Origin of the sequence: Paenarthrobacter sp. PPS72, assembly GCF_048537125.1 — a bacterium.
Taxonomy (GTDB): domain Bacteria; phylum Actinomycetota; class Actinomycetes; order Actinomycetales; family Micrococcaceae; genus Arthrobacter; species Arthrobacter nitroguajacolicus_E.
This window is the reverse complement of sequence record NZ_JBLYIE010000026.1, coordinates 57,672-107,374: the sequence shown is the minus strand read 5'-3', so window position 1 is coordinate 107,374 and position 49,703 is coordinate 57,672. Positions and strand designations below refer to the sequence as shown.

Sequence of the window (49,703 nt, the reverse complement as noted above, 5' to 3'; positions counted from 1 at the left end):
TGGAATCATCGAACGCGGTTGACACGCGCGTAGATCTATGGAAAAGTTGCACCTACGAGATGCCTCTCGGATTGGCCAAACGGAGTTCTAGACAAACCCCATCTTTCCCGATCCGACAGGCATTCTCCGTTTAAACCGCCGCTACAACCTCAATCCGACCGGTGGATCGAGGCTAAGGTTCCAAGCCATAGCGGACATCGACTTTGAACATTCCAACGGGCAAGACATTGTAGATCTGTTGGATGCAACGCTGGCATATCTCGCCGAACGGCAGCCTGACTAGCCTGCCCAGGGATTCACCCGGGGCGGTGGCTTGCTTCGCAAGTGCGCCGGCGCTAGAGGTCCGTCCTGTCTGGCACCGTCGGGAGCTGTTCTCCAGCAACTGCCTTAAGAGTGATGACGGGAGCCTCGACGTCTCGGATGATTAATGAGCGACCACGCCGGACAGGGCGTGAACAGAGATTGTTTAACCGCGCTATGTCGTGAAATGGGATTTTGACATTCAGAACACATGTCGTCCGCAGTCAATGGCGGTACAGCCAGTAGCATCCCGAGCTCTTGTTCCGCATGCTTGAACACGGGCCATAGTTTCGAATGGCCGGACGCGCTCAGGGGATCGGTAGCGGATGACCTCAGTCCCGGCATTTGTGCCCTGAGTTCGCGCACCCGCCTTTGGCGATCCCACTTATAGCGAGACAGCATCAACTCTCGTCGATCGCGCGGCAAGCGCCCCTCGGCGTCGACCACGTCCTCTCGATCACCTACAACGGCTACGAGTTCACTAATCCGTGACTCAGCTGCGGCCACCAGTTCTGCAATCTTGATGATCCTGTCGGCGCGTCTGACTGTGAGTTGAGATTCTGACTCTCCGCCATGGGCGGAGTTGGCCTTTTTGTCGGCCAATGCGGCGACATTCCTAGCGAGAAGGGACTCTTGTTCAAGTAGGGATAACCGCGCGTATTCACGACCCGGCTCGTAACGCCTCAGGTCTTGTCTGTGCCGAGCCGAATCCGCTGCGAAACGGGCCGCGGACTCGAAGTACAGATCCTGCTCCCTCTCGTGCGACATAATCGGGCCCGGGCCGAGTAAATGTCGTTCACTAACCACCCCTCCTGCTCGTGCTGCCGCGTCTAGAACCTCGTCTACCCAAGGGTTCCAGAGAGTGTCGCGATTGTTGATGAAGAAGGTGGCTCGATCAGTGGCGAACTCCTCGAAGGTGACGTTGGTCCATGATGCCGGAACCATCTGTAGGCCATCGGGAGGAGGAGTCTCATCTGAGGGGCGACCGGATGCCTTGGTCATGACCCCTACCATCCTCCGGCCGGACGCATAGCGCTAGCGGTTGTGAGCTATTCTCCGGCTACGGTACGAGACATCACCAAAAATCCTGTTACCGCTGCGTTACCGCAAGACCCTGCCTCTGCATGAAGAAAGGTCCCGGTTCCCTTTATTTATAAGGGAATCGGGACCTTTCTCATTGGCGGTGACGGTGGGATTTGAACCCACGTTGGCTTTTACACCAAACAACATTTCGAGTGTTGCACCTTCGGCCGCTCGGACACGTCACCAACTGAAATAGGGTACCGGAGTTGAGCCCGGTTCCCCAAAACGAACCCCCAAAGTGCCGCAGGAAGAACCAGTCAACGCGCCGGTCAAACACAGCCAACTTCCGTCCGCAGCGACCCAACGATAGATTCGTAAGTACCATGACGATTTCGCAGGAACACGAACAAGAACACGGAGCCCGGGCCTACTGGGTCACAGAGACGGGCGATGGTGAGCTGCGCCCGGAGGCCCTGCCACCAAGGCAAGAAGGGGAAGCCCTGGTCAGGACGCTGTACTCGGGTGTCAGCCGCGGCACCGAGCGTGTGGTGCACGAAGGCCGCGTCCCGGAACGAGTAGCTGACCTGATGCAGGCCCCGCACCAGGAAGGTGAATTCCCGGGACCGGTGAAGTACGGCTACCTCAACGTCGGGGTTGTGGAAGAAGGCCCCGACGAATGGCGCGGGAAAACCGTCTTCAGCCTGCACCCGCATCAGGACTTCTACGTGATCCCCACCAGCCAACTCACCGCAATCCCGGAGGACGTGCCAGCCCGTCGTGCGGTGCTCACGGGCATCGTTGAGGTTGCCGTCAATGCCCTGTGGGAAGCCGGACCGAGGCTGGGAGACCGTGTCGCCGTCGTCGGTGGTGGCTTGGTGGGTGGCGTGCTGGCGACGCTCCTGCGGAAGTATCCGCTGGGCCGCCTGCAACTGGTGGATGCGGACCCGGAGAAGCGGAAGCTGGCGGACACCATCAACATCGAATTCGCCGAACCAAAAGATGCAAGAAGCGACAACGACATCGTCTTCCACTGCTCCGCTTCCAACGACGGCCTCAAGTTGAGCCTCCAACTGGCTGGCGACGACTCTGACGTGATTGAACTTTCCTGGTTCGCGGACAAGGAAGTCACCCTGCCGCTCGGCGAGGACTTCCACGCCCGCAGGCTCACCATCCGCTCCAGCCAGGTGGGCGCGGTCGCCCTGCCACGAAGGCACCGGCGCACCAACGCCCAGCGCCTGCAGGAAGCGGCGAACCAGCTCAAGGACCCGCTCTTCGACACTTTCCTCACCAGCGAATGCTTGTTCGAGAACCTGCCCGGCACCCTCACGAAACTGTTTGAACGGCCCGGCGGTTTCTGCCACGTGGTCGCGTACCCCAACCCGGAGGATTAATACATGTTCAGCTTGACCGTACGACGCCACTTCATGATCGCCCACAGCCTTCCCCGTGAAGCGTTCGGCCCGGCCCAAGGCCTGCACGGGGCCACGTTCGTAGCCGAAGTCACCTTCCGCCGCCCCAACCTCAATGACGACGCAATCGTCCTGGACATCGGTGCCGCCGGCGGCATCCTTGAGGAAGTGCTCGCAGACCTGAACTACAAGAACCTGGACGAACACCCCGCTTTTAAGGGCAAGCTCTCCACAACGGAGGCACTCGCGAAGCACATCGCAGATGCCATGGCCGCCCAAATCCAGGACACGGCGGACGGTCCGGCACTCACTGGCATTGACGTGGTCCTCCGCGAGAACCCTGACGCTTGGGCCGGCTACTCGCTGGAGCTCCCGGTCAAGTAAGTGCGCATCCGCTTCCTGGCCCCGGGGAATGTCCGGCACGGCTCCGGCGGCAACAAGTACAACGCCAAACTTGCCGAGCATCTGTCCGCCTTGGGCGTCAAGGTTGAGACAGTAAGGGTCGACGGCGGCTGGCCGGTCGGTAGCCCTGCGGACAGGCAGCGGTTCGCTGACATGCTCGACGTCGGCACTACAGTGATTGCCGACGGACTGGTGGCGAGTGGGGCACCGGAAGAGATCGCAGGCGCGGTGAATGCCGGGACCCAGGTCTGGATCCTCTCCCACATGGCGTTGGCGGACCACCACCACCTGGAGGCCAAGGCCCTGGCTGCGGCAACCGGGATCATCTGCCCGAGCGCCCACGCAGCGGCGGAGTTGGAAGCAAAACATGGGGCGCCGCACATCGTTATTGCCAAGCCCGGGGCTGATAAAGCCAGCATCGCTAAAGGATCGCAACCACCTCGCATCGTGGCCGTCGCGGCGTTGTTGCCCAATAAGTGCCAAACACTCCTGGTGGAGGCGCTCAGCCGGGTACAAGATCTGGCTTGGACCGCAGCTCTCATCGGTTCCCAGGACGCTGACCCAAGCTATGCAGCCGGGGTGAGGGCCGCCGTCGGGCATCACGGTCTCGAGAACCGCATCAGTGTCACCGGCGAGCTGAGCGGCGATGCCCTGGACGAGCAATGGCACAGGGCAGACCTCAGTGTGCTGATTTCACGTTCGGAATCTTTTGGCATGGTGGTCACGGAATCGTTGGCCCACGGCGTCCCGGTTCTTGTCCGAAAGGGGACCGGAGCAGTTGAAGCCCTCGGCGACACAGGAGCGGGCGCGGCGCTGGACCTCAGCGACCCCAATACGCTGAGCGAAACTCTCCGCCATTGGCTCACGGACCCCGCCCAACAACAGGCTTGGCACAACAATGCACTCCAAGCCCGGGAACGCCTCCAAAACTGGGACACCGCAGCTGCCACCGTTTTGGAGGCCCTGGAACGCCCACCGAGGTGACACTTAATGGCAATCCCAGGCGCCCGGATTGCCATCAAATGCCATCTCGCGGGGGAGCGGGGGTCAGAGCAGCCGATGCGTTGCGAAGAAATCCCTCAGCAGCGCCGCGCATTCCTCCTCGCGGACCCCCGCATAGACCTCAACCCAGTGATTGAGGCGGCGCTCGCGGAGGACATCGAACACTGAGCCCACTGCGCCGGCCTTCTCGTCCCACGCGCCGAACACGACGCGGGGAATACGGGCCAGGACAATAGCCCCGGCACACATTGCGCAGGGCTCCAGCGTGACCACCAACGTGCAGTCCTCAAGCCGCCAACCGTCACCCGAGCCGCCCGAAGCCAAAGCGCGCTGACGCAAAGAAGCAGCGGCCTGGCGAATGGCCACCACCTCCGCGTGGGCGGTCGGGTCCCCATGTGCTTCACGTTCGTTGCGTCCCGAACCCAGCACTCCGCCGTCGGGCCCTAACACGACGGCGCCGATCGGAACGTCGTCCGTTTTCAGCGCCAGCCGGGCCTCGTCCAGTGCAAGGCCCATCCAGGCCATGTGGTCTGCGTGATACGGCTCGGTGGCGCTCATGTCTCAATGATAGTTTTGGGGGATGCGCACTCTCGTCGTGGACCACCCGCTGGTCGCTCACAAGCTCACCGTTCTGCGGGACAAGAACACCCCTTCACCCGTCTTCCGGCAGCTCACTGAAGAACTCGTCACCCTCCTGGCCTATGAAGCCACCCGCGAGGTCAAGACGCAGCCAGTCGAAATCGAGACCCCGGTCACTACCACCATCGGAACGGCGTTCACCAAGCCCACTCCGCTGGTGGTCCCCATTCTGCGCGCAGGCCTTGGCATGCTTGAGGGCATGACCAAGCTGGTCCCCACCGCCGAGGTGGGCTTCCTGGGCATGGCCCGCGACGAAGAGACCCTGGACATCATCACCTACGCCGAGCGCCTCCCCGAGGACCTCACCGGCCGCCAGATCTTCGTCCTGGATCCCATGCTCGCCACCGGCGGCACGCTGCGCGAGGCCATCAAGTTCCTCTTCAAGCGCGGTGCTTCCGACGTGACGTGCATCTGCCTGCTGGCCGCCCCGGAGGGCTTGTCCAAGCTGGAAGAAGAGCTTTCAGACGCCAACGTGAAGATCGTCCTGGCCTCGATTGACGAGAAGCTCAACGAAAAGTCGTACATCGTGCCGGGCCTGGGCGACGCCGGCGACCGCCTCTACGGCGTGGCCGGCTAGGGAGACCCCTACCGTAGCGGGTTAAGGGAGGCCCCTACCGGTTTCCTGGGTGTCCCGTTAGCCTGTGGCGCATGGATTGGAAACTTGAACTGGTATTTGTCCCTGTGTCCGACGTCGACCGCGCGAAGGATTTCTACGTCAACAAGGTTGGTTTCAACGCCGATTTCGATGAGCGTCCCATGGACGGCATCCGCTTCGTGCAGCTGACTCCGCCTGGTTCGGCGTGTTCCATCGCGATCGGGGAGGGCCTTAGCGATGCCCCTCCGGGAACAGCGCCCAGCCTCCAAGTGGTGGTGGCAGACATCAACAAGGCGCATGAGCAGCTCAAGGCCAACGGCGTGGACGTCAGCGATATTGACGTTCAGGATTGGGGCCACTTTGTCTACTTCGCGGATCCGGACGGCAACAAGTGGGCGGTGCAATACCTACCGCAGCGACCAAACGGCTAAGTCATACTTCAACACCACCTACAAGCGTGCGGCAGGATGGAACCATGAGCCATCCTTCCGAGCCTGCCTCCCAACCCTCAGTGCTGACCGTCCGTGCCGTCCTCTTCGACATGGACGGCACACTGGTGGATTCAACAGCGATAGTTGAGCAAGTGTGGCTCGAGTTCGCCGAGCGGTACGGCTTGGATTTCAATGAAATCCTGCGCACTTCGCACGGTGTCCAAGCCGGCGATACTGTTCGCCGATACGCGCCGGCCGGTGCTGACTTCGAAGCCTTGACCGCTGAACTCGGTGAAATGGAACGCTCCCGGACCGACGGCGTGATCGCCCTTCCCGGGGCTGAGGCCCTGCTGGCGGGGCTGCCTGATGATGCCATCGCCTTGGTCACCTCCGCGGACCGGGTCCTTGCCGATATCCGCATGCAGGCAGCCGGACTCACCATGCCCTCCACTACCGTCACTGCTGAGTCCGTCACGCGCGGCAAGCCTCACCCCGAGGGCTATCTCAAGGCGGCGGCGCTCCTGGGAGCCGACCCGGCCGACGTCGTGGTTTTTGAAGACGCGCCTGCAGGTATCGCTGCTGCGCGCGCCGCCGGGATGCGGACCGTTGTGGTGGGCAAGGCCGCTGCCAGGCACAATACGGAACTGGAGCCGGGCATGTGGCGGATCCCGGACTACTCGGCAGTGACCGTCACCGCGGTGAAGGACGACGACGGCGGGCACCTCCTGACGCTGACCCTCTAGTACCGCCCGGCTAAAGGCTGTTCCAAGCGATGAACCGGGCGTAGGCTGTGCGCATGTCTGCGATGCCGGAGGCGTACGGTGCTGCATTGGAGCGGGCCATGGTCCACGCCGGTGACTGGCTGGCGTCTGTCCCAACACGTTCGGTCCGCCCTTCATCCGACGCCGACCAAGTGGCCAAGAGCATCCTGCCACGTCTTCCCGACGCTGCCACTGACGCAGCCGAGGTAGTTGATGAGCTGGCCGCACTGGCCGAGCCCGGCTTGATGGCCATCCAGTCCGGACGCTTCTTTGGGTGGGTCATGGGCGGAACGCTGCCTGCTGCGATGGCTGCTGACTGGCTCGTCTCCGCCTGGGACCAGAACACCGGGCTTCGCTTTGCCACGCCCGCAGCCGCTGCCATCGAGGAATCTGCCGCCGCGTGGCTTTTGGACCTACTGCACCTGCCCGCCACGGCCGACGTCGGATTCACCACGGGTGCCACAACCGCCAACTTCGTGGGGCTGGCAGCGGGCCGCCAATACCTGATGGACGAGGCCGGTTGGGATCTCGAAGCGCTCGGCCTCACCGGAGCGCCCCGCATCACAACTTTCGCGGGCCGGGAGCGGCACGCCGCAGTGGATCTGGCGTTGCGATACCTCGGCTTGGGCACCTGCGTTCCTGTAGACGCCGACGAGGAAGGCAGAATCCTTCCCGAGGCCTTGGCTGATGCCATGGATCAGCAACCGGGCCCATCGTTGGTCTGCTTGCAAGCGGGCAATCTCCATTCCGGGGCGTTTGATCCCATGGAGGAAGCCATAGCCGTAGCCCATGATCGCGGTGCGTGGGTGCATGTAGATGGGGCATTTGGTTTGTGGGCCGCCGTGAGTCCAAAGCTGCGAGGCCGGCTGGCGGGTGTGGAAGACGCGGATTCGTGGGCAACGGATGCCCATAAGACCCTGAACGTCCCTTACGACTGTGGCCTGGCAATCGTTGCCCGCCCGGAGGCTCTGAGACGTGCCTTCAGCGTCCACACCAGCTACCTCATAGCCACCGATGCCGGACCGGGGGATCCCTTTGAAAAAGTCCCCGAGATGTCCCGCCGTGCCCGTGGCATTCCAGTGTGGGCCGCCCTCAGGCAATTGGGCCGGGACGGCGTTATTGCCATGGTGGAGCGCTTGGCGGCAAATGCCCGTGCACTGGCTGAAGGACTGTCCTCGATCCTTGGTGTGGAGGTCCTCAACGACGTCGTGTTCACGCAGGTTTCGGTCAGTTTCGGCAGCGATGACCGCACTCATCGGATCACCCAGCGGCTGATGGCAGAGGGCGCGGTCTGGATGTCAGGCTCGTCGTGGCGCGGCCGCGAAATCCTCAGGATTTCCGTGAGCAACTGGACCACGGACGCGGGGGATGTTGCCGCTTCCATCGCAGCCGTACGTGGCGCGGTGGAGGCTGAACCGGAGGCGTAGCGCAAAAGCCGCACCCGCTCCCGCCATTCGCTCCAGTGGGTACTGGTGCGAACGGCGGCAACGGGCGCGGCGATCAAGCAGTCTGGCTTAGTACCAGTTGTTGGCCAAGTGGAAGCCCAGAGCGGCGGACGGGGATCCGTAACGCTCCTTGATGTAGTTCAGGCCCCACTTGATCTGGGTCTGGTAGTTGGTTTCCCAGTCAGGACCAACGGTGGCCATCTTGGAGGCAGGCAAGGACTGGACGATGCCATAGGCGCCGCTGGAAGCGTTCATCGCCGTGGTCCTCCAGTTCGATTCCTTCTCCCACAGCGTGTTCAGGGCGGTCATTTCGGCTGCACTCCAGCCGTAGTTGCCCAGGATGCTCAGTGCGTAGGCTTTGGCAGCGGCGGGGTCGTCCACAGCCTTGGGGGCTGCAGCAGCAGCTGCGGCTTCCGCGGCGGCAGCGGCAGCAGCGGCGTCGGCGGCTTGCTTGGCAGCGGCGTCAGCGGCAGCCTTCTCAGCTGCGGCTTGGGCGGCAGCGGCATCAGCAGCTTGCTTGGCAGCGGCGTCAGCGGCAGCCTTCTCAGCAGCGGCCTGATCGGCAGCGGCCTTTTCTGCGGCAGCCTTCTCAGCAGCGGCCTTGTCCACAGCAGCCCGGTCGGCTGCGCCCTTTTCGGCCGCAGCATTCAGGGAAGCAGAGATCTCAGCCGATTTGTTGGTGTTGACCTGGGTAGCGGCCTGTGTTCCGGCAACGCGGCTCGCCTCGGGGAGGGTCAGTGCGGCGTTAGCGGCGGTTCCGAGCGATGCGACGCCCAGCGCAGCGGCTACAACACCGGCTACGACGGACATGCGGTGGCCGGACTTACCCTGGCGGGCTGCGTTCTTGAGGACGGACTGCGACTCGTTGTGTACGTCACGGTGACGCGCGGAAGGGCGCGTCTGATCGTTAAATTCAGACATGTGTGATTACCTCTCAGCGCCTGCGGAGTTAGCTGTCGGGTTCGGATGAGGTCATCCGGCCGCGCGTCACGCTGCGGCTTCACCCCAAGGGCCAAGCAAAAAGGCCTGGCCCGGAGACTCTGGGTCCCCCGTCTCTGCCTCGGAGAAAGAACGGACTCCGGGAAGTGGCAGAGCTCGGCGCATCCCGGATGTGGGCCTGCTAGGGACGACCCACCCTTTCGACGGTACAGGAGGTTTCCGCAGAAGTCACATTTAGGTAACAGAGATCACGACACCGGTGAGTCGCCTTGCCCGATTCGCTACAGGACTCCGGTGCTGGCGGCAGGGAGCCGGAGGGCGAATTCCGTGCGCCCCGGCCGCGAGGTCACTTCCACGCTACCGCCATGCGCTGAAACGATGGATTCCACAATGGACAAGCCGAGTCCGGAGGTGCCCTCAGAGCCCGATCGCGCGGCGTCGGCGCGGGCAAATCGGGAGAAAATCCGGCCTTGGAAATCTTCGGGAATTCCAGGGCCGTTGTCTGTCACTGTGACCACGGCGCTGCCATCGGCGGAGAGCGTGACTCCGGTGACCACGGTGGTGCCGGGGCCTGTGTGTTTGCGGGCATTGGACAGCAAATTGGCCAGCACCTGGTGAAGTTGGGTGGCATCGCCTCGAACGGTGATGGGCTCATCGGGGAGCTGAAGCTGCCAGACATGGTCCGGTGCCATGACCTTCTCATCGCTGACCGTTTCGATGACCAGCTGCGTCAGATCCACGTCCTGGACTTTCACTGGCTGGCCCTCGTCCAGCCGAGCCAGCAGAAGAAGGTCCTCCACCAAGGTAGTCATCCGTTCGGACTGGCTTTGGACCCGCGCCAGCGATTTGCGGCCGTCCTCCGTAAAGTCCTCCGTCATCCTCAGCAGCTCGGTGTAGCCGCGGATTGCGGTCAGTGGGGTCCGCAGTTCGTGGGAGGCATCGGCCACGAACTGGCGAACCTTGGTTTCGCTTTCCTGGCGCGCTTCCAGCGCGCTCGAAACGTTGTTCAGCATTTGGTTCAAGGCGTAGCCGACGCTGCCCACTTCCGTTCCGGGGTGAGATGCCGACGGCGGTACGCGAACCGCAAGTGCCACCTCACCGGCGTCGAGAGGCAAGCGCGAAACCTTCGTGGCCACCTCGGAGAGCTGTTCCAGGGGCCGCATGGTCCGGCGGATGATGACCGTACCCAGCAGGCCGATCACCACAAGCCCACCCAACGAGACCAGCACCATGGTCCATACCAGCGAGGCTTCGGCGGTTTGCTTGTCCGCGAGTGGCAGGCCCGTGACAATCACATCGCCGTAGGTGGTTTCCAGTGCCACCAGCCTGTAGTCACCGTTGGACAGCGATCGGTCCACGGGCTGATTGTCCCTGGGGAGCGAGAGCAGGACGTGCTCGTCCTCGGCCGAGAGCGAGACACGGTTACCTTGGGCGTCGATCAAACCCGAGCTGCCTACCGTTGTGCCATCGATCCGCGCGTTCAGCGTCCCAGCGGCCTGACCGCGGGCTTCCAGCGGGTCAGGCCTCCCTGAGGGCGAGGAAGGAAAGTTCGACGGCGGCCTGCCGAAGTCATTCGCGCGGCTGGACGCCTGCTCCAACTGCTTGTCGAGTTGCTTCGTGAAGACCATGTCCATGGCGGCGTAACTCACTACTCCCACGGCAGCGCAAATGGCGGTCAACAGAGCCATGGCCACCAGAACCAAACGCGTACGCAGGTGCCAGGTGGACGGATTGAGCCAACTGGGCTGTGGCCCTCCGGCAGGTCCTGACTTCCGGGCCACTCGTGAAAGTGTGCTCAATGCCTAGTCCGCCGGCCTGATGACGTATCCGGCGCCGCGGATGGTGTGAATCATCGGGGGATGGTTGGCTTCGATCTTCTTGCGCAGATAGGAGATGTAAAGCTCCACGATGTTGGCCTGGCCACCGAAGTCGTAGTCCCACACGCGGTCCAGGATTTGGGCTTTGCTGACCACTCGTTTGGGGTTCTCCATGAGGTAGCGCAGCAGCTCGAATTGGGTGGCGGTGAGCGTGATGTCCTCGCCGGCGCGGGTTACTTCCCGGGTGTCCACGTTGAGTGTGAGGTCGCCAACCACCAGCTCGGCAGTGTCCATGGCAGCTACTCCCGAGCGCTGGACCAGGCGGTGGAGGCGCAAGAGGACTTCCTCCATGCTGAAAGGTTTGGTGACGTAGTCGTCCCCGCCGGCGGCGAGTCCCACGATACGGTCCTGCACGGCATCCTTGGCCGTGAGGAACAGGGCGGGAACCTCCGGTGCGAAGGTGCGGATGCGATTCAGGACCTCGACGCCGTCGAAGCCGGGGAGCATGACGTCCAGGACCAACACGTCGGGCCGGAAATCCTTGGCAATTTTCACGGCCTGAGGACCGTCTTCGGCAATGGCCACGGACCAGCCTGCCATGCGCAAGCCCATGCTCATCAGCTCGGCCAGGCTGGGTTCGTCATCCACCACCAACGCGCGAATGGGGGAGCCGTCCGGGTGGGAGAGCTGGGGAAGGTTGTTGGTCATGGAGTGCGGGGAGGCCATGGGATAACTCTCCGTTCTGCTGGTTTGCCAACGCTTTGCCCATGCTGTGAGGACGCTGTGAGAACCAGACTAACGATGAGGGAGTGGCCGGGCATGATTTCGGCGTAGATGCGTGTTCTACCGCTTGTAGCAGATTTGGTTCCTGAAACCGGTCCGAAAGCCGGCCCGCGATTGGACAACATGTGTTTCAGATCGTGAGATTCCGTCCGGGATGGATTCGTGGGAATGCCAACGGGCATCATGCCCTGTTTGCCGAAGAATATTCATAAAAGTGCGAATATTTCTTGATCGGTCCGAATGAAATGACGTTCATTTAGCGCCATGAATGAATTGTGATTTGCGACACAATAGACCTCTGTGTCTCAAAATGTGGACGGTTCGGCGCTTTGTTACTTGCGTGTTGCCATTGTTACGTTGCACACTTCCAATGTGAACAAGAACTCAACAGCACCTGCAGCCGCAGCAACCTGGCCCAGCGCACCCGCTGGCCATGATGACCGCTGTTGTCGAATGCAAGCCTAACTTTCCACCCCAAGAAGTTTCAGGCATTCGCCCCCTAGCCCAACGTTGGGCGCCCCTCCCCAAACTCATTGCGGGGACAACCAGCATTCGAAGCCGCGATGACGGCTATTCACTTTTGAGGTAAGCACTCCATGTCAGTTGCATCTGGATACGTCCACATCTCCGTCCGTAACGCCAACAAGGCCGCGTCAAACGCGGGGCTTCGGCCCGGCTTCGGCAACCGTCCCGGCTACTCTCCGGCTCCGCAAGGCGCCGGTCAGCCTGGATATGTGCCGCAGGGCTACAACCCCAACTCCTACGGCCAGCTGCGCGCAGTCCCCACAGCAGAGCCGGCCCCCATGACGGCCCCCACCCCTGTGATTGCCCAGTCGGACAAGCTCCGCCCCGTTGCCAACGACAATGTGGCCCGCGGATTCGTCCTTTACATGGGCATTGACGAAGAAACCGCAGCTGCCGCCGGTACCTCCATTGCAAAGCTTGCCCAGGAAATCCGGGCATACGCCCAGTCGCTCGTGACCGGCGCCGAGAGCTACGCCGCCGTCGCAGTTGCCCCCGCCGGGGCACCCGGGTCCGCACTCGACGTCGTGCGTTCCACCTTCGGCGACCCCACGGTTGCACAGCGCCAGCGCACCGAGGCTGTCCGTCCGGCGCCCCAGCAGGAATCCCGCCCGTCCGGCGTGTTGATCGACCTCGCCCGCCGCGAAGTGCACCTCGACGGCGAATCGCTGAACCTGACATTCAAGGAATTCGAGCTCCTCAACTACCTCGTCGAGAATGGCACCCGCACCGTGGGCCGCGACGAACTCCTTGAGGGCCTGTGGCGCAACGCCGAAGAGGTACCCAACGAGCGCACCATCGACGTCCACATCCGCCGCCTCCGTTCCAAGCTGGGTCGCCTCGCAAACACCGTCCGCACGGTCCGTGGCCAGGGCTACCGCTTCTACGAGCACCCCGAGGTCATCGTCTGGGCCGCTCCGGAATACTCCATCTAAGTAACACGCAGCCGAAAGCGCTCGTCCTGTAAGGGCGGGCGCTTTCGCGTTCGCCCTGCAACAACGGCGCTGGCGGGGTGCCCCGGTGGGGTCGTGACCCTCTTTGAGCTGCCGACATCTCTTGAGCAACCCCCTCGGGTTGCGAAACAGCTGTTCTGGCCTCAAAGAAGGTCAGGAAGCCCCGGGGGCCGGCGGCGGATAGGGTTGGGTTATGAGTGACCATCACATTAAGCGCCTGGTGATCATGCGGCACGCCAAGGCTGATTGGCCCATGGGTGTGCCTGATCATGAACGCCCCCTGGAGGAGCGTGGGCACCGTGAGGCTCCGTTGGCCGGGAAGTGGTTGCTCAACCACGGTGTGGTGCCCGACTTCATTCTGTGTTCCTCAGCGCTTCGCACCCGGCAGACCTGTACTTGGGTGTGCGATGAGTTGGGAGACAAAGCGCCGACGCCCAAGCTGGAGGATGGTTTGTACTCTGCTTCGGCCAACCGTATGTTGACGGTCATCAACCACGTTCCGGACACGGTAACCACGTTGATGGTCATCTCGCACATGCCCGGAGTGCAGGATCTCGCCATGCACTTGGCTTCCCGGGACTCGGACCACGACGCCTACATGGATGCTGCTAACCGTTACCCAACGAGTGCGTTGACGGTAATGGAAACGGACAAGTCGTGGGCTGAACTCGATGGCCAGGATGCCAGGCTGACTCACTTCACAGTTCCCCGCAAATAGCTACTAAGAGTTACCGGGATCCCCGTAAGCCAGCTGCGGCATGCACATGCAACGGATCTCGAACATCGCAGTACTTGGCGTCGGCCGCAAAATCCGGCCGCAAACTCCCGTTGTGAGGCCCGCTCTGCGTCTCTAGAAACCCCGCAAGCGCGCAGAGCGGACCCCGCAACTCAGTCCATTCAAGGAAAAGAGGATCAGCGCAGGCTGAAGATGGTCCGGTGCCAGTCCTTCTCGATGACGCCCTCCAGCTCGACCATCACATGCTTGACCTGGGTGTACTCCTCAAAGGAGTAGGCGGACATGTCCTTGCCAAAGCCGGATTGCTTGAAGCCTCCGTGGGGCATCTCGGAAATGATCGGGACGTGATCGTTGACCCACACGCAGCCGGCCTTGATCTCGCGGGTAGCCCGCAAGGCACGCTGGAGATTGTTCGTCCAAGCCGAAGCAGCCAGCCCGTAGACGGTGTCGTTGGCGAGCTGGATGGCTTCGTCGTCAGTATCAAAGGGTAGGACCACAAGGACCGGGCCGAACACCTCGTCCTTAACGATTTCCGAGTCCGGCGCAGCGTCGACCACCAGCGTGGGGCGGTAGAAGGCCCCGTCCTGCAGGCCCTCATCCGTTGGAACGTAGCCGCCTGCCACCACCTTGCTGTAGCTGCGGGCGCGGTCCACCATTCCCGCTACGTGGTCGCGCTGCTTGAAGGAAACCAGGGGGCCGAGGTCCGCGTCAGTATCCCCGGGCGCGCCCAGAACGATCCCATCAAAGCGGGCGGCCACCTTGGCGACGAATTCCTCGTACACGCTCCGGTGAACGATAGCCCGGGTGGCGGCAGTGCAATCCTGGCCCGTGTTGATCAGCGAACCGGCCACGGCGCCATGAACGGCAGCGTCCAGGGTGGCGTCGTCGAACACCACGAAGGGTGCCTTGCCGCCCAATTCGAGGTGCACGCGTTTCGCGTTAACGGCGGCCGCCTCCAGAACCGTGCGGCCAACCGCGGTGGAGCCCGTGAAAGAGACCATGTCCACATCGGGGTGCCGCATGAGTGCTGCGCCAACTGTGGCGCCGTCGCCCACCACCACGTTCACCACGCCGTCGGGCAGTCCGGCGTCAGTGAGCGCCTGCGCAAACATCAAGGACGTCAGCGGAGTGATCTCGGCGGGCTTGAGAACGATGGTGTTGCCGGCGGCAATAGCGGGAAGGATTTTCCACGCGGCCATTTGCAGAGGGTAGTTCCACGGCGCGATGGACCCCACTACGCCAATCGCCTCCCGCCGGATGGACGAGGTGTGCTGGGGAGAGTACTCCGCTGTGGCCTTGCCCTCGAGGTGTCGTGAGGCGCCCGCAAAGAAGTCGATGTTGTCGATGGTGCCGGGGACGTCGAATTCACGCGTCAAGCGAAGCGGTTTACCCGTCTGTGAACTCTCAACCCGGGCGAATTCCTCCGCGTGGTCCTCGACGATGCGGGCGAATTTTTGCAGGATCCCTGCGCGTTCACCCGGGACGGTGCGGGACCATGCCGGGAAGGCGCCGCGGGCAGCTGCTATGGCGGCGTCAAGGTCTGCCAGTGAAGCGAGCGCCACCGTTTCCACCACCTCCGCGGTGGCCGGATTGATGACATCGAGGCTGGCGCCCGAGGTTCCAGGGAGCAGTTTTCCGTTGATGAACTGGTGCATATTGGTGCCGTGCTTTCCCTGCCGGGCGTCGCTGTCCGGGCAGTGCTGAATGGACGACGCCGGATGGTGGCGTCGTGCGGGGAAGGGGGGTTGCGTTACTGGCCAAGCAGGCGGTCAGGCTTGCGTGCTTTCGCGTTCGGCGCTGTCCAGGATGGCCGCGAGGCCGGCATGGAAGGCCTTGAGTGAGTCAAGGTTTTGCAGTGCGGCGTGGTGTTTTTCAAGGAGTGGCCGGCCGGTGATGCGTGTGAATACCCGGGGGTTAAGCCAGGGATCATGGCCCTCGGAGTCCGGGAGCCGTTGGATCTCAACCGCAATGCCGGCGCCGAGCGCGAGGGTGTAGCTTTCCAGGGCCGCGTAGTAGTGCACCACGCGGTCCTCTTCCAGCCCGGCGTCGCTGAGGCACTGCAGGACGAACTCGATTGCTTTCAACTCACCGGGGCCGTAGGTGTCCGTGGCGAACGACTCACTGCCTAGTGAAGGGTGCTGCATAAAGGCTTTGAGGAGTTCGTCGAGATACGCCTCCAGTCGGGCACGCCAGTCGCGGTCTCGTGCTGTGGCCAGCGTGCGTTCAACGGACGTCATGAACAACTGGTCCAGTGCTGCCCTGACAATCGCGTCGCGGTTCCGGAAATGCCGGTAGACGGCGGTGGCGTCCACCTCGAGTTCCTGTCCCAACCGGCGGACGGTCAGCCGTTCGCCGAGTTCCTGACGGGATATACGCAGGACCGCGTCAATGATGGTGGCCGGATCAAGGCGTGTGCGGCGGTCCGCCGACTGTGCTGGCTGCGCCATCAGTTGTCCGCCTTCCATGCGATCCCGGGTTGATTATCAACCTACATGATTCATGGGGTCCTCCTTTCCAAGACCAGTCAAAGTCTTTGTCAGCATTGATGTCAACACTGTTGACTTTAATGTGATCCGGCTCATAGTGTGTCTCGCAGAGTTGAATTCCCCACGAAAGGACTCCACCGTGCACGCAGAGATTTTGTTGGAGAACGGATGGGTTTACACCGGCAATGACGCCGGACCCATCCGGGCAGACCTGGCTATAGCCGCAGGGCGCATCATCGGGGTCGGAAAACCCGACCACCTCAAGGCAAGGCTCACGCCGGGCACCCGCAGGGTAGACCTGCAGGGGCAACTGGTAGTGCCTGGTTTCCAGGATGCCCACATCCACCCCATCTTCGCCGGGATCGAATTACTTCAGTGCGAGCTGACGGAGGCCACCAACGCAGAAGAAGCCGTGGCAACTATAGCCCGCTACGCAGCTGAAAATCCCGATGAACCCTGGATCCTCGGCGCTGGATGGTCCATGGACTTCTTCCCGGGAGGTACTCCTGCACGGCAACTGTTGGACGCCGTAGTGCCGGGCCGGCCCGTGTACCTCGTCAACAGGGACCACCACGGTGCGTGGGCCAACACTGCCGCCTTCGAGGCGGCGGGCATCAGCGCGGAAACACCAGATCCCGAGGGCGGACGGCTGGAACGCGAAGAGGACGGGACGCCCGCCGGCACAGTTCATGAAGGGGCCATGGATCTCTTCAACGCCGTCAAGCCCGCCGTTCCGTACGGCTTGGCGTACCAAGGCCTGCTCGCTTCCCAAAAATTGCTGTTGTCGCAGGGAATCACCGCGTGGCAGGACGCCTGGGTTCCCATCCCGGAGGGTGGACACGCCGACCACTTGGACGTCTATATGGACGCGGCGAAGGCAGGAGACCTGAAAGTCCGCGTCACAGCATGCCAATGGTGGGACAGGACGGCCGGCATGGCCCAGCTGGATCTGATCACGGAGAGGCGCCGGCGTGTGGCAGATTCCTTCGACCACCATCAGCTCAACGCCAACACAGTGAAGGTGATGGTGGACGGTGTGGCAGAGAATTACACAGCAGCCATGCACCACGTCTACCTGGATCACCACGGCCACCACACTGACAACCGCGGCATCGAATTCTTCGAGCCCGATGAGCTCAAGGAATTCGTCACCGCGATTGATGCTGCAGGGATGCAGGTTCACTTCCATGCCCTCGGCGACCGGGCGGTGACGGATGCCTTGGACGCGTTGGAAGCAGCGCGGGAAAGCAACGGGAGCAACGACAACCGTCACCACCTGGCGCACCTTCAAGTGGTCCGCAGCGAAGATATTCCCCGTTTTCCCGAGCTGAAGGCTGCGGCCAACGTGCAGGCTCTCTGGGCCTGCCATGAGGAACAGATGGACACCCTGACCCTTCCGTTCCTTGAACCGGCCGCCGAGGACAGGCACTACCCGTTTGGCGAACTTGCTTCCGCGAATGCGCGCGTGGTGGCCGGGAGCGACTGGCCTGTCTCCACCGCCGACCCGATAGCGGCCATTCACGTTGCGGTGAATAGGGTAGCGCCGGGGGAGGAGCTGCCCCCACTCGGCCGTGAATCGCAGAAGCTCAGCCTCAAGCAGATCCTCGATGCCTACACTCACGGCTCCGCCTGGATCAACCACCTGGACAAGGAAACCGGAACGTTGGAACCGGGGAAACTGGCCGACTTCGCCGTCCTGGACCTCAACGTCTTCGACCTCCCGGCGGAGGAACTGCACCGGGCGGTGGTGACGCAGACGTGGATTGGGGGCGAGTGCGTCTACCACCGCGCGCCCACACGGGACAACCAAATCGCCCGGGACAACCACCTCCAGCCCGTCCCGGTGATGCCATGAGGCCGCAAACAGCACCGCCACCTGCAAAAGGTGCCGTGCGCCTCAAACAGCGGACGACGCCGTCGCGCATCACCGCGGTTGGCATCGCCGCCGTCGTGGCCGGCCTGGTCCTGGGCGGCTGCGGTGTTCGGCCCACCGGCGTGACTGACGCCGCGGGCGGAGCCAAGTTCACCTTGTCCGACACGAGCCCGGCACCTACCCGGGAGATCGATAACTTCAACTGGGCCATGTACGCCGAGCCGTTCTCCCTGGACTATGCGTACGCCTTCGACTACCCGGACAACACTGTCCTTTCCAATGTGTGTGAGTCGCTGTTCCGGTGGAACGCTGACCTCTCCACGTCGCCTGGCCTGGCCACGGGAGTGGAGAACCCGGATCCGCTGACATGGATTTACACCATCCGGCAGGGCGTGAAGTTCCACGACGGCACTGAAATGACAGCTGACGATGTTGTGGCCTCCTTGAGCCGCCACCTGGACCCCGAAGTGGGTTCCTTCTGGGCCTCCGCCTACCAAAACGTGGAATCCATCGAGAAGACCGGCGACTTCGAGGTCACGGTGACTACCACCCGGCCGGACTACGTGTTCAACAGTTCCTTGGTGGGAGCCACGGGCGTGGTCGAATCTGCCAAGACTTTGGAAGCGGCGGGCAAGGACTATGGAAACTCCAGCACCGGGGTGAACTGCACGGGCCCCTTCCAATTCGAACAGTGGGAAGCCGGCGAAAGCATCACCCTCAAACGCTTCGACGACTACTGGGACCCGGAGCTCAAAGCCAAGTCAGGCCAGGTCACTTTCAAGATGCTGCCCGATGCCACGTCCCGCATCAATGCCTTCCAAACCGGCGAAATCGATGGCGGCTTCGCGATTCCTTCCAATGCCATGGACATCCTGAAAGCCAATAAGGATGCCGGGGACCTGTACTTCGGCGAGGACACCTCAGTGCAGAGCATGGTCTTCACCAATCTGGCCGGTACGTTCCAGGACGTCCGGGTCCGCCAGGCATTGATGATGGCCATTAACCGTGAAGCGTTGATCAAGGCAGCCGAACAGGGCTATGCGAAGAAGACGGATGCGCTGGCCACCAAGAGTGTGTGGAAGGACGTATCGTCGCAAACTGCTGACGAGGCTTTTGAGGGCCTCCTGTCCACACCGTATGACCTGGAGGAAGCCAAAAAGCTCATCAAGGAAGCAGGAGCCGAGGGCAGCAAGTTCGTTTTCGCCACTGCCTCGCTGAACGCAGCTTTCGACATCTCGGCGCGGGCCATCGCATCCGCTGCCAAGGAGATTGGCCTGGACCCGGAAATCCAAACCATGTCCAACGACAAATACACCACCCTGTTCTCAGACCCCGAGGCACGCAAGAACGTGGACCTCCTGGTGACCTCCTGGTACCTCTCCAGCACCGAGCCCCTGGAAATGTACAGCGTGCTGCGCACCGGCGATTTCAGCAACTACGGCGGCTGGAGTAACCAGGAATTCGATGATCTGGTGAACTCCGCCTACGGAATCCAGGACCCCGACGCCCGGGGCAAACTCACGGGGCAAGCCGCCAAACTGGCCAGCGACCAAGTGGTGTGGGGGCCGCTCTATGAGACCGTCACGTCCATGTGGCTGGGCAAGCGCATCACCGGGGCGGACCCCTCCATCAATTACATGTACTTCCCGTGGGCAGCCCAGATAGGAGGTCGCTGACATGACCGCCATCAACCAGATCCAGTCCACGCCTGGCGCTCCCACCCGCAAGCGGGACAAACGCAGGGCAGTCCGTCCGGCGGTATACATCGTGAAGAAGCTGCTGGCCCTGGTACTGACATTGTTTGTTGCCTCCCTGGCCGTGTTCTTCTCGCGTTTCCTTGTTCCCGGCGATCCCGCCCGCTTCCTGCTGAGGGGACGCAGCCCCAAGCCTGAAGCACTCGAAGAGATCACCCGGCAGTTCGGCTTGGATAAGCCGGCTTGGGAACAGTACCTGAAGTGGCTCGGCGGCATTGTCCAAGGGGACTGGGGCCGTTCGCTGACCTACCGCCAGGACGTCTCCGACGTCTTGCTCGGACGGTTGCCCACCACGCTTCAACTGGTGGCGCTCGCCGCGGTTTTCATTACTGTCCTGGGGTTGTTCGCCGGCATTGTGGCCAGCCTGAACAAGGGCTTCGGTGACCGCTTCATCCTCATCACCCTCACCGCAGCGGGCGCAGTGCCGCCGTTCGTGGCAGCGATCGCCTTGGTGGCCCTTTTCTCCGTTGGCTTGGGCTGGTTCCCCTCCTTTGGAAGCGGCGACGGCGGTTGGGACCGGATCTGGCACCTCACCCTTCCGGCACTCGCCTTGGGCATCACCTACATCGCCATGGTGGCCAGGGTGACCCGTTCCTCCATGAACGAGCAATTGCTCCGCGAACACGTGGAGGTGGCCACCAGTCGTGGCCTCACCCGCGGATCAGTGGTGGCACGCCACGTCCTGCGCAACGCCCTGGGTCCCATCCTGACCGTGAGCGGCGTGCTGGTGGCAGGCCTCCTGGTCTCCAGCGCCATCATCGAGAGGACCTTCGGCCTCTCCGGCATCGGACAACTCCTGGTGCAATCCATCGACAGGCTCGACTTCGGTGTTGTCCAAGCGATCGTCATGGTGGTGGTGGCAGCTTTCGTGCTGGTCAACACCGTCGTGGACCTCGTCCAACCCCTCATCGACCCGCGTATCGCGGCCGGAACGGAGTCCCGATGACTTTAGCCATCCAGCTGCCACAGGCCGGCCTTCGCCGTTACGGCAGCCTCCTGTCGCCCATGGCGTGGGGCGCGCTCGCCGTTGCCGCCGTCGTCGTACTTCTCTCACTGTTCGCCCCGGTGCTGGCGCCTTACGACCCCGACTATGTGGACCTCAACAACGTACTGGCCGGCCCCAGCGGACAGCACCTGCTGGGGACTGACTCGCTTGGCCGTGATCTCCTTAGCCGGCTCATGCACGGCGGACGGACGTCACTGCTGGGCCCCACCATCGTGGTGATCGGATCCACGGTCCTGGGTCTGCTCCTTGGCTTGGTCGCGGGCTGGTCCGAGGGCTGGCCGGGCAAGGTTTTGGGACGCCTTTTCGATCTCCTCTTTGCTTTTCCCGCATTGCTCATGGCCATGCTCGCCATCGCCCTGTTCGGTAAGGGGCTCTTCGCGCCCATCCTGGCCATGACCATCGCGTACGTTCCGTACGTCGCCCGGTTGGCGCAGTCCCTGGTGGTGGCTGAGCGTGGCAGGCCGTATGTGCAGGCGTACCGGGTGCTCGGATTCCGAACGCCCTGGGTGGTACTGGGACGGGTTCTGCCCAACCTGATTCCGACCGTTGGCGCTCAATCAACACTGAATTTCGGTTATGTACTGGCCGACCTCGCGGCGCTCTCCTTCATCGGACTCGGGGTCCAGCCGCCCACCAGCGACTGGGGCGCCATGATCGAGGAATCCCGCGGCGCGCTGCTGGGAGGCTACGTCCTGCCCGCTTTCTGGCCCGCCCTGGTAGTGGTGCTGGTGGTGGTGGCCGTCAACGTCATCGGCGAGGAATTGTCAGACCGCATCGGAGGAAAACTTTCATGAGCCAGCTGTTGCAGATCGAAAACTTTACGCTCGGTTTTCCGGACAGGCCACCGCTGCTGGACAACGTCTCCCTGCACGTGAACGACGGCGAAGCGGTCGCCTTGGTGGGGGAGTCCGGCTCAGGCAAGTCGCTGACTACCCGGGCCGCACTGGGGCTGTTTCCTGGCGGCTCGCAGTCCTCCGGCCTCGTGTCGGTTCAAGGCCTCGACACCCTGACGGCCAGCAAGGAACGTCTCATGGAGCTGCGGCGGAGACACGCTTCCATGATCTTCCAGGACCCCAGGGCGGGCATCAACCCCGTCCGTACTGTGGGGGACTTCCTCACCGAAACCCTGGTGAGGCTTGATGGCCTGTCCCGGGCCGAGGCTACTGAACGCGCTGTCACGCAACTGGAGCAGGTGGGTCTTCGGCGAGCCAAAGAACTCATGGACCAGCACCCGCATCAACTCTCAGGCGGCATGCTCCAAAGGGTCATGATCGCAGCTGCCCTCCTGAACTCACCGGACCTGTTGCTCTGCGACGAGCCCACCACCGCCCTGGATGTCACTACACAGGCGGGGATTGTGCGGCTCCTCCGCGAGGAGCAGCAGTCGCGCGGAATGGGCATGCTTTTCATTACGCACGACCTCAATCTCGCCGCCAGCCTGTGTGAACGTGTCTACGTACTTCGACGCGGCGAAGTGGTGGAACACGGGCAAACCCGGACTGTTTTCCTCACGCCACAGCAGGACTACACCCGGCAGCTGGTGGAGGCGACGCCTGTCATCGAGGTGGATGCCGGCTCTGCTGTGCTGGCGGCTCCCGGGCTTGAACCGGCAGGGTCCGCCCTGCTGAAGGTTTCGGGGCTCAGCAAAACCTATCAACTGCCGCGCGGTGAAATCATCACCGCCTTGGACGACGCCCATTTCAGCCTGCCGGAGGGCGGGTCCTTGGGCATCGTGGGTGAGTCCGGTTCAGGAAAGTCCACCCTGGCCCGGCTGGTGGTTGCGCTGGAAACCGCTACATCCGGTGAACTCACATTGAGGGACGTCCCCCGGCCTCATCGGGCCCTGAAAGCTTCCGAACGGAAAGTCCTGGCCAAGGATGTCCAGATTGTGTTCCAGGATCCCTATCTGTCTTTGGACCCGCGTATCCCCGTAGGAAATGCTGTGGCCGACGTTTTCCGCCTTCACCGGAAACAAGGCCGCAAGGAAGCCAAGGACAGCGCCCGCGATCTGCTGGGGCGCGTGGGAATCGGGCCGGAGCGTTTCGATGCCCGGCCTCGGGCGCTATCGGGTGGGCAGAGGCAACGCGTTGCCTTGGCCAAGGCGCTTGCTGCCCGCCCGCGCCTTCTCGTGTTGGACGAGGCCACCAGCGCCTTGGACGTCTCTGTCCAAGCCCAGGTTCTGGAGCTCGTGGAGGAACTGCGGGACCAGCTCGGACTGACCATCTTGTTCGTTACCCACGACCTGGCTGTGGTCTCGCGTCTTTGCTCCGAGCTCCTGGTGATGCATCAGGGACGGATCGTGGAGCAGGGGCCAACGTCTCGAATCCTTGAGGACCCCGGTGACGACTACACGCGGAACCTCATCGCCTCCCGTCCCCGGCCCTTGTGGGACGCCGAGCCGGTCACTGCCTGACCGCGCTCAGATACCACCCATTGAAACAGGAGAATTTCCCGTGAATACCACCGTTTTCGAACGGAATGTCCCGCAGGCCGCCGTCGTGTCCCGTGCCTTGGAAGGCGCGGCCCACCGGGCGTTCTGGATCGACGACCTCAAGGACTCAGCCGCACGCTACCCACAACTTGACGGCGACGCTGCCGCGGATCTGGTGATCGTTGGAGGCGGCTATACCGGATTGTGGACCGCACTGCGCGCCAAGGAACGCGACCCCGGCCGGACAGTGATCCTGCTGGAAGGGGAGCGTGTGGCCTGGGCAGCTTCCGGTCGCAATGGCGGCTTCTGCGAGGCCAGCCTGACGCACGGCCACGAAAACGGCAGGAACCGCTGGCCGGAGGAATTGGCCACCCTGGACCGGTTAGGCATGGAAAACCTGGATCGCATGCAGGAAGCCATTGAGAAGTACGGCATGGACTGCGATTGGGAGCGCACCGGTGAGCTCAACGTCGCTGTGGAACCCCATCAGGTGGCCTGGCTCCAGGAGGATGACAGCCCCGGCAGCGTCTTCCTGGACCAGGAAGCCGTGAGGGCGGAGGTCAACTCGCCCACCTATTTGGCCGGCCGCTGGCACAAAGACTCCGTGGCGATGGTCCACCCGTACAAACTGGGACTCGAGCTGGCGCGGGTGGCAACGGAGCTCGGCGTGGTGATCCATGAGGGCACGCGCGTGCGCGAACTGAAGGACCACGAGGACGGCGTCACGGTTGTGACGGAACGGGGAAACGTGGAGGCCGGGCACGTGGTGCTTGGTACCAACGTGTTTCCGTCCCTGCTCAAACGGAACCAGCTCATGACAGTGCCGGTGTACGACTACGCGCTCATGACCGCGCCCCTTTCCCCGGAGCAATTGGAATCCATCGGCTGGGGGAAACGCCAGGGGATCGGCGATGTGGCCAACCAGTTCCACTACTACCGCATCACCAAGGACCACAGAATTCTCTTTGGCGGGTACGACGCCCTCTACTTCTGGGGCCGGCGCGTGGACCAGCGGCACGAGCACCAACCTGCCACGTGGGAGAAAATCGCCTCCCACTTCTTCACCACGTTCCCACAGCTTGAAGGCCTCAAGTTCACCCACAAGTGGGCCGGACCCATCGATTCAAGCACGCAGTTCTGCGCCTTCTTCGGCACTGCCCGGAAGGGACGGGTGGCCTACGCTGCAGGATTCACCGGACTCGGAGTGGGTGCCACTGCTTTTGCCGCAGACGTCCTCCTGGATCTTCTGGCCGGCCTGGACACCGAGCGCACCCGGGTGGAGATGGTACGGAAACGGCCACTGCCCTTCCCGCCCGAGCCGCTGGCTTCCCTGGGCATCAACCTGACGCGATGGTCCATGGACCGGGCCGATCACAACCAAGGGAAACGGAACCTGATCCTCAAAGCGCTCGACGCCGTGGGGCTGGGCTTCGACTCCTGACCTCCTTCGTTGTGGGGCCTGCTGTGCGCGTCTGCGTGTCGCGTTAGGGCGCAGAGCGGGCCTCGCAACGGAGGGGTTTGCTTGTGGGGCCTGCTGTGCGCGTCTGCGTGTCGCGTTATGGCGCAGAGCGGGCCTCGCAACGGAGGGTGGTTGGAAGCGTCAACGCTTGGGGGCCGGCTTGCGCTGGGTGGAAGCGCTCGACGTCGGACGCTTGGCTGCCGTGGATGGCGTCCGGGGCGCGGGGCGTTTGGTGGGCGTACTTGTGCGTGGGGCGGGCTTGCGGGTCACGGGTTTGCGTGGTGGCGGGGTCCGCTTGGCGGTTGGAGCCGGCCGCTTTGCAGGGACAACAGCGCGCGAACCAAAAGATGGCACCACCGCACCGAGGAAAAGCACACCAAGTGTCCCCACTCCTGCCATGGCCGCGAGGTAGAAGTAGATGTCGGAGTCCAGGGTGCTCACTGCACTGCCCAAGGCGTTGGCATCCTGGTTGAACGCGATGCCCCACATCCGAAGGAAGGCGATGCTGCAGCCGATGAATACGCTGGTCCCCGCTGCGCCAAGGAGGACCACGAAGTAGCGCCGCCGGTTGAAGACCTGCACGAGCGATGCGAGGTAGCAGATCAGCACGGAACCCAGGAACAGGTACAACACCAGTTCCTCCAGCACCACCGCGGCCAGCACCAGCAGCCCAAGCGAGACGAACGCGGCCACCACCGCAAGCTTCCCGCTGTTCCCCATGTGACGCATGAGGTTAATCATCGCCGACCACGTGGCCGCGCCACGCCGTCGTACATTGCAGTTGGATACCGTTGTGAGGCCTGCTGTGCGCCCCGAAAGCGAGCGAAGACGCGCAGAGCGGGCCTCACAACGGGCGGGCGAGCTTACTTGATGACGTACCCGTGCATGATGGTCATGACGGCCGCGACGCTTTGCTCGCGGGTGCGTTCCGGATTGTAGGTTTGCCGGTCGAGGCCCACCACGAAGATGGCACCAAAAATCGCCGCCTCCAAGGATCCGCGGGCAATACTCTCATCAACCTTGTAGTCCGATGCGACGCCCTCCACTGCAGAGCCGATCACGGCCAGGAGTTCAGCGCGGAGCTCGGCGAACACCGCGCCCCACTCGCCCGGAGTGCGCCAGTTTTCGCTGACCCACAGGCGGGCGAAGGATGGATAGTCGTCCATGAACTCCATGGCCTGCCCCACCATGTTATTCATGGATTCCAAGGGATCGTTGGCCTGGCCGCGGACGTCCTGCAGCCGGACCAGCATGATGTCCACACCGTGCCGCAAAAGCTGCGCTATGAGGTCGGACTTGCTGCCGAAGTTGTAGTACACGGTCCCTTTGGACACTCCGGCGGCGGCCGCGATTTCGTCCACGGTCACCCCCGCAGCGCCGCGCTCGCCGATCAACTCCATGGAGGCCTCGAACAGGCGCTGCTTGGTGGCGTTGGTGCGGCCCGGGCGGAGTTTCTTCTCCGCAGGACCGGACGTGCCGGCAGTGGAAGGGGCCGGCTCGGTGGTGCTCATACTGCGATCTCCGGCTTCAGCGTCTTGAGGGTCCACATCTTGTGCTTGCGGACGGCGAGCGTTGACAGTGCCGCTCCCAGCAAAGTGTATCCAAGCAGCCCCAGTACCGTGGGCCAGATCATGCTGAGCTCACCGCCGTAGATCAGGTGCCGCATGCCGGTGACCACATACCCCATGGGCAAGACTTGGTGTACAACATGGAGCGGCATGGGCGTGGTCTGCCATGGGAACGTTCCGCCCGAGGACACCAGCTGCAGGACCAGCAGGATCAGCACCACGAACTTTCCGGGTGTTCCCATGAGCGCCACGATCCCTTGGATGATCGCGCTGAACGCCATCACCGCTGCCAGCATGAAGAGCCACATCCCGATGGGGTGCGCGGGGTTCAAGCCGAGGCCCAGATTCACCACGAGGGTGAGGATGGTGGCCTGCAGCACCGAGACAACGAAAAACGGCAGCCAGCCTCCGACGGCGATTTTCCAGGCGGGGGCGTTCGACGCCAGGGCCCGTTGGGTGATGGGTCGCATGGCCTGGACCAGCATGAATACACCGATCCACAGTGCGAGGGTCAGGAAGAAGGGCGCCAAGCCGGCACCGTAGGAGCCTGCCTTGGCTTGGGAGACGTTGTCCACGGCGACAGGATCCGCGATCACCTTGGACACGCTGTTCTTCTGCTCGTCGTTCGGGTTGGGGATTTCTCCCGCGCCCTTGGCGAGCTCGGAGGCCAAGGTCTGCGCGCCGTTGAAAGCTGTCACCCCGCCACTGGCAAGCTGTCCGGCGCCGTCGTCCAGCTGGTGGGCGCCGTCGTCGAGCTTGGCTGTACCGTCCAGGGCGGTCTGCTGCCCGGCGGCCAACGTTGAGGCGCCCGCGTTCAGCTGTCCGGCGCCGTCCGCTGCCTGGGAGATCGCGTCGGTCAGGGCTGGTGTCGCAGCGGCGAGCTTGGATGCTCCGTCGCTCACGGCGGCTGAACCGTCGGAGAGTTGTTGGATTTTGGCGGCATCGCCGGCGATCTTGGACTTCGCGTCCGTTACAGGGCTCGACGCTGCGGCAGCGTCAAAGTCCGCCAGGACCTTATCGGCCTGCTCCTGCGTCAGGACGCCGGCAGTCACCAGCCGCGCGTTCGATTCCACCACGCGGTTGCGGAGGCCCTTGTCTGCCGCTTCGAGTTGCCCGACGACGTCCTGGACTTTCGCGTTCAGCTCCGCGTTTCCGGCGGCTACTTGCGCCGCGCCGTCGGCTAGTTTCTGCGAATCGGCCGGAAGGGTAGCGGTTCTGTTTTTGAGCTCGGTCAGGCCTGAACTTAGCTGGCCGGCACCTGTGTTCAGCTGCACGGCGCCATCCCGCAATTGGGTCTGCCCGGCCACGAGTTGGTCGGCGCCAGTGGCCAGTTCGGTAGTGCCGCCGTGCAGTGTTGCGGCGCCGTCGCTGAGTTTGCCGACGCCCGTGGCCAGCTCGGAGGCGCCATCGGCAGCCTTCACGATGGACGCGTGGATGGTGCCGAAACCGGTGAGGAGCTGGTTGGCTGTTTCCTCGCCCACCTCCTTTGCCACTGTGGAGTGAACCGCGGTGGTGAGTTTGTCCACGATGGTGCTCAGGAGGTAGTTGTTGGCATCGTTGGTGGTGACGTGCAGCATGGCCTGGTTAGCGGCGTCGAAGCTGCCGGGCGAGACCAAATTGGCGGAGAAATCCTTGGGGATGCGCAGCGCAAAGGCGTACTCACCCGTACGGACACCAGCATCGGCATCCTCGGCGCTGGAGACCTGTTTCCAGTTGAAGACATGGCCCTCGACCAGGCTGTCGGCTACTTTCCTGCCGGCCTGAAGTTCGGTGCCATCCGATGACGTGGCTCCGGTATCTTCCACCACCAGTGCGGCGTCGATCTGGTTCAGGTTGCCATACGGATCCCAGTTCGCATAGAGGTACACGGCGCCGTAGAGCAGCGGAACCATGGTCAGGGCGAGGATGGTCAGCTTGGGCAGGAGCCCGCCGGTCATGCGCTTGAGTTCGGAGCGGGCCAGCCGCAGAACAGTCACTTTGCAGTCCTTTGAAGGTTTTCGGATTCAGGTTGGGCCGCTGCTGTGCTGGCTGCGGGTGTTGTAGGCGCCGCATGGGCAGCGTGCTTGGCTTTGGGCTCGACGACGGTGGCCGGCTCTGGTTGGGCCGCTGCGGTTTGGGCCGGTTTGACCAGTGCGGGGGCGGGTTCCGTTCCGGGTTCAGGCGGGTGCGAGACGGAGTTGCCGATCACCGCAGCGGCACCGGTCCAATTCCCCGGAAGGGCACCCACGACGGCGACGACGGCAAGCGGCCGCCCGGCGTCGGACGCCAATGCTTCAAGTCGGGGCAGCCACGCTGCCGGATCGGCACTATGGCGGTCCGGGGAGTCGACCACCAGGAGGTCTGTAGCTGGATCTGCCAGGGCGAGCGCGGTCAGAAGCTCCAGCCGCCGGGCCGCGGGAATCTGTTCTATCCAGAGGCCCGCAATGTCTTCGAAGCTGTTGACCTTCAGCCACGGCTTGCTCAGCAGCGCGCCGCGGTAACGGCGGGGGATGAGGGAGAGGTCCTCGGTGACCAGATCGCGGACGCTGAGGTGCTGCTCGGGTTCATTGACGCCGGGGGAGTCCACCAAGGCGCTGACGAGGCGGATCTTCTTGGTCTTGGTGGTGGTGTCCCAGCTGAGGACGCCGTTGCTTGGCTTCATGCGACCGCTCAAAGCCAGCGCCAAAGCGGTCCGCTGATCCTGGCCCTCTCCTGCGACGAGCAGGAGTTCGCCGCGGCGGACTTGGAGTGACGTTGCCGGAAGGAGATCGTCCCGGCGGCCGTTGATCTGGAGTTGCTGTACGGACAGCACAATGAAGCCTTTCGCAGAAATGGTGTCTGCTGAAAGTCTAACTAAACTGACCAGTCAGTTCAAATAGAGATTTAGAGTCCGTACTTCTCCAGAAGCCTCAGCCATACTTCGCTGATGGTGGGATAGGACGGAACTGCGTGCCAGAGGCGGTCCAGCGGGACTTCGCCCACTATCGCGATTGTTGCTGAGTGGAGTAACTCCGCCACTCCCGGGCCCACGAACGTGGCACCAAGGATGACCTTCCGGTCTTCGTCCACCACGATTTGCGCCCAGCCCTTGTAGTCAGGGGAGTGAAGTTGGGAGCCCGAGACGTTGATGGGGAGTTCCACGCCGGTGACATTCTTACCCTGAAGCAGCGCCTGCTCCAGGCTGGGGCCAACTGAGGCAACCTCGGGATCGGTGAACACCACGCTCGGAACAGCATGATCGTTGGCGGTATGCGCCCAAGGGCTCCACGGTTGGGGCGCCCCTTTGAGCTTGCCGTTGGCCCGGGCGACGATCGCATCACCCGTAGCGCGGGCCTCGTATTTGCCCTGATGGGTGAGGAGGACCTTGCCGGCGGCGTCCCCGGCAGCGTAAAGCCACAATCCGCTGGTTCCATCACTGGCTGGGCCTTCCACCAGGCCGCTGGCTTCGGTGGTGAGTCGGAGGGGTTTGCCGTCCTGTGCTTCCACGCCTACATTTTCCAGCCCCAGATTGGCCAGAGCGGGATGTCGTCCCGAGGCCACCAGTAGTTTGTCCGCCGAAAGCGACTTGCCCTCGAACGTAACTGTCACTGAGCCGTCGTCGTTCTTCTCCGTTTTCTCCACATCAGTGTGGACGTGGACAGTGACGCCGTCGGCGCGAAGCCCGGCCAGCACCAGGTTGGCGGCTTCCTCCGGGTAGCTGCTCAGCAAACGGCCGCGGGCAATCAACGTGACGTCCGAGCCGAGGCGGGCAAATGCCTGGGCCATCTCCACGCCCGCCACGCCGCCGCCGAGCACCACGAAACGCTTCGGCACTTCCTTGGCTGCCGTGGCGCCGCGGGTTGTCCAGAAGGGTACGTCTTTCAGGCCGTCAATATCCGGGATGGTGGGAGTTGAACCTGTCGCGATCACCACTGCATGATGGGCTTTGAGCGCGTAGCTGTTGCCGTCGAGCCCATCCACCTGGACCTCGCGAGGACCTGTAATACGTCCCCGCCCGCGGATCAACTCAATGCCGGCGCTGTCCAGCCATTCAACCTGGCTGCCGTCCTGCCAATTATTGGTGAACCAGTCCCGATGCTTCAGCGCGGCCTCTGCATCTATGGTTCCGGTGATTGCCTCTTTCGCCCCGGGGACCACTTGGGCGGCGTGGAGTACGTTCCCTGGCCGGAGCAGTGCCTTGGACGGGATGCACGCCCAGTAAGAGCACTCGCCCCCTACCAATTCGCTCTCGACAATCACCGCCGTCAAGCCGCCGCGGACCACCCGGTCCGCCACGTTTTCCCCGACGGCGCCCGCGCCGATCACGATTACATCGAATTCCCGGGAGCTCTCGGCAGTCATGGGGAAAGCCTACGCCCGCTCCCTGAGCGTTGTGAGGCCCGGTTTGCGCGCTTGGCGTGGGTTTTGGCGCGCAGAGCAGGCCCCGCAACGCAGGCCCTTTCGTTGTGAGGCCCGGTTTGCGCGCTTGGCGTGGGTTTTGGGGCGCAGAGCAGGCCCCGCAACGCAGGCCTACGCGTGCATCGCACCTTTGAACCAACCCGTGATGCTTGCCGGATGCGTGATCGCGGTGCCGACCACCACGGCAAAGGCACCGGCGTCCAAGGCTTGCCGGGCGTGGGACGGGGTATGGATCCGGCCTTCTGCGATCACCGGCTTGCCCAAGTCCACGGAAGCGATCTGCTCCAACAGCTCCAAGTCCGGGCCGTCAGTCTTGGGGCGCTCGCCGGTGTAGCCGGACAGAGTATTGCCGATCAGGTCAGCGCCGGCCTCCACTGCGGCAACTGCGTCGTCGAATGAGCCGCAATCAGCCATGACCAACGCATGGGATTCCGCGTGAATTCCGGCAATGGTCCCGGCCAGGGAAAGCCCGTCCGGCCGTTCCCGACGCGTTCCGTCGATCGCCACAATATGCGCGCCGGCGTTCGCCACGGCAAGGGCATGGCGAAGAGTCGGGGTGATGAAGACGCCGTCGTGACCGTCCTTCCAGAGACCAATGACAGGAACCTCGACGGCGGCACGCGTGAACTGCACGTCGGCCAACCCTTGGACACGGATCGCCGCAGCGCCGCCGATGACTGCCGATGCGGCTACTTGAGCGGTGGTTCGCGGATCGCGCATGGGCTCGCCGGGGTATGCCTGGCAGGAGACGATCAGTTGGGAACGGAGGGCCTCAAGGCCTTCCGGGGTGAGAATCATGGGGTCTCCCTTACTTAAAGAACGAGTTTTGCGGCGCCGACAATGGCGGCGGTGTTGCCCAGGGTCGCCCTAACCACCGGAACCGAAACCAGTGGTGCCAGCAGTTCCTGGCGCAAGGCAAACTCCATGGGTTTCCACCAGAGATCACCGGCGTCGGCCAGCCCACCGGAGATCACCACCGTTTCAGGGTCAAGGATGTTGATGAGCCCGCCCACGGCCTGCCCGGCTGCGGAAGCGCCAACTGCGATAGCACTCAAAGCGGCGGCGCGGCTGTTCGCAGAAGCTGCGGCAGCACCGTCGTCGTGCGCTTCCGCAGCAGCCAGCGCAAAGACGCCCCGGGTATCCGCCGCATCCAAGGCAAATCCTCCGAAGCGCAAAAACGACTCATAAACCGCGGGCCCCGAAGAGATCGCCTCAACGTGCCCGGAACCATCGCACACGCACGGCAGCGGTGTGCCATCAGACGTGGCGTAAGGCGAGGCAAAATGACCCACGTGCCCGCCTACAAAACGGTGGCCCAAAACAGGTGCGCCGTCCAGGACAAAGCTCCCGCCAACACCAGTTCCGAAAGCCACCATGAGCGAACTTGACGAACCAGCGGCAGCGCCCAGCCACGCTTCGCCGAGGGCATGGGCGTGGACGTCGTTGACGGCGCGCACGGCCCGCACCGCCGGGGCAGCGAGCGAAAGACGGGAACACAACCCGGCAATGAGGGAAGTCCCGGCCCAGCCATGAATCGCGTCGGTCGCAGATACAACAGCCCCGGAAGAAGCGTCAATAACCCCGGCGGAGCCGATACCGACGCCGGAAACCGACATTCCAGCGTCGGCAGCGCGCTCCGCCAAGCCTGCGATCAGCGCAGCGGTCGCGTCGAGGATGGCTTCGCCGCCGGCCCGGTTCAAGGTGGGAATGGTCTTCAACATCAGCACTTCGCCGGAAGGGGCAACAACCCCGGCGGCAGTTTTGGTGCCGCCGAGGTCAACGCCGATCACGTGGTTTATGGAAGCGGTCATGGAATACCTAGACCAGTCCGTTCCGCTCCAGGATTTCGCGGATCGCAGCAGTCTCGGATTCGTTCAACGAAAGCATCGGCGAGCTCATGGTGTTGGACTCGATGACGCCCATTACCTGCAGGGCGGTCTTGAACGCACCCAAGCCCGCAGCGCCGCCGGAGACACGGCCGTTGGGGGTGTAGACGATCTCGAAGACGTCGGCCAGGCGGTCCTGCTCCCTTGCTGCGAGTGCCCAGTCACCTGCCTGGGCGGCATCGAACAGGCGTCGGTAACCGGCCGGGTCAACATTGCCGAGACCCGGAACAACGCCCTGCGCACCGCCCAGGAGGGCGCCGTCCACCACAACTTCGTGACCGGTGAAGATGTCGAAGTTGGGGACGTCCTTCGCTGCGAGGAGGAGCTGGCGGAAGGAGACGTCATCGCCCGAGGAGTCCTTGACGCCGGCAATGACGCCGTCACGGCCGAGGCGGACCAGCAGGTCTGTGGGCAGCTTGAAGTGCGTGCGGACCGGAACGTCGTACGCGAAGATCGGCTTCTCGATGGCGGCGTGGATGCTGCGGAAGTGGGTCTCGGTTTCTGCGGCGTTGCCAATGGCGTAGTACATGGAGGTGACAACGATCGCGTCGGCGCCGAGGTCAACTACCTTGCGTGCTTCTTCGATGACGCGGTGGGTGGTTTGCTCATTGGCGCCCACGATCAAGGGAACCGCACCGGCGTTGGCGTCCGCGATGGTGGAGACCACCACCTCGCGCTCGTCATTGGTCAGATAAGGCACTTCGCCGGACGAGCCGAGGACGAAAAGTCCGGAGACACCGCCGTCGATCAGGTGCTTGGTGACATTCTTCAGCGACGCGGTGTCGAGGCTGCCGTCGGCGTGGCGGGGAGTGATGACCGGGGGGATAACGCCCTGGAACTGAGTGGACACAGAATTCTCCGTTGTTTGTAGCTTGTGAAGGGAAAAACTAGATGTGGAGCAGGCTCGGTGCGGCGCCGAGCAGCTTCTTGGTGTAGTCGTTGCTCGGGTTGTCGAAGACCTGGGTGGCTGTGCCTTGCTCGACGATTTTGCCGAAGTACATGACGCAGATGCGGTCGGAGACATAGCGGACGGTCTGGATATCGTGCGAGATGAAAACCATGCCCAGGTTCAGCTGCTTCTTCAGGTCGGACAGCAGGTTCAGGACCTGCGCGCGAACGGAAACGTCCAATGCCGACGTCGGCTCGTCAGCCACGATGATGTCCGGATCCAACGCCAGTGCTCGGGCTATCGCCACGCGCTGGCGCTGACCACCGGAAACCTGCGACGGCGTCACCTCGGCTGCCGATTGCGGCAAGCCCACCAGGGCCAATAGTTCCTCGACCCTGGCAGCACGGGAAGCCGCGTTGCCGATGCCGTGGATCTGCAGGGGATCGGTGAGGATGTCCTGGATGGTCATGCGCGGATTCAGCGCGGTGGCCGGGTCCTGGAAGACCACGGAAACAGAGCGGCCGAACTCCTTGCGCATGGCCGCGTTCCGCTTGATGGCAGGCTTTCCGTGGAACAAGACCTTGCCCGACGTCGGCGGCTGAAGTCCCACGAGCACTGAAGCGAGCGTGGACTTGCCGCAGCCGGACTCACCCACAATTCCCACGGTTTCGCCGCGGCTGATGGTGAAGTCCACGCCGTCCACTGCTTTGACGATGGTCGGACGGAACAGCCCACCGGTTCGTGCGTGGTGGTAGACCTTCACGTCCTGGAGTTCGATGACCGGCTTTCCCGTTGACAGACTCATTTCGCGTCCTCCTTCAAATGGCTCGCCCAGTAGTGGTCGGCATCGTGGCCGCTCGCGGAGTCAACCGGAGAAACACTGGTGAGGACCAGTTTTTGGTGGGGATCGGCGTCGGCGCGCAGCGAGCGGGCAGCGAAGCGGTCTCCCGTGGCGAAGTCCCTCGGGGAGGGGACCGTGCCGGGGATCTGGTGCAGTCGGACGGCGTCGGCCTCGATGGAGAGAACAGCGCCGAGCAAGCCGCGGGTGTATTCGTGCTTGGGGTTCTGCAGGAGCTCGGAGGCCTGTGCGGATTCCACCACCTGGCCCGCGTACATCACGGTGATCCGGTGGGCGAGGGAGGCCACCAAGGCGAGGTCGTGGCTGACGAACACCATGGCGAAACCGAGCTGCTCACGGAGTTCGTTGAGCAGGTCCACCACCTGCTTCTGGACCGTGACGTCCAAGGCAGTGGTGGGTTCATCGGCAACCACGATCTTGGGCGAGCGGGACAGGGCCATGGCGATCAACACCCGCTGGCGTTGGCCGCCGGAGAGCTCATGCGGGTAGCTGGCGAGGGTCCGGACGGGATCCAGTTTCACCATTTCCAGCAGCTCGGCGGGAGACTTGCGGCCGCCGCGCTTGGTGAGCTGCTGCATCTGGTCCTTGATCTTCATGGACGGGTTCAGCGAGCTCAACGCGTCCTGGTAGACCATGGCGATCTGCTCACCCCGGAGGCCCACATAGGCCTTGGGGTCGCTGTGCTTGGTGTCCGAATTCAGGAGTTCCTTGCCATCGAAGGTGATGGATCCGGTGACCTGGGCGGTCTTCGGCAGGAGGCCCATCACAGCCAGCGAGGTGATCGACTTGCCGCAACCCGACTCGCCAACCAGGCCCATGGTCTCGCCTTCGCGGACGGCGAAGGAGACGTTATCCACGATTGCGATGTCACCAAAGCGGCCCGGGAAGCGGATGGACAGGTTCTTTACCTCGAGCACGTTGCGTGCCTCGGGGGAAACCTGGGGGAGGCGGTCTGTGCGCTTGGCTTCGATGGCGGCCAGGAGTTCCAGTTCGCGATCCAACAGGAGGTGCGGGTTGGCGGCGGCCACCTTCACGTCGGTGAGGACGGCTGAGGTGCCAACACCAGAAGTGACTGTGTCCCCGGAAGCCGCACGGACGCCGTCGAGCTCGTGTTCCTCAACCACCGAAGGCTGGGCCACAGAGGTTGCCACCTCGGTGTCCACGGCTACACCTGCTACTGCTGCCGACGCGCCGTCGTCGTCCTTCACTGCCGGTGCGCGGCGCAGCTTCGGGTTCACCATGGCGTCGGTGAGGCCCTCGGCCAGGATGTTCAGGGAAAGTACGGTCAGCAGGATGGTCACACCGGCGAAGGTGGTGGCCCACCAACCGCCGGACAGGACAAGGTTGCGGCCATAGGAAATCACGTTGCCCCATGATGGCGCGGGGTCCTGAACGCCGGCGCCCAGGAAGGAGAGCGAGGCTTCGAGGATGATGGCGTCGGCAACCATCACCGTGGCGAACACCAGCACGGGGGCGGCGGTGTTCCGGACGATGTGCTTGACCAGGATGTAGAAGCGGCCGGCGCCGATCACGCGCTCAGCGCGGACGTAGTCCTCGCCGTACTGTGCCAGCACGTTGGCGCGGACCACGCGGGCCAGTTGGGGGGTGTAGATGATGGCGATCGCAATGATGATGGTGGGAACCGAGTTGCCGAATGCCGCCAGCAACACAGCAGCCAGGGCAATGCCCGGGAACGCCATGAGGATGTCCATGAGGCGCATGATGATCTCATTCACGGACTTGCTGGACGTCGCGGCGAAGGAGCCCAGGAGCGCGCCTGCCAGGATGGCCAGTGCAACGGCGCCAAGGCCGATCAGGAGCGAGGACTGCGCGCCAAAGAGGAGGCGCGAGAAGATATCGCGGCCCAGTCGATCAGTGCCGAAGAAGTGTTCAGCGCCCGGCGGAGTGGCAGGAATGAACGTCTCCAACGGATCATGCGGGGCGATGACCGGCGCGAAAATGGCCGCCAGGACAATCATGATGAGGAAGAGCAGAGCGATACGGGAGCCCCAGGGCAGGGCTTTGAAACGAATGCCCGGGGCACTTAGCCGTTCTGCGAGCTTGCTGCGCATGAGCTATACCGTCCTGATTCGGGGGTTGATGAGCAGGTAGAGAAGGTCCACCACGATGTTCACCACAACGAAGGTGACCGAGATGGTGAGCACCACGCCCTGGACCAGGTTGACGTCCAGGTTGGTGATGCCGTTGAGGATCAGCTGGCCCATGCCGGGCAGGGCGAAGATCATTTCAATCACGACGGCGCCGCCCAGCAGGTAGCCCACGCGGAGTCCCAGCACGGTCACGGGGGTGACGAGCGCGTTGCGGAGGACGTTCCTGGAGACAACCTCGCGGTACGGGACGCCGTTGCCGATGGCTGTGCGGACGTAGTCGCGGTCCAGTTCTTCCACCATGGAGGTACGGACCACGCGGATCAGCGACGCTGACACAGGGATGCCGAGCGCCAGGGCAGGAAGGGCCATGGAGTTGAGCCAACCGCCGAAACCGGACTCCGGCGTCGCAATTCCGCCTGAGGGGAACATGGGGTTGGCACCGAGCGCGAACCACTGAATGAGCAGGATGCCCAGCCAGAATGACGGCGTAGCGATCGCGGCGATGGAGAAGACGCGGACCAACTGGTCCTGCCACTTATCGCGATGGAGCGCGCCGAGGATGCCGAACGCGAGCGAGAGCACAATCGCGATCAGGACACCAAGGAAGGTGAGCTGCAGCGTCAGGGGGAAGGCCGAGCCGATCATGGAAGCCACCGACTTGGCCGGCGGAGTTGTGACGCCGAGATCCAGCTGCAGGAGCTTGCCGAGGAATCGGAAGTACTGCAGGACCAGGGGATCGTTGAGGCCATTTTCCTGGCGGTACTGCTGCTTCGCTTCTTCACTGGCGCCGTCGCCGAGGGCCGAGCTGGCCTGGTCGCCGGGAGCAGCCTGCAGGACGAGGAAGACGAGCAACGTGATGCCCAGGATCATCAATGGCAATGCTGCAAGTCTGCGGCCGAGCAGACGCAATATCGTGACCAATTTGTTCTCCGGTTTGGTTGGGGTGCTGCTGGTTGTGGGGCCTGCTCTGCGCGTTATCCAGGGGATATAGCCCGCAGAGCAGGCCTCACAAACTCGAGGGGTGCTTAGGCGGTTCGTCCGACGTCGATGAATGACAATCCGGTGGTAGGCAGGGGCTGGAAGCCGCTGAGCTTCTTCTCGTCCCAGGCACTGGGCAGCTGGCGGTGGAGGATCGGGTACAGGGGGACCTCGTCGGAAACCATGTCCACGATTTCGCCCACGATCTTCTTTGCCTCTTCACCGGAAGCCTGCGAGCCCTTGTTCATGAGCTCTTGCAACTTGGTACGCTCCGGGGCGGTCCAGAAGGCGCGCTTGTCCATCCACGTTGCGCCCGAGTAGAACCAGCTCAGAAGGAGGTCTGCGTCGTTGCCGAACACCGATGGGTCGCCGGGGGCTGCCACCACGGAGAAGTCGCCCTTGCCAACGCGGTCGCTGTACAAGGCGCCGGACTGAAGGCTCTTGACCGTGACCTTGACGCCCGGGATCTTGTTCCAGGATTCGAGGATCAACGGGGCAACGTCCTTGACCCACGCGGTGTCCGTCGTGAGGAGTTCGAACTCGAGGTTGGTGACGCCGGCCTGCTTCAGCAGTTCCTCGGCCTTGGAAGTATCGAAGCCGTAGACGTTTTTGGCCTTGACGTAGTCCGGGTGGCCTTCCTGGAAGTAGGAAGTCGCGGCCTTGGCGTTACCGAACAGGGCCTTCTTGATGATGGCTTCCTTGTCCAGGCCGTAGTGCAGGGCCTGGCGGACCAGCTTGTTATCGAACGGGGCCTTGGCGCAGTTGAACATGAGGAACAGCAGGCCGAAGGACTGGACGGATTCCACCTTGACCTTGGACTTCAGGCCGTCGACATCAAGGTAAGGAACGTCTTCGATGGCCTGGACGCGGCCGGATTGGACCGCAGTGACCCGGGCCGCGGCATCGGAGAGCAGAAGCCAGGTCATGCCCTTGGCCAGTGCCGGCTTGGGGCCGTTGTAGTCGGCGAATGCTTCGAAGACGATCTTGTCGTCCTTGACTGCGGAGACCAGCTTGTAGGGGCCGGAGCCGATGGGTGAAGCGTCGAAGGCCTTCAGGTCTGTAGCCAGTGCCTTGGGGACAATCTTGACGACGGAAATGCGGGGACCGAAGCCGGGGAAGGCGTACTTAAGGGTGAACTCCACCGTCTTGGCGTCCAGGGGCTTGACGTCCTGGATGAAGGGGATGAACTGGGAGAACAAGGACTTGTTGGCTGGGTCCATGACGCGGGTGAAGGAGAAAGCAACGTCTTCGGTGGTGACGGGGGAGCCGTTGTGAAATTTGGCGCCGTCGCGGATGGTCACCTGGTAGGTGGTGTCGTTGACCTTCTTGGGATCTGTTGCGGCCAAGGCGTTGTAGGGCTGACGCGTGGCCGGGTGGAGTTCGATCAGGCCTTCAAAGGTATGCAGGTTCGCTGCCATCGGCGTGGCTCCGGATGAACTCAGGGGATCGAAACCGGTGGACAGCGCGTAAGAGATGCCCGCCTCAATGATGAGGTCCTTATTAACTGCTGCCGTGTTGGTGCCGGTGCCGGTAGTGGTGCTGGCAGCGCCGCCGCACGCGGAGAGGCTTGCCGTGAAGGCGGCTGCTGCACCAACTGCGCCGCTTAGCTTCAGGAAGTTCCGGCGGCTGGCATCGTTGACCAGCGGCAGGCTTTGGATCGTCTTGCTCATAGGGTGCCTCACCATTCACATTTATGGGTTATCGGATGTAGGACGTCCGATGCTCGTAGTGAAACTGTAAGGGCGGTCACAACGGAACGTCAAGTGAGAATGGCGTCTTAGGTTGCGCCTCTGCGCCTGGGGTATTGCCGACTGCGGCCGGCCCGGAACGGACATCTCAGGGATTTAGCGCCACATAGCTATGACGGAGGTGGGACATCCGATATTGTATGTTGCGAGTCACTCGTTCTTGCGTGGGCACTAAGCTCGCCTCAATATTAACACCGCACTTGTTTCCGGGATTGGCCTTCGTTGGCGCCGGGACAGGTGCATCGGCAAGGAGATAGCCATGACAACTTCCGGTGTGGTTCCGCAGGCGCGGTTCAGTGCACAGGCCCGGCTGCGCGCCTTGCAGTCGGACATTATGGAATTGATCCTTGAGCGCGAGCTCGAGGCGGGAGATCCATTGCCGACGGAGAGCGAGCTCTCCGTTGCCCTTGGCGTGGGGCGCAATACGCTTCGCGAATCCCTCAAGGTGCTCCAGGCCCTTGGGGTTATCGAGATCCGGCACGGCTTCGGCATGTTCGTGGCCCCGAGCAACTTTGATGCCCTGGCCGATGGGCTAACGTTCCGCGGGCGGCTCTCGCTTCGTCATCAGGGACTTGAAGCCCTCCAGTTGGTGGATGTCCGCCAGGCCCTTGAATCCGGATTGATTGGCTCCTCCATGGACGTCATGAGCAAGGAACAGCTCGCCTCCATCGAAGAAGCCGTGAAGCAGATGGAGGAGCTGGCCGCCGCCGGTGAGAACTTCGTCGCCGCCGATGCCGAGTTCCATCGCCGCCTTTTCGAACCTCTCAACAATGAACTCCTGATCAACCTCATGGGAGTCTTCTGGAAGGTCTACCGGAAAATCCACGTGGAGATCGGACCAGGCAACGAGGACCTGGAAAAAACCGCTGCCATGCACCGCAGCATCTATGCGGCAGTTGCCGCCGGCGACAAAGTCTCCGCTTCAGAGCTACTAAACCGGCACTTCGACGGCATACGCCGCCGCATCAGCGAGGCCGTGGGAGAGTAAGCGCTCCGCAGTCAACGCAAGGGCCGCCGTCGTACTTCTTTGGAAGGTACGACGGCGGCCCTTGCCGTTTCTGCGCGTGGGCCGCCTGCCGCTGCGCTCGGCGGGGCATGAAAAAAGACCCGCACCGGCGAACCGGTGCGGGTCTTTATCTGTGCGCCCAAAGGGATTCGAACCCCTGACCTTCTGTTCCGTAGACAGACGCTCTATCCAGCTGAGCTATGGGCGCATACCGTGTGATTTCCGGCGGTCTGTTTCTCTGACCCCCTCGAACCTCAATAAACTTTACAGAAGTTCATGTGAAGTTCCAAATCGAAAAGCTGTAATCTGTGCAACTAGACCGGTCTACGTGACCTTAGTCACTTAAATCGCGCAATTTCGATCCTGAAACCTTGATTTCTAGCGGTTTTCTCTTCGCCCCGCACTGGACGTCCGATGTCTGACAGCGAATTGGTCTGGTCCGCGGCCCCTATCGTTTAGGACACACCACTGAACCCGAGGAAGGGAACCGCAATGGGCGATCTGGCGCGACTGCCGCTGCTTGAGAAGGCACCTACTACGCATGCACGCCTGCTGGCCTGGGTTGAGGAAGTTGCCGAGCTGACTCAGCCTGACCGCATCCACTGGGTAGATGGCAGCCAAGCAGAAAACAAAAAGCTCACCGACGAACTCGTCGAGGCCGGCACGCTGAAGCGGCTGAACCCGGAAACGTTCCCGAATTCCTTCGCGGCGTTCTCTCACCCTGCTGACGTCGCCCGTGTTGAAGAGCAGACCTTCATCTGCTCCGAAAATGAGCGCGATGCAGGCTTCACCAACAACTGGATGGCCCCGGCCGAAATGAAGCAGAAACTGCGCGGACTGTTCGCCGGCTCCATGCGTGGCCGAACCATGTACGTCATTCCGTTTGTCATGGGCCACCTGGATGCAGAAGATCCCAAGTTTGGCGTCGAGATCACCGACTCCGCCTACGTTGTGGCCTCCATGCGCATCATGGCCCGTATTGGCACCGACGTCCTGGACCGCATTACGCAGACTGACGCCTTCTTCGTTCCGGCCCTCCACTCGCTGGGTGCACCTCTCGAAGCCGGCCAGGCTGATGTCTCATGGCCCTGCAACACCGACAAGTGGATCGTGCACTTCCCCGAAGAGCGCTCCATCTGGTCCTTCGGCTCCGGCTACGGTGGCAACGCCCTCCTGGGCAAGAAGTGCTACGCGCTGCGCATCGCTTCGGTGATGGCTCGCGACGAAGGCTGGCTTGCCGAGCACATGCTCATCCTCAAGCTGACCTCCCCTGAGCAGAAGACGTACTACGTCTCTGCTGCGTTCCCCTCCGCTTGCGGCAAGACCAACCTCGCGTTGCTCGACCCCACCATCAAGGGCTGGAAGGTTGAGACCCTTGGCGACGACATCACCTGGATGCGCTTCGGCAAGGAAGGCGAGCTCCGCGCAGTCAACCCCGAGGCCGGCCTCTTCGGTGTTGCCCCGGGCACCGGTTGGGGCACCAACCCCAACGCCATGCGTGCCATCGCCAAGGGCAACAGCATCTTCACCAACGTCGCACTGACCGACGACGGCGGCGTCTGGTGGGAAGGCATGACGGAGGAAACCCCGGCACACCTGACCGATTGGCGGGGGGAGTCCTGGACTCCGGACTCCGACGCTCCCGCTGCCCACCCGAACTCACGCTTCTGCACGCCGATCGACCAGATCGACATGCTGGCCGAAGAGTACTTCAGCCCGGAAGGCGTGGAACTGTCCGCGATCCTGTTTGGCGGCCGCCGCAAGACCACCATCCCACTGGTCACCGAGGCCCGCGACTGGTCAAACGGTATCTTCATGGGTTCCACCCTGTCCTCCGAAACCACTGCTGCTGCCGCCGGTGCCGTTGGCGTCGTCCGCCGCGACCCCATGGCCATGCTGCCATTCATCGGCTACGACGCAGGTGACTACCTGAACCACTGGGTTAACCTGTCCGCCAAGGCCAACCCGGAACGTCTGCCTAAGATCTTCCTGGTCAACTGGTTCCGTCGCACAGCTGAAGGCGGCTTCGCCTGGCCCGGCTTCGGAGACAACGCCCGTGTGCTCAAATGGGCAATCGAGCGCCTCGAAGGCAAGGCCGACGCCGTGGAGACGCCGATCGGTTTCGTGCCGACCGGTGAATCGATCGACCTCGAGGGCCTGGACATGACCCCGGCTGAGGTTGAGTCGGCGGTTCGCGTCGACCCCGAGGAATGGGCAACCGAGCTGGCGTCCATCGAGGAATGGTTTGCCAACTTCGGCGAGTCACTCCCGGCGGCCCTTCAGTCCGAACTGGACGGTCTCAAGACCCGTCTGGGCTAGACCCCTTAGGAACAACGGCGTTCTTAAGCGAACGACGACGGCCCGTCACCTTTTGAATGAAAGGTGGCGGGCCGCCGTCGTGCTTGGGACTGTTGTACCCGCTGCCGTGGTGACTACGACTGCGCGGCAGGCGTCCGAAATTCCGGCCGGAGCCCAATGGATTGAAACACCGGGTTCATCTGGCGTGCATGGGGAAGGGAGGCGATAACCACAGTGTCGAGTTCGCTGTAAAAGGCTTCCCTGGCCCGATTCATGGCGTGGCGCAACCCGCACTCGTTGATGAGCGGGCAGTTCTTGGTGGGGGATTGGCATTCCGCCGGATCCTGCCGGCTGTCCAGATGCCGAAGGACTTCGCCAACGGTGGCCCGCCGACCGGATTCACTAAGCCGCGAACCGCCCAGCCGCCCACGTTCAACGCTGATTATTCCGAGGGCTCGCAAGCGGACCATCGCCTTGCTGACATGGTTGTAGGGTGTCCCCACGGCATCGGCCACTGCTTGGGTAGTCAGCAGTGTGCCTTCGGGCGCTGCGGCCAAAACCATGATGGCGCGAAGACTCACATCTGCGAAGGCGTTGATTTTCATGGGATCAGCTCACGGATAAGGTCTAGTCCACCCAGATGGATGGTTCGTGTGTATCGGGTTCCATAGCGCTGAACACGAATCCGTCCGCTATAGGAGTGTACGGAATGATTGCCGCACGGACTTCGCCATCCCTGTGCTCGGCTGCGCCATGGATGCCGTCAGAACCATGATCCGGCAGGCTGACGTCACTCACAACTGCTACAGCCTTGAAATCATCGCGGCCTTGGCGCAGCAGTTCATGGATGTCGGTCAACATCTGTCCAGCATCCACCTCGCCGTTCTCGTCCGGTTCACCCGGGGCGATCATCACTATCCGCAGTTCGTCATCGTTCGACAGCGTGACGCCAAACGGAAAGAAGCCGCCGTTCTGTTGGATGTGCTCCTGCGCGGTCCCGAGGGCAGTGCCCAGTGTCTCGCGGAGTTCGCGGTCTTGGAGTGGTTCGCCCTCTCCGGGCGCGTGGGTGGGTTGTTCACTCACTCGGACCACACCTGAGCAGGAGTTGGTATCACTGCCGTCTCTCCGAACGCGACGGCCCGGGACTGCTCATCGATTTCGTAGGGCTTCAAAAGGAGCATCGAGAGTCCTTCTGTGTGTTCGATGTGGAGCCTGAGGGCGTCTAAGCCAACGCCTTCGCCATTACTGGGGGTGAGGCGAACATCGCTGATGACGCAGGTCCCGCGCAGCGACTCCAGCTTTTGACGGAATCCTTCCGTCATCATCAGGACAGACTCTGCAGAATCGATCTCGTCGTCCTCATCGGGCTCTTGGTACGCCATGTGATGGCCGATCTCACCGGTGAGATCCGTCGTCAGACCGTATGGGGCCAATGAACCGTTCTTGCCTAACTGATCCTGGGCGAAGGGGACGGCAGCACCAACAAGATCGAAAACGTCCTGGATGGCCTGCTCTGAGAGCCCCTCGTGCCACCATTCGTCAGCGGCAGGTGCGGCTCCACCGGCCCATACGTGGGGCTCCTGGGCTTCTACCCGGGGGTCACCCAAGGAGGGGTGCTTCAGGAACTTCTTACGGGTGAAGTCCACCCGAATGATTTGGCTGATGCCACTACGGTGTTCAGCCCAGAGGTGGAGAGAGTCCTCGTTCTTGCCCGCCTGCGGATCCAACACAGCAACCATCGCGAGGAGGTTTTCGGCATGGCCCGAGAAGAGATCAATGGTCAGCTTCACGGCCAGCAGCGGGTCCGGGGGCATGGTCCCCTGGATTTCCTTGGGGACTTCGCCTCGGTGGATGGTGCCGTCAGCGTCGAGCATGAAGACGAACGGTGCGAAGCTCTTGTTGATGACCAACTGAGCGTCGGCCAGTTCAAGTGCTTCGGCCACGACTGCAGCCAATTCGGATTCGGGAGACATCCGGGCCTCAGCCGGAATCTGCGTCATGAGGGCCGGTTCCTAGGCCCGGACCAGCGCCAGGACGCGGTCGCGAATCTTTTCCATGGTGGCCTGATCCTTGGCTTCTGCATTCAGGCGCAGGAAGGGCTCGGTGTTGGACGGGCGAAGGTTGAACCACCAACTGCCGTCTTTGGCCGTGAATGTGCTGCCGTCCATGTGATCGATGTCGATGTCTTCGGTTCCGAAGTCCATGCGTACCCGTTCGACGGCACCGGCTTTGTCTTCGATCTCGGAGTTGATCTCGCCTGAGGAGACATAGGGCTCATATTGGCGGCCAAGTTCGGAGAGCGGGCCGTCTTGCTCACCCAAAGCGGCGAGGACGTGCATGGCCGCAAGCATGCCGGTGTCAGCGTTCCAGAAATCCCGGAAGTAGAAGTGTGCCGAGTGCTCGCCACCGAACACGGCCCCTTCTTCGGCCATGACAGCCTTGATGAAGGAGTGTCCCACCCTGGTCCTTACGGCACGGCCGCCATCCTTGGCTACGAGCTCGGGCACGGCCTTGGACGTGAGGAGGTTGTGAATGATCACGGGAGTCTCTTCACCTGCGGCTTGGGCGCGGGCGATTTCACGGCGGGCAACCATACCGGTGATCGCGGACGGGGAGACGGGCTCACCCTTTTCGTCAATAACAAAGCAGCGGTCGGCGTCGCCGTCGAAAGCAAGGCCAATGTCGGCGCCGTGCTTGACCACAGCGGTCTGCAGGTCGCGCAGGTTTTCCGGTTCCAAGGGGTTGGCCGGGTGGTTGGGGAAGGAACCGTCCAGTTCGAAATAAAGCGGGATGATCTCGAACGGCAGCGCCGGGAGCAGTTTGTCCCCAAGGACAGCCGGTGTGGTCAGACCGGCCATGCCGTTGCCGGCGTCGACGACGATTTTCAGCGGACGGGAGCCGGACAGGTCCACCAATTTGCGAAGGTACTCGGAGTAGTCCTTCAAGACATCATGCACACCAATCTCACCGCGAGTGCCCGCAGCAGGAATTGTGCCGGTGTTAAGGTACTGCTCAGCGAGGGCCTGGATTTCCTTCAGCCCGCTCTCGGAAGAGATGGGCTGAGCGCCAGCCTTGGCCATCTTGATGCCGTTGTACTCGGCGGGATTGTGGCTGGCCGTGAAGGTGGCGCCGGCAGCGTTGAGGGCGCCGCATGCGTAGTAAAGCTCGTCAGTGGAGATCAAGTCGAGCAGTTGGACGTTCGCTCCGCGAGTCGCTGCACCATTGGCAAAGGCACGGCTGAACTCCGGTGATGAGGGACGCATGTCACCGCCAACAAGCACGGTGCCGCCCTCAAGGCCCAGGACGTCGATGAAGGCAGCGCCAACGGCCTCGACGATTTCAGCTGTGATGGATTCACCGACGATCCCCCGGACGTCGTACGCCTTGAAGGAAGCCGAAAGGTCGAATGTCTTGTTCTGCTCGCTAGTCACGGGCTCAATCCTACTGTGGCAACGCAATTGGGGTTGAACTTGAACACATGGCCTGTGGATAGCCGTTGTCCACATAGCAGCGTAGCCAGGTTCTGGCTGTCAGGGTCGGCTGGAATACTGGGTTGATGGCCAACAACTCCCCAAATGCAGCCGTTTCCGTGGAATCACCTACCCATCAGCAGGCTCTCGCTTGCCTTCGTGAGTTGGTGGGCCACCCCGAAGCGGACTTCCATGACGGACAATATGAAGCCATCGAGGCGCTGGTGGATGCGGGCCGCCGGGCCTTGGTAGTCCAGCGAACGGGTTGGGGAAAGTCAGCGGTGTACTTCGTGGCGTCATTGTTGCTGCGTCGACGCGGTGCCGGACCAACGCTGATCGTGTCACCCTTGCTGGCGCTCATGCGTGACCAAGTGGCCGCAGCTGCCCGGGCCGGAGTCCGGGCTGTCGCAATAAACTCCGCCAACGCCTTGGAATGGGACACGGTTCTGGCCCAGCTTGCCGCGGACGAGGTCGATGTCCTTTTGGTCTCCCCGGAGCGGCTCACCAACCCCTCCTTCAGGGAGAATCAGCTCCCTGAGCTCATTCGGCGCACGGGGCTTTTGGTCATTGATGAGGCTCACTGTATTTCGGACTGGGGACACGACTTCCGTCCTGACTACCGCCGCATTTCGGACCTCATTGCACAGTTGCCGGAGTCTGTTCCCGTCCTGGCAACCACAGCCACCGCTAATTCCAGGGTGGTTCATGACATTGAAGAACAACTCGGCGCGGGAGTGCTGACCATACGTGGTGCACTGGGCCGCGAATCGTTGCGGCTCGGTGTCCTGACGCTGCCGGATTCGCGGGATCGGCTGGGATGGCTACTGACACACCTTGCCGATATGCCCGGCAGCGGAATCATCTATACCCTTACTGTTTCGGCGGCCGAGGACACTGCACGGCTTCTCGCGGAGGCCGGACACAACGTCCTGTCCTACACGGGACGAACGGATCCAGCTGACAGGGAGCGCGCGGAGCAACTGTTGAAGGACAACCAGGTGAAGGCCCTTGTGGCCACCTCCGCCTTGGGTATGGGATTCGATAAACCGGACCTGGGCTTCGTGGTCCATCTTGGTGCTCCGTCGTCGCCCGTTGCCTACTACCAGCAGGTTGGCCGTGCAGGCCGTGGTGCAGCCAACGCAGACGTCCTGCTGCTGCCAGGCTCCGAAGACCGCGAAATCTGGCAGTACTTCGCTACGGCCTCCATGCCGTCGGCTGAAAAAGCCGATGCTGTGCTGAGTGCACTGGGGGAGGCGGGCTCAGCCCTGTCCACGGTGGCACTCGAAGCCCGGGTGGATCTTCGCCGCACACCGTTGGAACTGCTCCTTAAGGTCTTGGCAGTGGATGGTGCCGTAGAACGCGTTGGGGGTGGTTGGCGATCAACCGGCAAGCCATGGAACTATGACGCCGAGCGCTATGCGCGCATCGCTGAGGCCCGCGTGGATGAGCAGGATTCCATGGTGATCTACCAGGACACTGCGGGTTGCCGCATGGAATACATCACCTCGGTCCTGGATGACGAAACGGCAATGGCCTGCGGACGCTGCGATAACTGTGCAGGCCGCTGGTTTCCCGTGGACGTGGCGGCATCGGCAGTCGACGCTGCTGGACAAACTCTCCGGCGTGCCGGCATCGCCGTAGAGCCTCGCCTTCAGTGGCCCAGTGGCATGGACCGGCTTGGGGTGGCCGTCAAGGGCAAGATCAAACCGGATGAGAGTGTTTCCGAAGGACGGGTCCTGGCCCGGCTTACTGACTTGGGCTGGGGAGGTGCTTTACGGGAGTTGTTCGCCGCCGGGGCGCCGGACCGTGCCGTGGATCCTGCCATGCTGCAGGCCTGCGTCCAAGTACTGCGGGAATGGTCGGGAGCTGAGGGCGGAACTCCGTGGAGCGGCGTAGGTAGGCCTGCGGCGGTTGTGAGCATCCCATCCCGGAGCAAGCCGCAACTGGTGGAGTCCTTGGCCCGAGGAATCGCTGGAATAGGACGGATGCCCTACCTGGGACAGCTGCAGCCTCAACATGGAGGGCCCACCGGCGCACGCGGAGGTAACAGCGCTTACAGGCTTGCCGGTGTCTGGGACAGGTTGGTGGTAGGTCCCGAACTTGCCCAAGCGTTGGCGTCTACGGGCGGGCAACCCGTGCTGCTGGTGGACGATCTCATAGACAGCCGTTGGACCATGACCGTATCTGCTCGTGCCCTGCGCCAAGCGGGTGTGGGCGCCGTCCTACCGCTGGCGCTGGCGCTGGCGGGATAGAGCCTCAGGCACGGTCGGGCACCAGCGGACTAACGCTAGGGAACGGTGGAAGCTGGCCCGGGGTCGGTAGAACTTCGTCATGTTGTGATCGCTCCCACCCTGCGTCTATAGGATCGAGCAAACACGCCTGCATTCCTGTCGCAGGCCACCAGCGGAGAACTTGGACCGAAGCCATGAGCACAAAACCCACCACGGACCTCGAAGCAGCCGGCGAAACCAGTTGGCGGCCCCGTCTGGCCTTGTTGGTGGCGGCAACGTTCTTCATGGAGTTCCTCGATGGGACCATCCTCACCACCGCCATTCCCAGCATCGCCTCTGACTTCCAGGTGGCCCCGGCAGATATCAACATCACCATGACCGCGTATCTGGTGACGGTGGCGATGGGCATTCCGTTGAGCAGTTGGCTTGCCGAGCGCTTCGGTGCCCGCCGGATCTTCTGCCTGGCGATCTCGGTGTTCACCATTGCCTCCCTGCTCTGCGCTGTCAGCACGGACCTGACCATGCTGACGCTCAGCCGCGTGGCCCAAGGCATGGGCGGAGCAATGATGGTTCCCGTGGGCACACTGGTGGTGCTCAGGGGAACCCCCAAGTCCGAGCTTCTCCGCGCCACCGCGTACCTCGTATGGCCTGGCCTGTTGGCTCCGGTCTTGGCCCCGATGGTGGGCGGTGCCCTCACCACCTTCCTGTCATGGCACTGGATCTTCATCATCAACGTACCTCTGGGCCTGGCCGCCTTCATTGCCGCACTCAGGCTGGTGCCGCGAACACAGTTTGATGCCAAGCGCCGGCTCGACTGGTTCGGGCTGCTGCTCACAACACTGGGCGTGGGCGCCCTTGTGGTCGGCCTGGAGACGTTGGGAGGCCACGCGTCCAACGTGCTGGCCGTGGCGGTGGTTGCTGCCGGCCTGCTGTCCTTGGCGGGTGCCGTGTGGTGGATGAGGAAAGCCCGGGTTCCACTGTTCAATCTCAGTGTCTTTGGCACCAGGACTTTCAGGGCAACTTCCACCGGTGGTTTCATTTACCGGCTGACCATCAGCTCGGTCCCTTTCCTGCTGCCGTTGATGTTCCAGGACGGCTTTGGGTGGGATCCCCTGAAGGCCGGCGTGATGGTCGCGGCAGTGTTTGTGGGCAACATCGGAATCAAGCCGGCCACCACGCCCCTGATAAGGCGCTTTGGGTTCAAGCCCGTGCTTGTCTTTGCATCGTTTGCTTCAGCCGTGACATTCGCGCTGTGCGCTTTCCTGGATGCCCGGACACCAGAGCCGCTGATCTTTGCCTTGCTGCTGTTCAGCGGTGCTTTCCGTTCCATCGGTTTCTCCGCGTACGCCTCTGTACAGTATGCGGACATCGTCCCGGGGCAGTTGCCCTCTGCCAACGCAATCTCGGCAACGCTGGTTCAATTGGCGGCAGCAGCCGGTATTGCGGTGGGAGCCTTGTTCCTGCGCCTGTTTGAGACCACCGATGTGTTGGGTGCGGACCAGGTGGTTGCCTACAA

Annotated in this window: 41 protein-coding genes, 2 tRNA genes and 1 riboswitch (1 of these 44 only partly in view); of the genes, 19 read left to right on the top strand and 24 right to left on the bottom strand. The window is 62.7% G+C overall.

Annotated features, from left to right (window positions below):
• Positions 1-1,478 precede the first annotated feature (1,478 nt).
• Positions 1,479-1,568 (bottom strand) — tRNA-Ser (locus ACLRGI_RS13765).
• Positions 1,569-1,706: 138 nt separating this feature from the next.
• Here ACLRGI_RS13765 and ACLRGI_RS13760 point away from each other — a divergent pair.
• The 3 genes from ACLRGI_RS13760 to ACLRGI_RS13750 are packed head-to-tail and all read left to right on the top strand — an operon-like array spanning position 1,707 to position 4,118.
• Complete coding sequence (locus tag ACLRGI_RS13760; protein WP_419202200.1) at positions 1,707-2,714, top strand: zinc-dependent alcohol dehydrogenase; 1,008 nt, start codon at positions 1,707-1,709, stop codon at positions 2,712-2,714.
• Positions 2,715-2,717: 3 nt separating this feature from the next.
• A complete protein-coding gene (locus ACLRGI_RS13755) occupies positions 2,718-3,116 on the top strand; it encodes a 6-pyruvoyl trahydropterin synthase family protein (protein ID WP_419202199.1) in 399 nt (132 codons plus the stop codon).
• Entirely contained in the window at positions 3,117-4,118 is a 1,002-nt protein-coding gene (locus tag ACLRGI_RS13750; protein ID WP_419202198.1) for a glycosyltransferase family 4 protein, read from the top strand.
• A gap of 63 nt (positions 4,119-4,181) precedes the next feature.
• Here ACLRGI_RS13750 and ACLRGI_RS13745 read toward each other — a convergent pair whose 3' ends face one another.
• Complete coding sequence (locus ACLRGI_RS13745; protein WP_419202197.1) at positions 4,182-4,694, bottom strand: nucleoside deaminase; 513 nt, start codon at positions 4,692-4,694, stop codon at positions 4,182-4,184.
• Between the two features lie 22 nt (positions 4,695-4,716).
• Between ACLRGI_RS13745 and upp the strand changes: the two genes are divergently transcribed.
• The 4 genes from upp (at position 4,717) to ACLRGI_RS13725 (ending at position 7,989) form a co-directional block, all read left to right on the top strand.
• Positions 4,717-5,352 (top strand): uracil phosphoribosyltransferase, encoded by a 636-nt coding sequence (gene upp, locus ACLRGI_RS13740; RefSeq protein WP_017198151.1) that lies wholly within the window; start codon positions 4,717-4,719, stop codon positions 5,350-5,352.
• A gap of 71 nt (positions 5,353-5,423) precedes the next feature.
• Complete coding sequence (locus ACLRGI_RS13735) at positions 5,424-5,801, top strand: VOC family protein (RefSeq protein ID WP_026005392.1); 378 nt, start codon at positions 5,424-5,426, stop codon at positions 5,799-5,801.
• Positions 5,802-5,845: 44 nt separating this feature from the next.
• Entirely contained in the window at positions 5,846-6,544 is a 699-nt protein-coding gene (locus tag ACLRGI_RS13730) for an HAD-IA family hydrolase (RefSeq protein WP_419202196.1), read from the top strand.
• Positions 6,545-6,597: 53 nt separating this feature from the next.
• Complete coding sequence (locus ACLRGI_RS13725; RefSeq protein WP_419202195.1) at positions 6,598-7,989, top strand: pyridoxal phosphate-dependent decarboxylase family protein; 1,392 nt, start codon at positions 6,598-6,600, stop codon at positions 7,987-7,989.
• Positions 7,990-8,076: 87 nt separating this feature from the next.
• Here ACLRGI_RS13725 and ACLRGI_RS13720 read toward each other — a convergent pair whose 3' ends face one another.
• The 3 genes from ACLRGI_RS13720 to ACLRGI_RS13710 all read right to left on the bottom strand — a co-directional run bounded on the left by ACLRGI_RS13720 (position 8,077) and on the right by ACLRGI_RS13710 (position 11,489).
• Positions 8,077-8,928 carry an aggregation-promoting factor C-terminal-like domain-containing protein gene (locus ACLRGI_RS13720; protein WP_419202194.1) on the bottom strand — a complete coding sequence of 284 codons (852 nt, stop codon included), beginning with the start codon at positions 8,926-8,928 and terminating at the stop codon, positions 8,077-8,079.
• 5 nt (positions 8,929-8,933) lie between these two features.
• A riboswitch (cyclic di-AMP (ydaO/yuaA leader) is annotated at positions 8,934-9,094 on the bottom strand.
• A 133-nt stretch (positions 9,095-9,227) separates the two neighbouring features.
• On the bottom strand, positions 9,228-10,727 hold the full coding sequence (locus ACLRGI_RS13715) for a sensor histidine kinase (protein WP_419202193.1): 1,500 nt from the start codon (positions 10,725-10,727) through the stop codon (positions 9,228-9,230).
• Between the two features lie 21 nt (positions 10,728-10,748).
• On the bottom strand, positions 10,749-11,489 hold the full coding sequence (locus ACLRGI_RS13710) for a response regulator transcription factor (RefSeq protein WP_419202192.1): 741 nt from the start codon (positions 11,487-11,489) through the stop codon (positions 10,749-10,751).
• Positions 11,490-12,142: 653 nt separating this feature from the next.
• On the opposite strand from ACLRGI_RS13710, the gene ACLRGI_RS13705 reads away from it, so the two are divergent.
• Together ACLRGI_RS13705 and ACLRGI_RS13700 are read left to right on the top strand one after the other, a co-directional pair.
• Complete coding sequence (locus ACLRGI_RS13705; RefSeq protein ID WP_419202191.1) at positions 12,143-13,003, top strand: winged helix-turn-helix domain-containing protein; 861 nt, start codon at positions 12,143-12,145, stop codon at positions 13,001-13,003.
• A gap of 211 nt (positions 13,004-13,214) precedes the next feature.
• Positions 13,215-13,739: a SixA phosphatase family protein gene (locus ACLRGI_RS13700; protein WP_419202190.1), complete on the top strand. Its 525-nt coding sequence runs from the start codon at positions 13,215-13,217 to the stop codon at positions 13,737-13,739.
• A gap of 194 nt (positions 13,740-13,933) precedes the next feature.
• Here ACLRGI_RS13700 and ACLRGI_RS13695 read toward each other — a convergent pair whose 3' ends face one another.
• Positions 13,934-15,412 (bottom strand): gamma-aminobutyraldehyde dehydrogenase, encoded by a 1,479-nt coding sequence (locus ACLRGI_RS13695; RefSeq protein WP_419202189.1) that lies wholly within the window; start codon positions 15,410-15,412, stop codon positions 13,934-13,936.
• 114 nt (positions 15,413-15,526) lie between these two features.
• Positions 15,527-16,204, bottom strand: coding sequence for a TetR/AcrR family transcriptional regulator (locus tag ACLRGI_RS13690; RefSeq protein ID WP_419202188.1), 678 nt, complete (start codon positions 16,202-16,204; stop codon positions 15,527-15,529).
• Between the two features lie 178 nt (positions 16,205-16,382).
• Here ACLRGI_RS13690 and ACLRGI_RS13685 point away from each other — a divergent pair, with 178 nt between their 5' ends.
• From ACLRGI_RS13685 to ACLRGI_RS13660, 6 genes are read left to right on the top strand one after another with little or no spacing between them, the layout of a single operon-like run.
• A complete protein-coding gene (locus ACLRGI_RS13685) occupies positions 16,383-18,098 on the top strand; it encodes an amidohydrolase (protein WP_419202187.1) in 1,716 nt (571 codons plus the stop codon).
• The gene (locus tag ACLRGI_RS13680; RefSeq protein WP_419202186.1) at positions 18,095-19,792 is read left to right on the top strand and encodes an ABC transporter substrate-binding protein; all 1,698 of its coding nucleotides are present in this window, start codon (positions 18,095-18,097) and stop codon (positions 19,790-19,792) included. The genes ACLRGI_RS13685 and ACLRGI_RS13680 overlap by 4 nt, the downstream gene beginning before the upstream one ends.
• Before the next feature lies 1 nt (position 19,793).
• Positions 19,794-20,816 (top strand): ABC transporter permease, encoded by a 1,023-nt coding sequence (locus ACLRGI_RS13675; protein WP_419202185.1) that lies wholly within the window; start codon positions 19,794-19,796, stop codon positions 20,814-20,816.
• Entirely contained in the window at positions 20,813-21,670 is an 858-nt protein-coding gene (locus ACLRGI_RS13670; protein ID WP_419202184.1) for an ABC transporter permease, read from the top strand. Before ACLRGI_RS13675 ends, ACLRGI_RS13670 begins: the two co-directional genes overlap by 4 nt.
• Positions 21,667-23,289 (top strand): dipeptide ABC transporter ATP-binding protein, encoded by a 1,623-nt coding sequence (locus ACLRGI_RS13665; protein WP_419202183.1) that lies wholly within the window; start codon positions 21,667-21,669, stop codon positions 23,287-23,289. Before ACLRGI_RS13670 ends, ACLRGI_RS13665 begins: the two co-directional genes overlap by 4 nt.
• 40 nt (positions 23,290-23,329) lie before the next feature.
• A complete protein-coding gene (locus ACLRGI_RS13660; RefSeq protein ID WP_419202182.1) occupies positions 23,330-24,748 on the top strand; it encodes an NAD(P)/FAD-dependent oxidoreductase in 1,419 nt (472 codons plus the stop codon).
• Between the two features lie 159 nt (positions 24,749-24,907).
• On the opposite strand, the gene ACLRGI_RS13655 is transcribed toward ACLRGI_RS13660, so the two are convergent.
• The 12 genes from ACLRGI_RS13655 to ACLRGI_RS13600 form a co-directional block, all read right to left on the bottom strand.
• Entirely contained in the window at positions 24,908-25,486 is a 579-nt protein-coding gene (locus tag ACLRGI_RS13655; RefSeq protein WP_419202181.1) for a hypothetical protein, read from the bottom strand.
• A 143-nt stretch (positions 25,487-25,629) separates the two neighbouring features.
• Positions 25,630-26,277 (bottom strand): TetR/AcrR family transcriptional regulator, encoded by a 648-nt coding sequence (locus ACLRGI_RS13650; RefSeq protein ID WP_419202180.1) that lies wholly within the window; start codon positions 26,275-26,277, stop codon positions 25,630-25,632.
• A complete protein-coding gene (locus tag ACLRGI_RS13645) occupies positions 26,274-28,310 on the bottom strand; it encodes a YhgE/Pip family protein (RefSeq protein WP_419202179.1) in 2,037 nt (678 codons plus the stop codon). The genes ACLRGI_RS13650 and ACLRGI_RS13645 overlap by 4 nt, the downstream gene beginning before the upstream one ends.
• On the bottom strand, positions 28,307-29,125 hold the full coding sequence (locus ACLRGI_RS13640; RefSeq protein WP_419202178.1) for a P-loop NTPase family protein: 819 nt from the start codon (positions 29,123-29,125) through the stop codon (positions 28,307-28,309). The genes ACLRGI_RS13645 and ACLRGI_RS13640 overlap by 4 nt, the downstream gene beginning before the upstream one ends.
• A 71-nt stretch (positions 29,126-29,196) precedes the next feature.
• A complete protein-coding gene (locus ACLRGI_RS13635) occupies positions 29,197-30,654 on the bottom strand; it encodes a dihydrolipoyl dehydrogenase family protein (RefSeq protein ID WP_419202177.1) in 1,458 nt (485 codons plus the stop codon).
• 168 nt (positions 30,655-30,822) lie between these two features.
• Entirely contained in the window at positions 30,823-31,509 is a 687-nt protein-coding gene (locus tag ACLRGI_RS13630; protein ID WP_419202176.1) for an N-acetylmannosamine-6-phosphate 2-epimerase, read from the bottom strand.
• A gap of 14 nt (positions 31,510-31,523) precedes the next feature.
• Positions 31,524-32,510, bottom strand: a complete 987-nt coding sequence (locus tag ACLRGI_RS13625) for an ROK family protein (protein ID WP_419202204.1) — start codon at positions 32,508-32,510, stop codon at positions 31,524-31,526.
• A 19-nt stretch (positions 32,511-32,529) separates the two neighbouring features.
• On the bottom strand, positions 32,530-33,447 hold the full coding sequence (locus ACLRGI_RS13620; RefSeq protein ID WP_419202175.1) for a dihydrodipicolinate synthase family protein: 918 nt from the start codon (positions 33,445-33,447) through the stop codon (positions 32,530-32,532).
• Between the two features lie 37 nt (positions 33,448-33,484).
• Complete coding sequence (locus ACLRGI_RS13615; RefSeq protein ID WP_419202174.1) at positions 33,485-34,291, bottom strand: ATP-binding cassette domain-containing protein; 807 nt, start codon at positions 34,289-34,291, stop codon at positions 33,485-33,487.
• The gene (locus ACLRGI_RS13610; protein WP_419202173.1) at positions 34,288-36,417 is read right to left on the bottom strand and encodes a dipeptide/oligopeptide/nickel ABC transporter permease/ATP-binding protein; all 2,130 of its coding nucleotides are present in this window, start codon (positions 36,415-36,417) and stop codon (positions 34,288-34,290) included. Before ACLRGI_RS13610 ends, ACLRGI_RS13615 begins: the two co-directional genes overlap by 4 nt.
• Positions 36,418-36,420: 3 nt before the next feature.
• A complete protein-coding gene (locus tag ACLRGI_RS13605; RefSeq protein ID WP_419202172.1) occupies positions 36,421-37,377 on the bottom strand; it encodes an ABC transporter permease in 957 nt (318 codons plus the stop codon).
• Between the two features lie 104 nt (positions 37,378-37,481).
• Positions 37,482-39,119 carry an ABC transporter substrate-binding protein gene (locus ACLRGI_RS13600; protein ID WP_419202171.1) on the bottom strand — a complete coding sequence of 546 codons (1,638 nt, stop codon included), beginning with the start codon at positions 39,117-39,119 and terminating at the stop codon, positions 37,482-37,484.
• A gap of 322 nt (positions 39,120-39,441) precedes the next feature.
• Between ACLRGI_RS13600 and ACLRGI_RS13595 the strand changes: the two genes are divergently transcribed.
• Positions 39,442-40,170, top strand: coding sequence for a FadR/GntR family transcriptional regulator (locus tag ACLRGI_RS13595; protein WP_419202170.1), 729 nt, complete (start codon positions 39,442-39,444; stop codon positions 40,168-40,170).
• Between the two features lie 152 nt (positions 40,171-40,322).
• On the opposite strand, the gene ACLRGI_RS13590 is transcribed toward ACLRGI_RS13595, so the two are convergent.
• Positions 40,323-40,396 (bottom strand) — tRNA-Arg (locus ACLRGI_RS13590).
• Between the two features lie 284 nt (positions 40,397-40,680).
• On the opposite strand from ACLRGI_RS13590, the gene ACLRGI_RS13585 reads away from it, so the two are divergent.
• Positions 40,681-42,507 carry a phosphoenolpyruvate carboxykinase (GTP) gene (locus ACLRGI_RS13585; protein ID WP_419202169.1) on the top strand — a complete coding sequence of 609 codons (1,827 nt, stop codon included), beginning with the start codon at positions 40,681-40,683 and terminating at the stop codon, positions 42,505-42,507.
• A 113-nt stretch (positions 42,508-42,620) separates the two neighbouring features.
• On the opposite strand, the gene ACLRGI_RS13580 is transcribed toward ACLRGI_RS13585, so the two are convergent.
• The 4 genes from ACLRGI_RS13580 to ACLRGI_RS13565 are packed head-to-tail and all read right to left on the bottom strand — an operon-like array spanning position 42,621 to position 45,917.
• Entirely contained in the window at positions 42,621-43,091 is a 471-nt protein-coding gene (locus tag ACLRGI_RS13580; protein WP_419202168.1) for an RrF2 family transcriptional regulator, read from the bottom strand.
• Between the two features lie 22 nt (positions 43,092-43,113).
• Positions 43,114-43,569, bottom strand: a complete 456-nt coding sequence (locus tag ACLRGI_RS13575; protein ID WP_419202167.1) for a hypothetical protein — start codon at positions 43,567-43,569, stop codon at positions 43,114-43,116.
• Positions 43,566-44,486, bottom strand: coding sequence for a hypothetical protein (locus tag ACLRGI_RS13570; protein ID WP_419202166.1), 921 nt, complete (start codon positions 44,484-44,486; stop codon positions 43,566-43,568). The genes ACLRGI_RS13575 and ACLRGI_RS13570 overlap by 4 nt, the downstream gene beginning before the upstream one ends.
• A gap of 12 nt (positions 44,487-44,498) precedes the next feature.
• A complete protein-coding gene (locus tag ACLRGI_RS13565) occupies positions 44,499-45,917 on the bottom strand; it encodes a phosphomannomutase/phosphoglucomutase (RefSeq protein ID WP_419202165.1) in 1,419 nt (472 codons plus the stop codon).
• A 125-nt stretch (positions 45,918-46,042) separates the two neighbouring features.
• On the opposite strand from ACLRGI_RS13565, the gene ACLRGI_RS13560 reads away from it, so the two are divergent.
• Positions 46,043-48,208, top strand: a complete 2,166-nt coding sequence (locus ACLRGI_RS13560) for a RecQ family ATP-dependent DNA helicase (RefSeq protein ID WP_419202164.1) — start codon at positions 46,043-46,045, stop codon at positions 48,206-48,208.
• A 173-nt stretch (positions 48,209-48,381) separates the two neighbouring features.
• A protein-coding gene (locus ACLRGI_RS13555) for an MFS transporter (protein WP_419202163.1) crosses the window boundary here: on the top strand, positions 48,382-49,703 show its 5' portion. 109 nt of this gene lie beyond the right edge of the window; 1,322 of the gene's 1,431 nt are visible here — the first part of the coding sequence; its start codon is at positions 48,382-48,384; the stop codon falls past the right edge of the window.

Bases quoted from the DNA above. Each gene is read 5' to 3' on its own strand.
- ACLRGI_RS13760 (WP_419202200.1), top strand. From the start codon at position 1,707: ATGACGATTTCGCAGGAACACGAACAAGAACACGGAGCCCGGGCCTAC.
- ACLRGI_RS13755 (WP_419202199.1), top strand. From the start codon at position 2,718: ATGTTCAGCTTGACCGTACGACGCCACTTCATGATCGCCCACAGCCTT.
- ACLRGI_RS13745 (WP_419202197.1), bottom strand. From the start codon at position 4,694: ATGAGCGCCACCGAGCCGTATCACGCAGACCACATGGCCTGGATGGGC.
- upp (WP_017198151.1), top strand. From the start codon at position 4,717: ATGCGCACTCTCGTCGTGGACCACCCGCTGGTCGCTCACAAGCTCACC.
- ACLRGI_RS13735 (WP_026005392.1), top strand. From the start codon at position 5,424: ATGGATTGGAAACTTGAACTGGTATTTGTCCCTGTGTCCGACGTCGAC.
- ACLRGI_RS13730 (WP_419202196.1), top strand. From the start codon at position 5,846: ATGAGCCATCCTTCCGAGCCTGCCTCCCAACCCTCAGTGCTGACCGTC.
- ACLRGI_RS13725 (WP_419202195.1), top strand. From the start codon at position 6,598: ATGTCTGCGATGCCGGAGGCGTACGGTGCTGCATTGGAGCGGGCCATG.
- ACLRGI_RS13720 (WP_419202194.1), bottom strand. From the start codon at position 8,928: ATGTCTGAATTTAACGATCAGACGCGCCCTTCCGCGCGTCACCGTGAC.
- ACLRGI_RS13710 (WP_419202192.1), bottom strand. From the start codon at position 11,489: ATGGCCTCCCCGCACTCCATGACCAACAACCTTCCCCAGCTCTCCCAC.
- ACLRGI_RS13705 (WP_419202191.1), top strand. From the start codon at position 12,143: ATGTCAGTTGCATCTGGATACGTCCACATCTCCGTCCGTAACGCCAAC.
- ACLRGI_RS13700 (WP_419202190.1), top strand. From the start codon at position 13,215: ATGAGTGACCATCACATTAAGCGCCTGGTGATCATGCGGCACGCCAAG.
- ACLRGI_RS13695 (WP_419202189.1), bottom strand. From the start codon at position 15,412: ATGCACCAGTTCATCAACGGAAAACTGCTCCCTGGAACCTCGGGCGCC.
- ACLRGI_RS13690 (WP_419202188.1), bottom strand. From the start codon at position 16,204: ATGGCGCAGCCAGCACAGTCGGCGGACCGCCGCACACGCCTTGATCCG.
- ACLRGI_RS13680 (WP_419202186.1), top strand. From the start codon at position 18,095: ATGAGGCCGCAAACAGCACCGCCACCTGCAAAAGGTGCCGTGCGCCTC.
- ACLRGI_RS13675 (WP_419202185.1), top strand. From the start codon at position 19,794: ATGACCGCCATCAACCAGATCCAGTCCACGCCTGGCGCTCCCACCCGC.
- ACLRGI_RS13670 (WP_419202184.1), top strand. From the start codon at position 20,813: ATGACTTTAGCCATCCAGCTGCCACAGGCCGGCCTTCGCCGTTACGGC.
- ACLRGI_RS13665 (WP_419202183.1), top strand. From the start codon at position 21,667: ATGAGCCAGCTGTTGCAGATCGAAAACTTTACGCTCGGTTTTCCGGAC.
- ACLRGI_RS13655 (WP_419202181.1), bottom strand. From the start codon at position 25,486: ATGGGGAACAGCGGGAAGCTTGCGGTGGTGGCCGCGTTCGTCTCGCTT.
- ACLRGI_RS13650 (WP_419202180.1), bottom strand. From the start codon at position 26,277: ATGAGCACCACCGAGCCGGCCCCTTCCACTGCCGGCACGTCCGGTCCT.
- ACLRGI_RS13635 (WP_419202177.1), bottom strand. From the start codon at position 30,654: ATGACTGCCGAGAGCTCCCGGGAATTCGATGTAATCGTGATCGGCGCG.
- ACLRGI_RS13630 (WP_419202176.1), bottom strand. From the start codon at position 31,509: ATGATTCTCACCCCGGAAGGCCTTGAGGCCCTCCGTTCCCAACTGATC.
- ACLRGI_RS13615 (WP_419202174.1), bottom strand. From the start codon at position 34,291: ATGAGTCTGTCAACGGGAAAGCCGGTCATCGAACTCCAGGACGTGAAG.
- ACLRGI_RS13610 (WP_419202173.1), bottom strand. From the start codon at position 36,417: ATGCGCAGCAAGCTCGCAGAACGGCTAAGTGCCCCGGGCATTCGTTTC.
- ACLRGI_RS13600 (WP_419202171.1), bottom strand. From the start codon at position 39,119: ATGGTGAGGCACCCTATGAGCAAGACGATCCAAAGCCTGCCGCTGGTC.
- ACLRGI_RS13595 (WP_419202170.1), top strand. From the start codon at position 39,442: ATGACAACTTCCGGTGTGGTTCCGCAGGCGCGGTTCAGTGCACAGGCC.
- ACLRGI_RS13585 (WP_419202169.1), top strand. From the start codon at position 40,681: ATGGGCGATCTGGCGCGACTGCCGCTGCTTGAGAAGGCACCTACTACG.
- ACLRGI_RS13580 (WP_419202168.1), bottom strand. From the start codon at position 43,091: ATGAAAATCAACGCCTTCGCAGATGTGAGTCTTCGCGCCATCATGGTT.
- ACLRGI_RS13570 (WP_419202166.1), bottom strand. From the start codon at position 44,486: ATGACGCAGATTCCGGCTGAGGCCCGGATGTCTCCCGAATCCGAATTG.
- ACLRGI_RS13560 (WP_419202164.1), top strand. From the start codon at position 46,043: ATGGCCAACAACTCCCCAAATGCAGCCGTTTCCGTGGAATCACCTACC.